Raw genomic sequence first — 54613 nt, 5'->3', positions numbered from 1 at the left:
GCGCCTGTTGTGGCCGCAGCGGGAATCGCTTTCGCCGGAGGGGCGCGACATCCTCGCGCGGGCGTTGTTCCGCCTGGGCCGCGCCGATGAGGCGGCGGCCATCGTTCGCGAACTCCGCGCACAAGGTTATGCGAAGCCTGAGTTTGTTGCGTTTTGGCGCGATTCACCTCTAGGTTAAACTCGCCTCAAGGGGGAATTTTTCTTATGCAAGGCAGCACTGTCACCGGGCCCGAGCCCGATAAGATCGTCGAAGTCATCGTCGGTCTCAATCCCGACAACCTGAGCTTCATGGATGTCGGACCCAACCCGCCCGAACTCCTGGACCTGGACCTTTCGGAGCGCTGCCTCCTGAAGTTCCGCCTCAGCGACGACCTTCTGGAAAAGGGCTGGCGCTTCCAGCCGACGCCGATCTCGTTCGAGAACGACTGGGGTCAGAACTTCTCCAGCTACACCTGGACCAAGTACAATCCCGATCCGAACGCCGAGGGCATTCCCTACGCTGCGTTCAAGGTGGTGTTCGAATGCAAGCGCCAGGGCATCTTCGTCTACAGCCTGTTCATGCTCGACGCGCTGGGCCAGGCCATCGACCTGGATCCGCTGATCGAAAACGGCACCGGCACCTGATCTGTCCGACCTGACGTCATTCGACGAGCTCGCCGCGCTGCTTCGGCGCGGCGAGCATCTTCAGGCCTATGACCTGGCGCGGCGGTCGCTGGACGACGGCGACCGCTCGCTTGTCCTGGCGCACGCCGCCGTGCTTTCCCTGGCCAGGGCCGGGGCGACCGACTTCGCCCGATCCGAATATGCGCGGCTGGGCCTGGCCGCCTCCGACGACGCCGAAGCGCTTTCGCTCGGCGCGCGGCTGCTCAAGGACGTGGCCCTGGGCGCCGCCGGCGCGCGCCGCAGAGCCTTCGCCCGCGCTTCCGCCAGAGGCTATTCCGCCGCCGCCGCCAATGGCGGGGGGCGCTATGGCCTCGTCAACGCCGCCACCATGAGCCTCGTCGCCGGCGACGCGCGCCTTTCCGCCCAGCTCGCCGCCCTGGCTCTTGAGCACGCCGGTGATCCGAGCGACGGCGAGGCCGGCTATTTCGACCGCGCCAGCCGGGCCGAGGCGCTGTTCCTGCTGGGCCGCCGCGAGGCCGCCGCCGACATGCTGGCCAAGGCCGTGGCCTGCGCCCCCTCCAGCGTCTCTTCCCACGCCTCGACCCTTCGGCAGCTGACCATGATCGCCGCCGAGACCGGCGGACCGACCGCCTGGCTGGAGATCCTGCGACCGCCCGCCGCCGCCCAGTTCACCGGCCACATGTTCGCCGCTGGCGATTTCGCCGAGGAGACAGTGCTGAAAGCCCGGATGACCGACGTCCTGCGCGCCCAGCGCGTCGGTTTCGGCTATGGGGGCCTGGCCGCCGGGGCCGACATCCTGTGGGCCGAGGCCCTGCTGGCCGCCGGGGCCGAACTGCACGTCGTCGCGCCCGTGTCGCTGGCCTCCTATGTCGAGACCTCGGTGCGGCCGTTCGGCGAGCGCTGGGTGGGCCGGTTCGACGCCTGCCTGGCCCGCGCCGCCTCGGTGCGCTTTGCGTCCCGCGATCCTTACGCCGGCGACGACGAGGTCTTCGCCTACGCCAGCCGGTTTGCCGCCGGCTGCGCCATCCTGCGGGCCGAGGGCCTGTCGACCCGGGCCGTGCAGGTCGCGGTCTGGGACGGGCGTCCGGCCGTCGGTCCCGCCGGGGCCGCCGCCGACGTCGCCTACTGGCGCGAGACCGGCCGGCCGCAGGCGATCCTGCCCTTCGAGCGCCCCGAGCCCGAGGCCCGCCCGCCCGCCGCCGCCGGCGCCGATGGCGAGCGGGGGGTCAAGGCCATGCTGTTCATCGACGTGCGCGGCTTCGGCGCGCTGCGCGACGATCAGGTGCCGGCCTTCTTCGAGGTGGTGATGGCCGGCATGGCCGAGGCGATCGGCCGCCTCGCCGCGCCGCCCGAGCATGTCGAGACCTGGGGCGACGGCGTCTTCCTGGTGTTCGGCCAGCCGTCCGACGCCGCCGAGGCGGCGCTGGCGCTGCTGGAGGCTCACCGCCGCCTGAACCTGCGCGCCCGGGGCCTGCCCCGGCACCTGGGCCTGCGCATCGGCGGCCACTACGGGCCGGTGCACCTGCGGGTGAACCCGATCACCGGCGCCCAGGCGGTGGTCGGCGCCCACGTGGTGGTCGCGGCCCGAATCGAGCCCGACGTCGCCCCCGGCGCGGTCTATGTCAGCGAGGCCATGGCTGGGGCTCTGGCGACCAGCCACGCCGACAGATTCCGCTGCGGTTATGTCGGCAGAACCAAGCTGCGTAAGAGCTTTCCGCCGCTGTCGATCTTCAATCTTTCGCGCCGCTGATCGCGAAGCTTCGGCCCTGTGACAAATTGCACAGCTGCCTGGCGGCGGTTGGGACATCGTGTCGCAGATCACGGACGGCCGGGCCAAAAGCCTCCAGAGCGGACGTCGCGCGATCGAAGGGACCCGGAGCCGTCCCGCCATGACGGCTCCGGGTTTTCCAGGCCATTGGCGCGCGAGACAGTCTTGGGGGGCTTCTCGCATGCGGGGCGGGGGTCGCTTGCGGCGCGCCGTGAGCGACCCATCGCCGACTCCAGTGCGGAGACGAGGGGTTTGCGACAGGTTCAGGACCAGACGCGGAGGCGGGGATGACCGGCCTGCTGCTTTTCGCGGGCGACGCCAGCGGACGGTCGGGCGCTGTCGGTTCCCTGTTCGACCTGGGTCTCGCCGACTGGCGTGACGTCGCCGCCCTCGGGCGGGTCGCCGCCGACACCCGCGCGGCCCTGAAGGCCTCGCGCCAACGCCGTGACATCGTGGGTTTCCTCGGAGAAGTGGTCGGTCCGGCCCTGGAGCCGCGACGCGGCGCCGAGCGCATCGAGCCCGGCGACCTGTCGGCCGAGGGCCAGCGGCTGTTCGACGCCTGGACCGAACTCGACGCCATGCTCGAAGGGCAGGGGCTCGATCTACAGCTCGGCATGGCCGCCTTCGCCCGCGACCTCGTTTCCTACGGCCGGGACGTCGCGCCGCTGTCCTATCGCAAGCTGCTGGGCCCGGAGCGCGAGGCCGCGCTGGAGGCGCTGCGCCTGCAGGTGCGGATGCGCGCCGATCGCGCTACCGCGCTCGCCGCCCGCATGCGCGACTTCGCCACCCGCGCCGGGGCCTTCGCCGCCCTGTTCGCCGCCTTCGAGCGCGATCCGGCCGTGCGCATCTCGCTGCGCGAGGCCCCCGAACTCTGCCTGGCCTATGACGACGACGGCCAGGCCCATCTGGAGCCGGTGAAGGGCGGCGCGGCCCGCCAGTTCTGGCGCCTGCGCCATGACCCGGCCTCCGACTCCCATCGCCTGCAGTCGGCGGCCGAGCCGGCGCTGCACCTGCAGATCTCGCCCGACGAGAAGCTGTGGACCCTGGCCAACGCCTCGACGCCGTTCGGCTTCCCGCTGGTCAGCGAGGGGCCGCGTCCGCGCGTCGGGCCGCTGGACGGCCTGCCGCAGCGCGCCGACCTCTTCCTGATCCCGCCGCGCCAGGGCGCCTGCATCGAGAACGTCGCCTTTCCCGGCCACGCGCTGGATGTCGGCGGCGAGGGCGGGGTGCAGGCCGGGGCCGAGCTGCGGCTTTGGGAGAAAACGGGTCTGCCGTCGCAGCAGTGGGCCTTCACGCCCACGCCGCGCTCGCGCCGCGAGACCGGGCTCTACGACCTGATCGCCTCGGCGGCGGAGCTGGCCCGCACGGTCGCCGGCGTCCGCGGCCTGCGCGGCGACTGGAACGCCGTGCTCGACGACCTGGAAGCCGGCCTCGACGCGCCCGGAACCAGCGAAGCCGACATCGACGGCGTGCTGGCGGCCTGGCGGCGCATGGCCGATCAGGCCGAAGCGGCGCTGGGCGAGTTCGAGGCCGAGACCTGCGCCTTCGACGCGGCCTGCCCATGAGGTCGATAGCGCCTCCCGGACCCGAGCGGTCGCTGGTGACCTTGGCCGAAGCGCCAGGAGCGGAGCGCCCCGACCGCGCCGAAGCCGTCTTCGCGCCCCGTCGCGCCCCGTCGCTGGATCGTTGCCGCCAGGCCAGCGAACTGGTCGCTCGCGCCCTGGCCCGGGAAATCCACTAGCCTCCGCTCAAAAAGTGGCTTGCCTGCATGTCGGCCGGGCGAAACCGTCCGGCTCGGGGCGTCCAGGAGGGCGGCGTCGCGATTCCGCGGGCCGCGACGCGACGGCGTGCTAACCGGCAAGCGTCGTCCGGCTGGGCGGGAACGGAGCAGGGCATGAGAAAATCGGGTTTCGGCGGCGCCTCGTGGCGCGTCCTGGCTTTGGCGGGCGCGATGGCCGGCCTGTCCCTTTCGCCCGCGCTGGCGCTTGCCCCTGTCGCCCCCGTCTCCGACGTCGCGCGTCCCGCCGCCGCGTCGGGCCTGCTGCCGGTGAAGACCGACGCGGCCAAGGGCGTCGTGTTGGTCACCCTGCCGGCGCCGGACGCGGACGGCGTTTCCGGCCGCTTCCTCTATCAGCCCAGCCTCAGCGGCGGCCTCGGCGCGACGCCGGTGGGGCTGGACCGCGCGGCGACCGGCGACACCCAGGTGCTGGTGTTCCGCCGCGTGGGCAAGCGGGTGCTGGCCGAGTTCGAGAACTTCGGATTCCGCGCCGTTGACGGCAGCGCCGAGGAGCGACGGACGGTCCGCGACAGCTTCCCGGGCTCGGTGGTGTGGTCGGGCGAGGTGGCCGAGGAAACCGCCGGCGGCGGCTTCACCCTCGACATCGCCGGCTTCCTGCTGCGCGACGCCTTCAACATCCCCGGCGCGATGAAGGACGCCAAGCAGGGCGGCTTCAAGTCCGCTCCGACCCTCAGCTATGTCGATCTGGCCCATGTCGGCGTCTTCCCCGACAATCTGGAGTTCGACACCCGCCAGACCTTCACCGCCGACGACGCGGGCGGCGAGGTCGCGGGCATCGTTCCCGACGCCCGCTCGGTGACGTTCGGCGTCCATCACAGCTTCATCCGCCTGCCGGCCCCGGGCTTTACGCCGCGGGTCTTCGATCCGCGCACCGGCACCTCGGCCCAGGTGCTGTTCGCCGACTACGCCGCCCCGCTCGACAAGCCGACCGTGCAGCGGCTGGTGCGGCGTTTCCGGCTGGAGAAGACCGATCCGACGGCCGTCCGATCGCCGGTCAAGAAGCCGATCGTGTTCTACATCGACCGCGGCGCGCCCGAACCGGTGCGCAGCGCCCTGGTCGAGGGCGGGCGCTGGTGGAACCAGGCCTTCGAGGCGGCCGGCTATGTCGACGCCTTCCGCGTCGAGCCGCTGCCCGAAGGCGTCGACCCGATGGACGCCCGCTACAACGTGGTCAACTGGATCCACCGCCAGACGCGCGGCTGGTCGACCGGAACCACGGTGGTCGATCCGCGCACCGGCGAGATCGTGCGCGGCGTCGTCCAGCTGGGGTCGCTGCGCATCCGCCAGGACCGGATGATCTTCGAGGGCCTGCTGGGGGCCGACAAGACGGGGACGGGCGGGGCGGACGACCCGATCCAGATCGCTCTGTCGCGCATCCGCCAGCTGTCGGCCCACGAGATCGGCCACGCCATCGGCCTGTCGCACAATTTCGCCGGCAGCGTGTACGGCCGCGCCTCGGTGATGGACTACCCCGCGCCGCTGGTGAAGATCGACGGCGACCGGCTGGACCTTTCCGAGGCCTATGCGAAGGGCGTCGGCGCCTGGGACGCCTTCGCCATCGACTGGCTCTATTCGGAGGGACCGCCCGGCGGCGACGAGGCCAAGCGCCTGGACGCCCTGGCGCGCGAGGCTCAGGCCAAGGGCTATCGTTACGTCTCCGACGCCGACGCACGCGGCGCGTCTGCCGCCCAGCCCTACGGCTCGCTGTGGGACAACGGCGCCGATCCGGTCGTCGAGCTGGACAACGTGCTGGCCGTGCGCCGCATCGCCCTGTCGCGCTTTGGCCTAAGCAGCGTGCCGGCCGGCGCGCCGGCGGCGGACCTGCGCCGCGCGCTCGTGCCGATCTACCTCTTCCATCGCTACCAGGTGGACGCGGCGGTGAAGTTCGTCGGCGGCGTCGACTACGGCTATGCGGTGATCGGCGACGGCAAGGAAGCCGCGCCCGCCACCCCGGCCGCCGATCAGCGGCGGGCGCTGGCGGGGCTGGTGCGCACCCTCGACCCGGCCGTGCTCGACCTGCCCGATCCGTTGCTGTCGCTGCTGTCGCAAGGTCAGTCGGGCTCGCGCGACAAGGCCTACGACATCGAGATCTTCCCGACCTCGGGGGCGGCGGTGTTCGATCTGCCGACGGCGGCCGAGACCGCCGCCGACCACACCCTGTCGCAACTGCTCAACCCGGCGCGCCTGAACCGCCTGGTCGAGCAGAACCGGCGCGATCCGGGCCAGCTGGACGTCGCCGAGACGGTCGAGGCCCTGCTGGCGGCGGTCGCCCCCGGCGGGCCCCAGGCCGGCGGACGCACCGGCGAGCTGCGCCGCCGAGTACGGGCGCGGCTGGTCGGCGATCTCGTGACCGTGCTCGACGACAAGGCCCTGTCGCCCACGGCCGCCGCCCAGATCGACGCGGCCCTGCTGGCCTACGCCAAACGCCTGGGCGCCTGGAAAGGCGAGGGGGCCGAGGCAGCCCAGGCGGCGCGGATCTCGCGCCTGCTGACCTCGGGCGACCGCAAGGCCCTGGCCGCCCCGCGCGCCGGCGCGGTCGAAACCCTGCCGCCCGGCATGCCGATCGGCGCCGACGACTGCTGGTTTTGCGAAGCTGGTTCGTCATGAGGTGTGAGCGTCCCCTCGGGGGCGCGGACCCGAACGAGGAACGCCCGTCCATGACCTTCGCCCGCATCCTGCTCGGAGGGCTCGCCGCCGCCGCGCTCTCGACGTCCCTGGCGGCCGCCCAGACCAGGCCGCTGGCCGTCGTGAACGCCGAGATCTTCGACGCCACGGGCGCCGCGCCCTATCACGGGACGCTGGTGGTCGAGGACGGCCGCATCGTCGCCGTAGGGGCGGGGGTCAAGGCGCCCAAGGGCGCGACCGTCATCGACGCCAAGGGCGCGGCCCTGCTGCCGGGCTTCTTCGACGTCCACACCCACTGGACCCCGAACGGCGTTCCCAGCCTCGTGCCGAAGATCGCCGACGCCTATGTCGCCGCCGGGGTGACGACGGTGAACGACTTCCACCAGCAGCCGGAATCCTTCGCGCCCCGCCGCCAGTGGCTGGGGACGCTGACCGCGCCGCACGTCAACTTCGTCGCCCGCATCAGCACGCCCGGCGGCCACGGCGCCGACTGGGCCGACCAGGCCACCACCCGCTGGGTCGACACCCCCGAGAGCGCCAAGGCGGCGGTGGACGCCATCGCCCCCTACAAGCCCGACGCCATCAAGGCCTTCACCGACGGCTGGCGCTATGGCTCCGCGCCCGACAACACCAGCATGGACGCCTGGACCCTGAAGGCCCTGACCGACGAGGCCCACAAGTATGGCCTGAAGGTCCTGACCCACACCGTCACGGTCGAGCGCGGCATGGTGGCGGCCAAGAGCGGCGTCGACGTCATCGCCCACAGCCTGCAGGACGAGCCGGTCGATGCGGCCACGGTGGCGGCGATCAAGGCCTCGGGCATGGCCTACGCCCCGACCCTGGCGGTCTACGAGCCGGTCAAGCCGGGCGCCAAGCCGCCGGCCGATCCCGACAGCCCGCGCGCCCGCCAGGCCCGCGCCAAGTTCGGCTACGCGCTGTCCAACGCCAAGACCCTGTTCGACGCTGGCGTGCCGCTGGCCCTGGGCACCGACGCCGGCATGACCGGCACGCCGCACGGTTCGTCCAGCCAGCGCGAGCTGGAACTGCTGGTCCAGGCCGGCCTGACCCCGGCCCAGGCCCTGACCGTCGGCACGGCCGGCAGCGCCAAGGCCATGAACCTGATCGCCGACCGCGGCACGCTGGAGGCCGGCAAGCGCGCTGATTTCGTGCTGCTCGGCGGCAAGCCGTGGGACACGATCACCGACGTCTACAAGGTCGAGCGGGTGTTCATCGACGGCCAGGCCGCCTTCGGCCCCGGCGCGGCGCGCTCGCCCGCCAACGACCGCATGACGCCGGCGGCCGTGAAGGCGACCGCCCTGATCGACGACTTCGAGCGCGCCGACGGCCGCACCAGCCTCGACACCCTGCGCCTGGACGACTTCGACGGCGGCCGCGACCGCAGCCTCGAGGTCTCGCAGGTCATCGACCGCGAAGGCGGCGGCAAGGTGCTGAGCGTCGGCGCCCGCATGGCGACCAAGGACGACGCCTCGGCCGGCGTGCTGCTGCCGCTCACCCGCGGTTCGGTGACGCCGGTGGACGCCAGCGCCTTCAAGGGCCTGTCGCTGTCGCTGCGCGGCGACGGCGGAACCTATGTGGTGGGCTTCAACACCGCCGGCGGCCGCTGGCAGGCCAAGGTCAAGGCCGGTCCGCAATGGACCAAGGTGACGCTGCCGTTCTCGGCCTTCACGCCGGCTTCGAGCAAGGCCGAGAAGAAGGCCTGGACCGGAACCGACCTCTTCGAGGTGGGCGTCGAGGGCGAACGTCCGGCCGGCGCCAAGCTGTGGTTCGAACTGGACGACGTGACCTTCTACTGAGGTCCGTTTGCCGGGTCCGTCTTCCAGGTCCGCCCGAGGTCCGTCAGGCGGATTTCGGGGGCGTGGCGGTTTGACGCGGCGAGCGCTTGTCTCCCCAATGGAACAAGCGTTCGGCGGGCGACGGGGATGACGAATCCCCGTCATTACCGCGATTTAAGTGGTCTTGCGGCGGTCCGCGGCTCAAACCGTAACCAGCAAGGTCGCTTATTGGACCGCACGGAGACCGCCGATGGCCCGAATGGGCAACATGCTCGCCGCCGCCCTGGTCATGGGTCTGACGACCCTGGCCGGACGGGCTCAGGCCAAGGCCTCGATCGAGGACAAGGACGTGGCGCGCCTGGTGTCGCTCGGTGGCATGTGCGTGAGCTGCGATCTGGCCGGCCGCAAGATGACCGGCGCCAAGTTCACCGGCGCCAACTTCGCCAAGGCCAACCTGATCGGCGCGGATCTGCGCGGCGCGGTGTTCTTCGGCTCCAACTTCCAGTCCGCCGACCTGTCGCGCGCCGACCTGCGCGGGGCCGAGATGCGCGGCGCCAATTTCCAGAACGCCAACTTCTCCGGGGCCCGCCTGTCGGGCGTGGAATCTAGCGCCGCCAACTTCCAGAACGCCAACCTGGCCCGCGCCGACCTAACCTCGGCCGAGCTGCACGGCGCCAATCTGGAGGCCGCCAGCCTGATCGACGCGCGCCTGGCCAATTCCGAGATGCACGGCAGCAACCTGACCTCGGTCAACGCCCGCGGCGCCGACTTCTCCAACGCCGAGATCAACGGCTCCAACCTCACCGGCGGCCGGTTCGACCGCGCCCAGTTCCGCAACGCCTCGCTGACGGCCTCCAACCTGCGGGGCGGCAGCTTCACGGGCGCGGACTTCAAGGGCGCGGACTTCTCGGGCGTGCGCCTGTTCGGCGTCGATCTCAGCGGGGCCAAGGGCCTGACGCAGGACCAGCTCGACGAGGCCTGCGGCGACACCGCCACGCGCCTGCCGCCGGGGCTGTCGATCAAGGCCTGCGGCCGCAGCAGCCGTTCGCGGATCTCGATCATCCAGGGCATGCCTGCTCCGCCGGCCCCGCCCGCGCCTCCGGCCCCGCCCGTTTCGCCCAGGCGCTGACCGCCAGGCGGTTCCGCTAACATCATCCGGAACGCGGTTCTCACGGCCGCGTTTGCTAAGATGGTGAACGCTGCGTTGGCTAGGGACCTCGCGGCGATTGCGCAACAGCAGAGGTTGTGAGATCAAGACGCACGGCGCGGGGGGACACCATGCCACAGCATGACCTGAGGGAGGGGCAATCCATGCCCCTGCCCAGCTATTTGAGCTATTTGATGTATCAGACCGAGCAGCATCGGCGCGCCTTGGCGGCCGACCATGTTGCGAGTCACGGTCTGTCGTTTCCGAAATGGGTGGCGATGCTGTCGCTGGCCCGGTTCGGCGAGTGTTCGATGACGCGGCTGGCCAAGCTTTCGGCGGCGGACCGCACCACGCTAACCCGGTCGATCGACGGCCTGATCCGCGACGGCTTGGTCGAACGCGGCGGCGCCCCGAACGACCGCCGCAAGGTGGTGGTGCGCCTGACCGAGACGGGGGCGGCGCTGTTGGAGCAGATCCGCAGCGAGCTCGCGCCCCTGCACCAGGAAGCCTGTTCGGAACTGAGCGCCGACGAGCAGTCGGCCCTGGCCTTCTATCTGAAGAAGATGCTGGGCGGCCTGATCCCGGAACCCGACTGGAAAGACGAGATCCTCTCGTTCGGCCCGCCGATTCCGACGATGGCCTGATCTCTGCCGATCACGCCTGGAGCGCAATCTCCGATTAAGTGATTGCGCTCCATGGTGGAGCTCTCCGGCCGCTAGAGGCCGCTAAGGGGAGGTCCATCACATGAACGTCGAACAGGTCGCCGAGCACATTCAGGATTACGCGCAAGGCCCCACGGGCATCGCCGTGCAGTCCGGCGGCGTGACCTATCAGATGATGGGTTGGGATGCGATGATCCAGCACGGGGGGCAGGGGTCGGCCGATATCGTGCTGGCCAATCTTTTCGGAACCATCGTCGATGGCCAACTCACCCTGTTGACCCAGGGCGAGGCGGTGTTCGTTGTCGAACAGCAGGTCAACGGTGCTCGCCTGGCCGTGGGCGTTGTCGATCCCAACTAGACGGGCCCAACTAGACGGGGTGTCGCGCGGTCAGTCGTCGTGACGCACCTTGCCGCGCATCGACTTCACGCCTGACCGCTTCGTCTTGGTCTCCAGGCGCTTGAGCTTGCTGGAATAGGTCGGCTTGGTCGGCCGTCTCGGCTTCGGCTTTTCCGTAGCGCGGCGGATCAGGTCGACCAGGCGCTCGCGGGCGTCCTGGCGGTTCAGTTCCTGCGAGCGGTGGCCCTGGGCGAACAGCACCAGCACGCCCTCCTGGGTCATGCGGCTGCCGCCCAGCGCCGTCAGCCGGGCCTTGATCTCGTCGGTCAGGGTCGGGGAGTTGGCGACGTCGAAGCGCAGCTCGATCGCCGTCGAGGTCTTGTTGACGTGCTGGCCGCCGGGGCCCGAGGCGCGGGCGGCCTTTTCGACCAGTTCGTCCTCGTCGATGCGCAGCCAGGAGGTGATCTCGATCATCGCGGGACCACGCGGCGGGCCTTCACGACCGCTTGGTCGAGGGCCTGGAGGAACTTGCTGCGGTCCTGCGGGCCGAAGGCCTTGGGGCCGCTGGTGACCTCGCCCATCGAGCGCAGGTGCTCGCCGATCGAGCGGGAGGCCAGGGCCGAGCCGATCATGTCGCTCGTGAACACCCGGCCGTTGGGCGCGATGGCCGCGCCGCCGGCCTTCAGCACGCGGTCGGCCAGGGGGATGTCGTTGGTCACCACCACGTCGCCTGGTCCCGCGCGCTCGGCGATCCAGTCGTCGGCGACGTCGGGGCCAGCGTCGACCACGATCTGCTCGATGGCGGGGGTGGCGGGAACGCGGATCCAGCTGTTGGAGACGACATAGGTCTTCAGGCCGTTGCGGGCCGCGACCTTGTAGGTCTCGTCCTTCACGGGGCAGGCGTCGGCGTCGATGTAGATCGTCGTCATGGCCGCCCTATAGCACAGGCAAAGCGCGCCAGGGCTAGGTGTGAGCGGCTAGCCCGCCGGCCGCGCGGCAACTGTTTGAACTCGGCTGTCAGGCCAGGGCCAGCAGGGCCGGAATCACTTCGTCCTTCAGCAGCGGCGCCAGGGGCAGGCCGGCGGGCGGGGCGGCGGGGTCGATCCAGGCCAGCTCCTCGATCTCGGCCTGGGCGGCGATGTCGCCCTCGACCACGGCCAGATAGGTCGCCGACTGCACCGTGAAGCCGGCTTCGTTGGCGGCCGGGGCCGAGAAGCGACCCAGCAGGCTGGCCGAGACCAGCCGGCAGCCCAGTTCCTCGTCGAGTTCCCGGGCCAGGGCCGTCAGGTCGTCCTCGCCGGGGTCGCGCTTGCCGCCCGGCTTCATGAAGATCGCCGTGCCGCGCTTGCGCACCAGCAGCATGGCGCCGGCGTCGTCGCGGATCACGGCGGTGACGATGTCGAGGACCTTGGTCATGGCCCCCAGCATAGCCGCTTCGGAGATTCGGCGCGTCAGGGTTGAGCGGCCGCCAGCACGTGCTCGGCCAGCAGCTTTTCGCTGATCGCATGCGGCTGACGGACGTCGAAATTGACCGTGGTGACCACCGCGACCAGGTCGAGATCGGGCACGATGGCGACCTTGTTGCCGCCCGAGCCGTTCATCACCCAGGCCTTGTGGCCCGCAAAGGTCTGCAGCCAGATCAGGTAGCCGTAGTCGGTGTCCGGCCGGGCGTTGGCGTGCGGCGCGGTGGCGGCGGCGACGAATGAGGCCGGCAGCACCTGCTTGCCGTCCCACTTGCCGCCATTGAGATAGAGCTGGCCCAGCTTCAGCAGGTCGCGGCTGCGCAGGCCAAGCCCGCCGCCGCCCTGGGCCAGGCCCAGGGGCGAGATCTGCCAGCGCTCGCCCTCGATCCCCAGCGGCCCGAACAGCGCTTCGCGGGCGAAGGCGGGCAGGGGCTTGCCGACCGCGCCCTGCACCACGGCCCCCAGGGTGGTCACGCCGGCCGTGCAGTAGGAGAAGGCCCGGCCGTAGGGCGAGGCCTCGGGCTTGGGCGCCCACTCCGGAAAGCCGCGCACCGGCAGGTCGAGATAGAAGCCGACCCAGTCCTCGATCAGGTACATCCGCTCCTCGTTGCCGCGCGAGAACTGGTTCTCGTCGTCACATTCGGCGATCGAGCTCATGGTCATCAGGTCCTCGACCGTGACCTTGTCCTTGCGCGGATCGGGATTGGCGGCCGGCGGGCGGCCCTTCAGGTAGGGTTTGATCGGCGCATCCACGTTCGGAATGGCGCCGCGGGCGATGGCGGCCCCGGCCAGCATGGCGGTGACGGTCTTGGTGGCCGAACGGGTGTTGCGGCGGCCGTCCGCACCTCCCTCGGGCTGGGCATCGTCGTAATAGGCCTCGAACACCAGCTTGCCGTGGCGGGCGATCAGCACGCTGGTGATCTTCTGGAACTGGCCGGCCTTGATGGCCGCCGACATGGCCTCCAGCTTTTCGGCCGACATCCCCTCGGCGGCCGGCGTGGTGCTCGCCCAGTCCGGGGCGGCGTGAGCATACGAAAGCGGGGCCAGCGCCAGGGCGGCGACGAACAGAAAGCGTTTCACGACAAAGCGACTCCGACTTGCACGCCCAAGCTTTAGGCGAGCGTCGGGGTCTCGTCTTGGACGCATGAAACATCCGACCGGCGCCCGCACAGCCGCGCGAACTCGCCGGGCGTCACGCCATAGGCCAGGCGGAACTGGCGATTGAGGTGGCTCTGGTCGCAGAACCCCGCGCTGAGGGCGATCTCGCCGATGGAGACGCGGCCCTGCATCAAAAGGTCGGCCGCCCGTTCCAGCCGTCGCGTGCGCAGCCGCTCGCCCGGCGCGGCGCCCAGCCAGCGGCGATAGCCGCGCGCCAGGTGGACGGGATGCACCCCGGCGACGCGGGCCAGGTCGGCCACGCCGATCGGCTGGTCGAAGGCGTCGGCCAGGAAGGTCTCGGCCAGGGCCAGCCAGGGCGGGGGATGGTCGCTGTCGCGCGCAGGGGCCAGGGCCTCGGCCGCCAGTTCCAGGCTCAGGGCCTCCAGCGACAGCGCCTCGGCGTCGGCCGACAGCAGCGAGCGGGTCAGGCGCAGGGCGGCGCGGCGGGCGACCGGACCGGTCAGCCGCAGGGCGTCGATCGCCGCCCGGCCGTCGGCCAGTCCCCGCCAGTTGCCCGCCCCGAAGCTGACGGCCAGGAAGTAACCGCCCTTGTCGACGAAGCGGTCGCGATGGACGACGCCCGGCGGATTGTAGACCAGCACCGGACCCTCGGTGGCGGGGCCCCAGGCCGTGGTCTCGTAGCGGCCGTGGGTGGCCAGCACGAAGTGGGCGTCGTCGTGGCTGTGCTCGTGCACGTGCTCGGCGCTGGTGGTGGCCGCCAGGTGCGCGAGCCGCACGCCCGGCAGCTGACGCTCGACCGTCGGCGCGCCATAGAACCGTCCCGGTGCGAAGGCGGTCCTCGGAGCGGTCATATCAGCCCAGCTTCTGCGCCGCCCAGGGGGCGAAGTAGGTGATGATGCCGGCCGCGCCGGCCCGCTTGAAGGCGGCCAGGCTTTCGAGGATGGCGCGCTCCTCGTCGATCCAGCCGTTGGCCCCGGCGGCCTTGATCATCGCGTACTCGCCCGACACCTGGAAGGCGTAGGTTGGCATGCGGAACTCGTCGACGAGGCGGCGCAGGATGTCGAGATAGGGCAGGCCCGGCTTGACCATGACCATGTCGGCGCCCTCGGCGATGTCGAGCGCGACCTCGCGGATGGCCTCTTCCGTGTTGGAGGGATCCATCTGGTAGGTCTTCTTGTCGCCCTGGCCAGCCGAGAGCTTGGCCGAGCCGATGGCGTCGCGGTACGGGCCGTAGAACGCCGAAGCGTACTTGGCGGCGTACGACATGATCAGGGTGTCGTGATGGCCGCGACCCTCCAGCGCCCCGCGCAGGCGGCCGATGCGGCCGTCCATCATGTCCGAAGGGGCCAGGATGTCGGCGCCGGCGGCGGCCTGCATCAGGCCCTGCTCGATCAGGCGCTCGATGGTGGCGTCGTTGAGGATCTTGCCGCCCTCGACCACGCCGTCGTGGCCGTGGTCGGTGAAGGGATCCAGGGCCACGTCGCACATGATCCCGACCTCGGGGGCGGCGTCCTTCATGGCCTTGACCGCGCGGGGGATCACCCCGTCCGGATCGGCGGCGATCGAGCCGGTAGCGTCCTTCCGCGACGGATCGATGTGCGGGAAGATGGCGATGGCGGGAATGCCGAGGTCGCGGGCGCGGACGGCGGCCTTGGCGGCCTCCTTGACGCTCAGTCGCTCGACGCCCGGCATCGAAGCGACCGGCACGGTTCCTTCGCCCTCATGCACCACCATCGACCAGATCAGGTCGGACGGCCTGACCTCGGTCTCGCGGACGAGACGACGGGTCCAGTCGGCCTGACGCAGGCGGCGCAGGCGCGAGGCGGGGTAGGGGGCGAGAGGAGGAACGGTCATGCGAAGGGTTTCGCGCGCGTTGTCCCGGTAGGCAAGGCCGGAAGGCCCTTAAGGGGCCTTGCGCGGCGAATGCGGACTACTCGGTCTTGGTCGTGACGCTGGCCTGCTGGACGCCGTCGACGCGGGTCCAGACCTGCGACTTGCAGAAGAGGCCGCCCAGGACGCAGCCCTTGGCGCGCATGGTGCGGGCGTCGATGAACTCGGCCGTGCCGTTCAGCGTCACCTTCAGCGTCGGAACAAAGACGCGGCCCCGCATGTTGCCGTTGCCGGTGGGCGCGAAGTCGCGCAGCACCTGCTGGCCGACCAGGGTGTCGTAGCCGCTCTTCTTGGCGTCCGCCTCGGCCTTGCGGCTGGCGTAGACAACCCAGCCGCACATGCTCTTGCCGCAGTCGGTGATGTGCAGGCGGATGTTGTCCTTGGGATTGCGCCAGACGCCCAGATTCTCGGCGTGAGCCGGCGCGGACACAAACGTGAACAGGGCCGCGACCGCGGCCAAAGCGGTAATGAACTTTTGCATGGAACCGAGACGACGCCTCCGACAGCGACGATCTGATACCGAGAGGGTTCCGGATCAAGGGAGGTGCGACGTTTCGCACCCGATTTCGCTGCGGCGCCGCATTCATATTCGCCAACTGAGATATGATTGACACACTCCGCCGGGCGGGGCACGTCAGCGGCCAAGACGATGAGGGCGGATCTGCCCCGCATGGGAGGAAACGGCGCATGGATTTCGCGCTGAACGACGATCAACGCGCCATCCAGGAGATGGCCTCCGGCTTCGCCGCGGAACGCCTTGCCCCGCATTCGGCGCAGTGGGACGAGCACAAGCACTTCCCGATCGACGTGCTGCGCGAGGCCGCCGCGCTGGGTTTCGCCGGCATCTACGTGCAGGACGACCTCGGCGGCAGCGGCCTTTCGCGCCTCGACGCCTCGATCATCTTCGAGGCCCTCAGCTACGGCGACGTGCCGACGGCGGCGTACCTCACCATCCACAACATGGCCTCGTGGATGATCGACCGCTTCGGCTCGGACGATCTGCGCCGACGTTACCTGCCGCGCCTGACCACCATGGAGCTGATCGCCAGCTACTGCCTGACCGAGCCGGGCTCGGGCTCCGACGCGGCGGGCATGCGCACCACGGCGCGCCTGGACGGCGACCACTATGTGCTGAACGGCGGCAAGGCCTTCATCTCGGGCGGCGGGGTGTCGGACATCTATGTGGTCATGGCCCGCACCGGCGGCGAAGGTCCCAAGGGCGTCTCGGCCTTCGTGGTCGAGAAGGGAACGCCGGGCCTGTCGTTCGGGGCCAACGAGCGCAAGATGGGCTGGAACGCCCAGCCCACCGCCCAGGTCAATTTCGACGACTGCCGTGTGCCTGTCGAGAACCGCATCGGCGGGGAGGGCGAGGGCTTCCGCTTCGCGATGATGGGCCTGGATGGCGGGCGTCTGAACATCGCCTCCTGCTCGCTGGGCGGCGCCCAGTTCGCCCTCGACACCGCCAAGGCCTATCTGGAGACCCGCAACCAGTTCGGCCGGCCGTTGAAGGACTTCCAGGCCCTGCAGTTCAAGCTCGCCGACATGGCCACCGAGCTGGAGGCTGCCCGCCTGATTGTGCGCCGCGCCGCCCACGCGCTCGACAACAAGGACCCGCAGGCCACCAAGCTGTGCGCCATGGCCAAGCGCTTCGCCACCGACGCCGGCTTCCAGGTCGCCAACGACGCCCTGCAACTGCACGGCGGCTACGGCTACCTGCAGGACTATCCGCTGGAGCGCATCGTCCGCGACCTGCGGGTGCACCAGATCCTCGAAGGCACCAACGAGATCATGCGGGTGATCATCGCCCGCGAGATGTTCCGGCAGTGAGGATGCGATAGGGTCCGGCGATCAACTGACCAGGAAGACCTGAAGCGCGATGTCCAATGATGAAGCGCCTGCCGATCCTCTCATGATCGACGAGGTGGACGGCCCGCCGCTGGAGGCGGGCGTCGCCTGCGAGCGGACCTACCAGATCATGGTCGACGGCGTGCCGCAGCCGCTGCTCTGCCGGTGGTTCACGCCGCAGCCTTGGGGCTCCAGTTGGCTCTGCCATGCGACCATGACGACGGCGGATGGTGAGGTTCGTAAGCTGAGGGCGGGCGGCGTCGACTCGGCGCAGGCGCTGACGCTGGCCTTGCAACTGGTCGCGGCCGAGCTTCTGGACGGCGACATCCCGACCTACTGGTTCGAAGAGGACGACGACCTGGGTTTGCCCTACATGGACCTGTTCGCCGAAGACGTCGCGGCGCGTAAAGCCAGGTTCGAAGCCAAGTGATCTATCTCTGCCGCCATGGCCAGACCGAGTTCAACCGAGAAGGCCGCTTCCAGGGGCAGACCGAGTCCGACCTGACCGCGCTCGGCCGCGCCCAGGCGCGGGCCATGGGCGACCTCTTGGCCGACCTGGTCGCGCGCGAGCCTTCTGACGCCTGGCGGATCGTCGCCAGCCCGCTGCGCAGGGCGCGCAATACCGCCGAGGCCATCGCCGAGCGCACGGGCCTTTCGCTGAGCTTCGACGATCGCCTGCTGGAGATCAGCGTCGGCGACTGGTCGGGCCGGCTGCGCGAGGACATTCGCCGCGATAACCCGGAGCTGTTCGCCAGCTATGAATGGGCCTTCCGCGCGCCCGGCGGCGAGACCTTCGAGGACGTCACCGCCCGCGTCGCCGGCTGGCTGGCCGAGCAGGCTCCGGAAGGCCAGCGCCGGCTGATCGTCGTCAGCCACGGCGTCGCCGGCCGGTTGCTGCGCGGCGCCTATGCCGGCCTGTCGCGCGCCGACACCCTGGCCCAGGAGGTGCCGCAGGACGCGGTCTATCGCCTGATGGCCGGCCAGATCGACCGCTTCGACTGCGCCCCCGTCGAAGACCCCGAATTCGCCTGAGATCCCAGATGACCGACGCTCCCCCCAAGCAGGCCCCTGAAGTCCTGATCCGCGCCAAGAAGAACGTGGGCCGGATCACGCTGAACCGGCCCCAGGCGCTGCACGCCCTGACGCTGTCGATGTGCGAGACGATGATCCAGGCTCTGCTGGACTGGCAGGCCGATCCCGAGATCGACATGGTCATGATCGACCACGCCGGCGAGCGCGGCTTCTGCGCCGGCGGCGACATCCGCATGCTCGCCGAGAGCGGGGCCGGCGACGGCGTCGAGGCGCGCAAGTTCTTCCACACCGAGTACCGGCTGAACCACCTGCTGTTCCACTACGACCGCCCCGTGGTGGCGATCATGGACGGCGTGGTCATGGGTGGCGGCGTGGGCATTTCGATGCCGGCCCACTACCGGATCGCCACCGAGCGCACGACCTTCGCCATGCCCGAGACCGGCATCGGCCTGTTCCCCGACGTCGGCGGCGGCTGGTACCTGCCGCGCCTGCCGGGCAAGGCGGGGCTGTGGCTGGCGCTCACGGGAGCGCGGATCAAGGGCGCGGACTGCATGCGCTTGGGGATCGCCACCCACTTCGTCGAGTTCGGCGCGGTCGAGGGGCTGAAGAAGGCCGTCCTGGCCGACCACCGCCGCATCGACGAGACCCTGCGCATGTACCGCGCCGACGCCGGCAAGGCGCCGCTGGTCGGCTTCGAGCAGGACCTCAACCGCCTGTTCGTCGGCGACAGCGTCGAGCAGATCTTCGAGTTCCTCGAGGCCGACTCCAGCGACTGGGGCAAGGCCCAGCTGGCGGTGCTGAAGACCAAGTCGCCTCAGACCCTGAAGGTCGCCTTCGAGCAGCTGAAGCGCGGCGAGGCCATGACCGACTTCGCCGAGCACATGGCTATGGAGTACCGGATCGGCTCGCGCGTCGTGCGCCGCCACGACTTCATCGAGGGCGTGCGGGCGGTGATCGTCGACAAGGACAACGCCCCCCGCTGGGACCCGCCGACGGTCGAGGCGGTGAATGACGCCGATATCCAGGCGATCTTCGCCCCGCTGCCGGCCGACGAGGAGTGGACGCCCCTGGCCGACGCCTGACGGCGTTCGGCGTCGGGAGATGCCCCAACGGCATTGCCGGTGGCGGTTCGCGTCGCTAGCTTGCGCGCAACTAAGAAGACCCTCCGGAAGGAAGACCATGCGTAAGCCGCTTCTCAGCCTCGTCGCCGCGCTCGCCCTGACCGCCTGCGCCACGACCCCGATGGGACCGGTCGAGCCGCCGCCGCCGCCTCCGGCCGACGCTCCGGTCGCCATTCCGGCCAACATCATCGCCGCGGTCGAGAACCCGCTGCGCCCCGAGGCCGACAGCAAGCGCGACGCCGACCGCCTGCCGGCCCAGGTGCTGGCCTTCGCCGGCGTGCGCACCGGCGCCAAGGTGGCCGACCTGATCCCGGGCGGCGGCTACTTCACCCGCATCCTGTCGCGGGCCGTCGGCCCGCGCGGCCACGTCTACGCCTATGTGCCGGACGAGCTGACCAAGCTGGCCAAGCGCGAGCCGGCGGTGAACGCCATCGCCGCCGATCCGGCCTACAAGAACGTGTCGGTGATCCTCAACACCCTGCCCAACTTCAGCGCGCCCGAGAAGCTGGACCTGGTGTTCACGGCCCAGAACTATCACGACATGCATACCCCGCTGATGGGGCCGGCCGACCTGTCGGTCGTGAACCGCAAGATCTTCCAGGCCCTGAAGCCGGGCGGCGTCTACCTGGTGCTCGACCACTCGGCCCAGCCGGGCACGGGCCTGCGCGACTCCGAGAAGCTGCACCGCATCGACCCCGAGACCGTGAAGGCCGAGGTCACCGCCGCCGGCTTCGTGTTCGAAGGCGAGAGCCGCGTGCTGCGCGACGCCGCCGACAAGCGCAACGTCTCGGTGTTCGACCCGTCGATCCGCGGCAAGACCGACCAGTTCATCTACAAGTTCCGCAAGCCGGCCGGGGCGCGTTAAGCGCCCCCGCCACCGGACTGCAACGACAAGGACCGCGCCCACGTAGGCGCGGTTCGCATTTAGGGAGCGTAGCGATGACCAGGATCGCCTTCATCGGCCTGGGCAACATGGGCGGCGGCATGGCCGCCAACCAGGCCAGGGCCGGCCACGCCGTGGCGGCGTTCGACCTGTCGGCCAAGGCGCTGGAGCGCGCGGTCGGCGCGGGCTGCGCGGCCGCCGAGTCGATCGCCGATGCGGTGAAGGACGCGGAGATCGTCATCACCATGCTGCCGGCGGGCCCCCACGTCCGTTCTGTCTACGGCGAGCAGGTGCTGGCCCATGCGCCGAAGTCGGCCCTGCTGATCGACTGCTCCACCATCGACGTCGACAGCGCCCGCGCTGTTGCCCAGAACGCGAGGGCGGCCGGTTTCCGCTTCGCCGACGCGCCGGTGTCCGGTGGGATCATGGCCGCCGAGGCAGGGAGTCTCGCCTTCATGGTCGGCTGCGACGACGCCGACTTCGCCGCCGTCGAGGCCGCGCTGAAGCCGATGGCGCGGGCGGTGATCCACGCCGGCGGCCACGGGGCCGGGCAGGCGGCCAAGATCTGCAACAACATGCTGCTGGGCGTCTCGATGCTGGGAACCTGCGAGGCCTTCGCCCTGGCCGAGAAGCTCGGTTTGGCCGCCGACCGCTTCTTCGAGATCGCCAGCCAGTCGTCGGGCCAGTGCTGGTCGGTCTCGACCTATTGCCCGGTGCCGGGCGTTGGCCCCGCCACGCCGGCCGACCGCGGCTACGAGGGCGGATTCGCCACGGCGATGATGCTCAAGGACCTCAAGCTCGCCCAGGAAGCCGCCGCCCGGGCCGGGGCCAGCACGCCCATGGGCGCCCAGGCCGAGGCGCTCTACGCCCTGTTCGACGCCAACGGCTTCGGCGGCAAGGACTTCTCGGCCGTGCTGCAACTGTTGCGCGGACGTCTTGCGGAGCTTGCCTGAACAAGGCAGGGTTGAGTCCGCCGCTCATAGAACCAATCGATGCGACACCAAGCCTAATTCCAATTTGTAGGTAGAGGCCCTTAGGTGGACACTACGTCGGCGCGGTGCGAAAAGCCGGGCTAGAAGAACAAGGACCGCCGGGCCTCGGTCCGGGGGGAAGATACGAGCATGGACTACAAAGCCGCGTTCACCGCTGCTGTCTCCCAGATCCGCAACGAAGGCCGCTACCGGGTGTTCGCCGACCTGAAGCGCCATCGCGGCGCCTTCCCGCGCGCGACCTGGACTCGCGCCGACGGCGGCGAGAGCGAAGTCGTGGTCTGGTGCTCGAACGACTATCTCGGCCAGGGCCAGAACCCCGTCGTGCTGGACGCCATGCACCAGGCGATCGACGAGCACGGCTCGGGCTCGGGCGGCACCCGCAACATCTCGGGCACCAACCACCACCACGTGGAGCTGGAAGCCGAGCTGGCCGACCTGCACGGCAAGGAAGCCGCGCTGCTGTTCACCTCGGGCTACGTCTCCAACGAAGCCACCCTCAGCGTCCTGCAGAAGATCCTGCCGGGCCTGATCATCTTCTCCGACGCCCAGAACCACGCCTCGATGATCGCCGGCATCCGCAACGGCGGCGGCCCGCGTCACATCTTCCGTCACAACGACCTGGCCCATCTTGAAGAGCTGCTGGCGGCCGCCCCGGCCGACGCGCCCAAGCTGGTGGCCTTCGAGAGCGTCTATTCGATGGACGGCGACATCGCCGACATCGGCGCCACGGCCGCCCTGGCCAAGAAGTACGGCGCCATGACCTATCTGGACGAGGTCCACGCGGTCGGCATGTACGGCCCGCGCGGCGGCGGCGTCGCCGAGCGCGACGGCGTCATGGACCAGATCGACATCATCGAAGGCACGCTGGGCAAGGCGTTCGGCGTCATGGGCGGCTACATCACCGGCGACGCCGAGGTGATCGACGCCGTGCGCCTGATGGCCTCGGGCTTCATCTTCACCACCTCGCTGCCGCCGGCCCTGACCGCCGGGGCGCTGGCCAGCGTCAAGTGGCTCAAGCAACATCCCGAAGTGCGCGACGCTCACCAGGAGCGCGCCCGCACCCTGAAGAAGATGTTCCAGGACGCCGGCCTGCCGGTCATGGAAAACGACAGCCACATCGTGCCGGTGCTGGTCGGCGATCCGGTCCACACCAAGCTGATCAGCGACATGCTGCTGGCCGATCACGGCGTCTATGTGCAGCCGATCAACTATCCGACCGTGCCGCGCGGCACCGAGCGCCTGCGCTTCACGCCCACGCCGTTCCACACCGACGACATGATGCGCAAGCTGGTCGGGGCGATGGAAAAGCTGTGGGCGCACTGCAACGTCGCCCGCATGGGCGGCCACGCGGCCTAAAACTCCGCCTTGGGTTTCGATCTCGGTTACCTGCGCGAGCTGGCCGAGGATGCGTCCGAGCATCCCGGCTGGTTAGGGCTGCCCGACTACTTCCGCTTTCGCCACCAGGGTCAGCGCCGCGAGGCGCTGGAGGCTCTCGACGTCTTCATGGCCGGCGCCGTGACCTGGCCGCTGGCGCAGCGCGTGGCCCTGGTCGTCTGGATCGGCGAGAAGCGCATGGCCTATCGCGGCCAGCCCGAGGCCGTGCTGCCGGTTCCGCTGTTTCGCCTGCTCGTCCGCCCGACCCTGGAGGAATGGGCGAGCGCCAAGTCCGCCGATCCCTGGCCGTTGGTCTGGCTGGCGCGGCTGTCGAGCGGCGGCTCGACCTGGCACGCGCCGCCGCAGCCCTTCCTGCGCGAGGCGCTGGAGCGCGATCCGCTGTTCGCGCCCGCGCGGCTCGATCTCGTCGCCGCCGTCCTGGCCGACATCGCCTTCCACCAGCACGAGCTGCCTGACGCCTATCTAGGCGACGCGCCGGCGGACCTCGCCGCCCTGGGCGAGGCGCGGGGCCTGCTGGCCGGGCTCGACGACGACGCCATCGCCGATCTGGCGCCCCGCATCGCCTGGGCGCGATCGGAAGCGCTGGCCTGGCTGGAGCGGGAAGCGGCGGTCTAGCCTCTCCGCGTGTCGGTTTCCCGCCACGAGGCGGCTGCAAGAGCGTCCGGCTTGAGGCTGGATGCGGCGTCCTGCGCTAGAAGAGAGTCGCACCGTGAAGACCATCGTGATCACCGGCAGCAGCCGCGGCATCGGCTACGGCCTGGCGGAAGCCTTCCTCGAGCGGGGCTGCCAGGTGGTGATCTCGGGCCGCAACCCGACCGTCCTCGCCGAGTCCCTGGCCAAGCTGGAAGCCACCGGCGGCGCCGTCGCCGCCCAGGCCTGCGACGTCAGCAAGGTCGCCGACCTGGAAGCGCTGTGGAACACGGCCGTCGAGCGGTTCGGCGCGGTCGACATCTGGATCAACAACGCCGGCTCGGTGTCGCCGCGCGTGCGCCTCGACCAGGTGGAAGAGGTCGACATCGACGCCATCGTCGCCACCAACCTGCTGGGCGTGATCAAGGCCACCAAGCTGGCCATGACCCGCATGCTGGTCCAGCCCGGCGGCGGGGCGATCTACAATTTCGAGGGCTTCGGCAGCGACGGCATGACCGCCTCGGGCCTGACGCTGTACGGCGCCACCAAGCGGGCGGTGTCCTATTTCACCAAGTCGATGGGCAAGGAGCTGGACGGCACCAGCGTGCGCATCGGCACGATCAGCCCGGGCATCGTCGCCACCGACCTGCTGCAGGCCGAGATGAAGGACGCCACCGACGCCGATCGCGAGCGCTCGATCAAGCTCTACAACATCCTCGGCGACCGCGTCGAAACCGTCGCCCCCTACATCGCCGACGGCGTGCTGAAGGGAGAGGCCACGGCCGCGCCGGTGCGCTGGCTGACCATGCCCAAGGCCATGGGCCGGTTCATGACCGCCTCGTTCAAGAAGCGCGACATCTTCTCCGAAGCGTGAGGAAGGGGAGGGCGACTACGCCCTCCGGCGCACGCCCTTGCCCAGCCCGATCTGCTTGGCGAAGTCCGAGCGGCGGGCGGCGTAGGCCGGGGCGACCATGGGATAGTCCGAGGGCAGGCCCCATTTGCGGCGGTAGTCCTCGGGGCTCATGTCGTAGTGCGAGCGCAGGTAGCGCTTCAGCATCTTGAGTTTCTTCCCGTCTTCCAGGCAGACGATGTAGTCGTGCTGCACCGAGCGCGAGACCGGCACGGCAGGCTTGGCCTTCTCGGTCGGCCTGGCCGCGACGGGCTCGCCGCCCAGGGTCTGGAGCGCGCCGTGCACGGTGCGGATCAGGTCGGGCACCGCGGTGTGGGAGACCTTGTTCTGCCCCACATAGGCCGCGACGATCCCGGCGCTCAGCGCCAGCAGGTCGGGCTCGTCCGTCAGTTCCGGTCCCGTTTCGCCGTGTGAAACCGCCATACGCATCCCGCCCGTTCTGTTCGTTGCACTCAAAAACACCCGGCTTGGCGGCAACACCCGGCCGGGTTCGTGAGCAACGCATGGTTACTGCGACGGTTCCGTGATTGATCGCGGCGCGAAGGGAGTTAAAGAGAGCCCCGTCGACTCCCGCCCGCGGGAGCGCGTCGCCTAGAAGCCCGCTGCCCGCACCCCCGCCTCTGCCCCAAGGAGCGCCCGATGACGACTTCCACCGACCTGACCAAGTTCTTCGGCGCCGATCTCGCGACCGCCGACCGCGACATCTTCGATCGCATTGGCCGGGAGCTGGGTCGTCAGCAGAACCAGATCGAGCTGATCGCCTCGGAAAACATCGTCTCCAAGGCGGTGCTCGAAGCCCAGGGCTCGATCCTGACCAACAAGTACGCCGAGGGCTATCCGGGCAAGCGCTACTACGGCGGCTGCGAATGGGTCGACGAGATCGAGACCATCGCCATCGAGCGCGCCAAGCAGCTGTTCGGCGCGGCCTTCGCCAACGTCCAGCCGCACTCGGGCTCGCAGGCCAATCAGTCGGTGTTCATGTCGCTGCTGCAGCCGGGCGACACCTTCATGGGCATGGACCTGGCCGCCGGCGGCCACCTGACCCACGGCTCGCCCGCCAACCAGTCGGGCAAGTGGTTCAAGCCGGTGTCCTACACCGTGCGCCAGCAGGACCAGCTGATCGACTACGACAACGTCGCCGAGGTCGCCCAGCGCGAGAAGCCCAAGCTGATCATCGCCGGCGGTTCGGCCTACAGCCGCGAGATCGACTTCGCCCGCTTCCGCGAGATCGCTGACTCGGTCGGCGCCTATCTGATGGTCGACATGGCCCACTTCGCGGGCCTGGTGGCCGGCGGCGTGTTCCCCAGCCCGGTCCCGCACGCCCACGTCGTAACCACCACCACCCACAAGACCCTGCGCGGCCCGCGCGGCGGCATGGTGCTGACCAACGACGAAGCCATCATCAAGAAGGTCAATTCGGCCGTGTTCCCCGGCCTGCAGGGCGGTCCGCTCGAGCACGTCATCGCCGCCAAGGCCGTGGCCTTCGGCGAAGCGCTGCAGCCTTCGTTCAAGGAATACGCCGCGCAGATCATCGCCAACGCCAAGGCCCTGGCCGAAGCGCTGGGTAAGTCGGGCGTCAACATCGTCTCGGGCGGCACCGACAGCCACCTGATGCTGGTCGACCTGCGTCCCAAGGGCGTGACCGGCCGCGACGCCGAGCACAGCCTCGAGCGCGCCCACATGACCTGCAACAAGAACGGCGTGCCGTTCGACACCGCGCCGTTCACGATCACCTCGGGCATCCGCCTGGGCACCCCGGCCGGCACGACCCGCGGCTTCAAGGAAGCCGAGTTCACCCGCGTGGGCGAGCTGATCGGCGAAGTGGTCAACGGTCTGGCCGCCAACGGCGCCGACGGCAACGCGGCCGTCGAAGCCAAGGTCCGCGAGGAAGTGCTGGCCTTGACGGCCCGCTTCCCGATCTACAACTAATGGGTTGAGGCCGCAGGGGAGGGCCCAAGATCATGCGCTGCCCATTCTGCGGCCACGCCGAAAGCCAGGTGAAGGACAGCCGCCCGTCGGAAGACGGCGCGGCCATCCGTCGCCGTCGCCTCTGCCCGGAGTGCGCCGGCCGCTTCACCACCTTCGAGCGCGTCCAGCTCCGTGAGCTGATCATCGTCAAGCGGTCGGGCCGTCGCTCGCCGTTCGACCGTGACAAGCTGATGCGTTCGATCTCGCTGGCCACCCGCAAGCGGCCGATCGAGGGCGAGCGGGTCGAGCGGATGGTCAACGGCATCGTCCGCCGGCTGGAAAGCCAGGGCGAGACCGAGCTGCCGTCGTCGGCCGTCGGCGAGATGGTGATGACCGCCCTCAAGGCGCTCGATGACGTGGCCTATGTGCGCTACGCCTCGGTCTACCGCGATTTCCGGGAAACCAGCGATTTCGCGAAGTTTTTGGGCGAAGAAGGCTTGAGCGACGTCGCCGAAGACGAGCTATAGGCGCATTCTACGATTCGATTTTTCGGGTCGGCGCGAGACGGCCCATCGAGGCCTCCCGTCCGCCCAGGAGTTCAGAGGCATATGGTGGAAGACAGGATTCGTCTGCTGATCGTCGAGGGGCGCCGTTATTCGGGCCTTTCCGACGCGCTGCTGGCCGGCGCGGTGCAGGCGGTCGAGGCCCAGGGCGCCGAATACGACGTCGTCACCGTGTCTGACGCCCTGCAGATCCCCGCCGCCATCGCCATCGCCGAGGAGGCCGGCAAGGGCCCGTCGGGCGTGCGCTACGACGGCTACATCGCCCTCGGCGCGGTCATCCGCGGCGAGACCTACCACTTCGAGATCATCAGCAACGAGACCGCCCGCGGCCTCCAGGACCTGGCCGTCGGAAAAAGGTTGGCCATTGGTTACGGCGTGTTGACGGTTGACGACGAGGATCAGGCTTGGAATCGCGCCCGCCTGTCACAAGGCGACCGCGGGGGCCAAGCCGCTCGGGAATGCCTGGAGATCGTGGGATTGAAGCGTCAGCTGTCAGGACAAGCGCGATGAGCAAGCGCATCCAGCCTCGTTCCGTCTCGCGTCTGGCGGCCGTGCAGGCCCTCTATCAGATGGAAGTCTCCGGCGCCGGCGTTGACGCCGTCGTGCGCGAGTTCTCCGAACACCGCTTCGACCGCGCCGTCGAGGACAGCGAAGGCGCCCAACTGGCCCAGGCCGACGAGACCTTCTTCGCCGACCTGGTGAAGGGCGTGGTCTCCAAGCAGGCCGCCATCGACCCGGCCATCGTGCGCCGCCTGGCCTCGGGCTGGAAGCTGGAGCGTCTCGACGCCACCGCCCGCGCCGTGCTGCGCGCCGGCGCCTACGAGCTGATGAACCGCCCGGACGTTCCGACCGAGGTGGTGATCGACGAATATGTCGAGATCGCCAAGTCGTTCTTCGAAGGGCCGGAAGCCGGCTTCATCAACGGCGCCCTGGACGCCATCGCGCGTGACGCCCGAGTCTGACGACGACTGGTTCGACGATCCCGCCCCGGCGACGGCGGCGGAGGACGACGAGTCGTGGTTCGACGACGTCCCGCCGGCGGCCGCGCCCGCCGGTCCGGACGAGTTCGAGCTGATCGAGAAATTCCTGCGGCCGCTGACCAACGGCGACCCCGTAGCGCTCGACCTGCTGGACGACGCGGCGGTGCTGCCGTCGCGTCCCGGCTACGACCTGGTGATCACCAAGGACGCCATGGTCGCCGGCGTGCACTTCCTGGCCGGTGAAGAGCTCGACATCGTCGCCAGGCGCCTGCTGCGCACCAATCTTTCCGACCTCGCCGCCAAGGGCGCCGAGCCCTACGGCTATTTCCTGGCCGTCGGCTGGCCCTCGGGCACGACGGTCGAGGATCGCGAGACCTTCGCCCGCGGTCTGGCCGAAGACGGCCAGGCCTTCGGGATCAACCTGCTGGGCGGCGACACCGTCACCACCTCCGGCGCGCTGGTCGTCTCGGCCACCCTGCTGGGCTGGGTTCCGCAAGGCGCGGCCGTCCTGCGCCGCGGCGCCCAGGCCGGCGACCGGCTCGTGGTCAGCGGCAGCATCGGCGACGGCTGGCTGGGCCTGCTGGCCCACTGGGGCGAGGTCGAGGATCCCGACGGCGGCCTCGTTCGCCGTTACCGCACCCCCGCGCCGCGCCTGGCCTTGCGCGAGGCCCTGCGCCAGTACGCCCACGCCGCCGCCGACGTCTCCGACGGCCTGCTGGCCGACGCCGGCCACATCGCCAAGGCCAGCGGCCTGCAGGTCAAGGTCGATCTCGACCGGCTGCCGCTGTCGACCGGCGCTCGCGCCTGGCTGGAAGCCCAGCCCGAGCGCGGCGAAGCCCGCATGTCCCTGGCCTCGGGCGGCGACGACTACGAGATCGTCTGCGCCATCCCCCCCGCCGACGTCGCCGCCTTCCAGGCCGCCGCCTTCGCCGCCGGCCTGCCGGTGCGCGACATTGGCGAGTTCGTGGAAGGCGAGGGGGTCGCGGCCCTGTTCAAGGGCAAGGACATCACCCCCCAGCGCCTGGGCTGGCTGCACGGCTAGGGCGGGTTCGGCGAGCATTCGCCAGAGCCTCGCCCGATCCTTCCCGCACCGAATACGCGCCCCTGCGGCGTCTCGCGCTCCCTGAATGAGGGAGTGAATGATCGCTACGCAATCATATGTTGCGTTGCTGCAATACTCGACGACAAACGGCCAAGCTTGGCGAAGCTTCGGTTTACGAGCCCGCGCGCACCCCCTATCGCCGACGTCGCCCAACTCGGGCGTGTATCCTCTGGGGGATTTCTCTTCATGCGTTTGTTCATCACCACGGCCGTGGCCGCCTTCGCCCTGGCCGGCGTCGCTTCGGCGCAAGAGACCAAGCCCGCCGCCAAGGCTCCGGCCGCTCAGCCCAGCCAGTACATCTCGATCGCCGGCGGCGTCATCGGCAGCACCGATTTCGACTACAATTACGCGGGCCCGACGGTGGCTTCCGAGGCCGACGCCGGCGCTCAGGGCGTCGTCGCCTGGGGCGCGTCGCTGGGTCCGAACTGGCGCGCCGAACTGGCCGGGGGCTATCGCAGCCAGAAGCTGGAAACCACCTATAGCGGTGGGACGCTGCATCTGACCTGGGACGGCGGCAAGGCCCAGGTCGTCAGCGTGGACATCAACGCCTATTACGACTTTCCCGTGAAGGGCAAGGTGAAGCCCTATCTGGGCGCCGGCATCGGCGTGGCTTCGGTGAAGATCGACGACGGCATCCTGGACGACCGGGGCGACGCCCTGACCCTGCAAGCCATCGCCGGCGCCAGCGTCGAGGTGTCGCCGAAGGTCTCGCTGTTCGCCGAAGGCCGCTACCAGCGGGTCGGCCCGGTCAAGGTCGAGATCACCAGCGGCTCCAGCAAGACCGAGTCGGAGTTCGACCTGTCGAGCTTCGGCGGCTTGGTCGGCGTGCGCTTCAGCTTCTAAGCGCAGGATCGATCCTGAACGTGGAGGGCGCGCCGGATCCCCGGCGCGCCCTTTGTCTTATTCGACCTTGGCCCCGGCAAGGCTCGGTAGCGAAACCTCAAGCCTTGTCGGTTAATGGCGTTGACCATGACCCGTCCTGCCATCTCCCGCCGCGCCGTCCTGGGGTTCGCCGCGCCGTTCGTGCTGTGCGCCGCGCCCGCCTTCGCCTCCGGCAAGAAGAAGGAAAAGGAAGGCGGGGAGGGCGAGAAGGACAAGGCCGATCCGGTGATCAAGCTGGGCTCGATGGCCCTGCCGATCGTCGATGGCGGACGGCTGATCAACTACGTCTTCGTCGAGCTGTCCCTGACCCTGCCGCCGGGCGGCGACGTGACGGCCTTCGCCGGCGTCGAGCCCAAGCTGCGCGACGCCCTGGTCCGCGCGGCCCACAAGCAGCCGTTCAACAAGCCGGGCAGCTACGTCCTGCTCGACGAGGGCAAGCTCAAGAGCACCGTGATGCGCGAAGCCGCCGTCCTGGTCGGCAAGGGCAAGATCGCCAGCGTCACCATCGGCAAGCAGACCCCGCGCAACTTCGTGCCGCCGCCCAAGCCGCCCGCCAAGCCGGGAGCGCCGGGGGCGGCCAAGCCAGCCCCGCAGGTCGATTCGGCTCCCATCATCCCCTGACCCCTTCGCGAACGCCGTTCTCGCAAGCGGTTGCGCGCTTTGCGGGTGGATGGCAGTGTTTCTCCTTGGCGCCGATGTCGGGGCCAGTTCAGGGAGCATCGAGGGGGAATGAGGCCATAAGGCCCGCCCGCCGCTCCCGGCCCGGGGCGGTCGTATTCGCCTCGCGCCGGGAACCGCGACCCCTCGTGAATTGAAACACGAAGGGGCACTAAACCCATGAGTTCTTGGCTTTACGTAGCCATCGGCGCCGGGCTTCTGGCGGTGCTGTATGGCGCGGTTCAGACCGCCAGGCTTTTGAAGGCCTCGCCCGGCGATGCGAAGATGCAGGAAATCGCCGCGGCCATTCAGGAAGGCGCTCAGGCCTATCTGAACCGTCAGTACACCACCATCGCCATCGTCGGCGTCGTGGTCATCGCCTTGCTGGCCTTCTTCTTCAAGAGCTGGGAGCAGCCGGTGGGCTTCGCGCTGGGCGCGATCCTGTCGGGCCTGGCGGGCTTCGCCGGCATGCTGATCTCGGTGCGGGCCAACGTGCGCACCGCCCAGGCCTCGTCCGAGAGCCTGGCCAAGGGCCTGTCGATGGCCTTCACCTCCGGCGCCGTGACCGGCATGCTGGTGGCGGGCTTCGCCCTGATCGGGGTGGCGGGCTATTTCGCCCTGCTGCTGTCGGTCGGCCATGAGGGCACCGACCGGGTCGTGATCGACTCCCTGGTGGCCCTGGGCTTCGGCGCCAGCTTGATCTCGATCTTCGCCCGTCTGGGCGGCGGCATCTTCACCAAGGGCGCGGACGTCGGCGGCGATCTCGTCGGCAAGGTCGAGGCCGGCATTCCGGAAGACGACCCCCGCAACGCCGCCACCATCGCCGACAACGTGGGCGACAATGTCGGCGACTGCGCCGGCATGGCCGCCGACCTGTTCGAGACCTATGCGGTGACCACCGTCGCCACCATGGTGCTGGCGGCGATCTTCTTCACGGGCACCGATGTCGTCGGCTCGATGATGCTGCTGCCGCTGGCCATCTGCGCGGTCTGCATCGTCACCTCGATCATCGGCGCCTTCTTCGTCCGCCTGGGCAAGAAGCAGAACATCATGGGGGCCCTCTACCAGGGCCTGATCGTCACCGGGCTCCTGTCGATCCCGGCGGTGTGGTGGGTGATCCACCAGCTGGTCCCGACCTCGATCGAGCTCGACGGCCGGCTGTTCACCGCCGACAACCTGTTCTACTGCGGCCTCGTGGGCCTGGCGGTGACGGCGCTGATCGTGGTGATCACCGAATACTACACCGGCACGGGCTTCCGTCCGGTGAAGTCGGTGGCCCAGGCTTCGGTGTCCGGCCACGGCACCAACGTCATCCAGGGCCTGGCCATGTCGCTGGAGTCCACGGCCCTGCCGGCCCTGACCATCATCGTCGGCATCGTCGTGACCTATAACCTGGCGGGCCTGTTCGGCATCGCCATCGCCACCACCACCATGCTGTCCCTGGCCGGCTTCATCGTCGCCCTGGACGCCTTCGGCCCCGTCACCGACAACGCCGGCGGCATCGCCGAGATGGCCGGTCTTCCGCCGGAAGTCCGCGTCACCACCGACGCCCTCGACGCCGTCGGCAACACCACCAAGGCCGTCACCAAGGGCTACGCCATCGGCTCGGCGGGCCTCGGCGCTCTGGTGCTGTTCGCGGCCTATACCGAGGACCTGAAGTTCTTTTCCGAGAACGCCGCCCCGGGCAGCTTCTTCGACGGCATGGGGGCGGTCAGCTTCGACCTGTCCAACCCTTACGTCGTGGTCGGCCTGCTGTTCGGCGGCCTGCTGCCGTTCCTGTTCGGGGGTCTTTCGATGACCGCCGTCGGTCGCGCGGCCGAGTCAGTGGTGGCCGAGGTCCGTCGCCAGTTCCGCGAAAACCCGGGCATCATGACCTACGAGACCAAGCCCGAGTACGGCAAGGCGGTCGACATCCTGACCAAGGCCGCCATCCGCGAGATGATCGTGCCGTCCCTGCTGCCGGTGGTCTCGCCGGTGGTGCTGTTCTTCGTCATCAACGCCATCGCCGGCAAGGTCGACGCCTTCGCCTGCCTTGGCGCCATGCTGATGGGGGTGATCGTCACCGGCCTGTTCGTCGCCATCTCGATGACCAGCGGCGGCGGCGCCTGGGACAACGCCAAGAAGGTGATCGAGGAAGGCTTCACCGACAAGGACGGCGTCCTGCACAAGAAGGGCGGCGAAACCCACAAGGCCGCCGTCACCGGCGACACCGTCGGCGACCCCTACAAGGACACCTCGGGTCCCGCCGTGAACCCGATGATCAAGATCACCAACATCGTGGCCCTGCTGCTCCTGGCGGTGCTGGCCCACGGCTGATCTTGCGATCGCGCTGAACCGAGAACGCCCCGGGGCTCAGGCCTCGGGGCGTTTTCTTTTGCGCCTTCGAGCGGCGAGCCTCAGTAGCATTCTTCCGGATCGAATTCGTGGATCTCCGCCGTGCCGCCCAGCACCGTCGGCGTGGGCTGGACGCCGCGACGCTCGTCGCCGGTGAAGTCGTGGTCGATGCGCCGGCGGCGGCAGGGGCCGAAATAGTCGCCCACCCGCACGAAGTCGCGCGGGTTGTTGATGACCTCGTTGATGCGGTGCATCACCCCGCGCGCGTTGATCGGCTTGGCGAGGAACTCGGTCACCCCGGCCATCCGCGCCTCGTCGAGGCTGCGGCGGGTGGCGTGGCCGGTCATCATGATGATCGGCGCGTAGGGGTTGGGACTGGCCGGCGAGTTGCGCACCCAGTGCACGAACGCCAGCCCGTCCACCGGCTGCATCATCAGGTCGGTGAAGATGATGTCGATCTCGCGCTCGGCGAAGAACTTCAGGCCCTCGACGCCGTCGCCGGCCTCGAGGATCCGCCGCACGCCGGCGGCCTTCAGGATCGCCGACAGGATCCCGCGCATGTTGGCGTTGTCGTCGACGATCAGGATCGTCAACGCCCGCAGATCTGGCCCGCCCACGAACCTTCTCCCCCAGAGCGACGTCTGGTTGGGGCCAGGCGTCGGCTAAGCGTGAAGGTTGCTCCGCACGTGATTTAGCAAACGTTGATACGGCGACAAAAAGTCGCACGAAATCACGCGCTTATGGTGAAGTTTCCGACCGTGTACTGTCGGCTATCCGACTTAGCGGCGATCGCCAGGACGGGTGCCGGGCACGCCCTCGTCGTCCTGCGGCAGCATGCCGCCACGGCCGACGTTGCCGAGCAGCTGCTCGAGGATCGTCATCTCGCGGCCGCGGGTCGGGGTTTCGCGCCCGTTGTAGGCGATGACCTTGCCGTCCTTCAGGGTGAAGGTGTCGACCGAGGCGACCTTTTCGTCGGCGGCGTTGAACTTGATCGCCACCACGTCGCGCTTGATCACCCGCGGCTTGTAGAAGGCCACGCGGTCGGTCGTCTGCGAGACGTAGTACCAGGCGTTGTTGTCGAAGGTGGAGGTGGCCGAGGGCGAGCCCAGCTTTTCCATCACGGTCGACTTGCTGTCTTCGCCGACCTTCATGTCGACAGGCTTGGCCTCGATGGCCTGGAAGCCCGAATAGCTCGTCAGCGGCGTGCAGCCCCCGACGACGGCGGCGAGGCCGATGGCGGCGGCGGCGAAAACGGCGGGACGAAACATAGAGGCTCCGGAACCGGAAGAATGCTGGACTTTGACCTATCGCTCGCGCGGGCTTAGTTCAATGGCCCGCGTAGCTCGACAGGCCATCTATGGCCGGCTCGCGGCGAAATAGAGGCGTGGAATGTTTCTGGATCGGCTTCTGAAGCCTCGCCCCGCAAGGATAGCGGGAGAAAAGCTCTATGCCTCGGCTGTGGCCCAGGCGCGTTCGGCTCGGTTCTACGCCGATCTCGGGGTCCGCGACTCGCTGGAGGGCCGGTTCGAGCTCTTCACCCTGCACGTGGTGCTGGTGATGGAGCGACTGAAGGGGCGGGGCGAGGCGGCGAGCGAGACCTCGCAGGCGGTGTTCGATTCCTACGTCCGCGGCCTCGACGACGCCTTCCGCGAGATCGGCGTCTCCGACACCGCCGTCGGCAAGAAGATGAAGAAGCTGGCCGGCGCCTTCTACGGCCGGCTGAAGACCTATGACGAGGCCTTCGAGACCCTGCCGGACGCGGCCGGCCTCGACGCCGCCCTGGCCCGAACCGTGTTCGAGGAGCGCGGCGAGGGAGACATCGCCGCCGTGAGCGCCTATGTGCGGTCCGCGCGAGAAGCCCTGGCCGGGCAATCGCTGAACGACCTGCTGAATGGAGTGGTGCAATGGCCGAACGTCTGATCGATCCCTGGCCCAGCACCGTCACCCTGGCCCGCGTCGACCGCGGCGGGGTCGATCTGAAGCTGGCTCCCGACGAAACCGTGCGCAAGGCGATCGCCGCGCAGCTGAACCTGGTGTCGCTCGACCAGCTGGAGGCCGACGTCTATCTGCGCTCGTGGATGGACGGGGCCGAGGTGTCCGGCGTGCTGCGCGCCCGCGTGGTCCAGACCTGCGGCGTCACCGCCGAGGACTTCGAAACCCGCATCGACGCCCGCTTCAGCCTGCACGTGCTGCCGGCCGACAGCGAGCACGCGCCCCAGGACGAGGGCGGCGAGCTGGGCATGGATCCCGAGAGCGACGATCCGCCCGACGTGCTGGAAGGCGAGACGATCGACGTCTCGGGCTATGTGATCGAGCATCTGGCGCTGGAGCTGGACCCGTTCCCGCGCAAGCCCGGGGCGGTGTTCGTGCAACCCGCCGAGCCCGTCGACCTTTCTCCCTTTGCAGCCCTGAAGGGGCTGAAAGCAAAGGACGAAGAGGGCTGAGTTGGCCCTTTTCCCTCCGGGCGTGATATCACGCCCGGAATCAAGCCGGCCGCGTCGCGACCGTCACAGGAGTCGATAGCGTCTCGTGCCCCAACCCGTTGTCATTTCGGTCGACGCCATGGGCGGGGATCACGGACCATCCGTGGTTGTACCCGCGCTTGAGATCGCCGCCAAGTCCCTGCCTGACGTCCGCTTCCTGGTGCACGGGGACGAGACGGCGCTGAACGCCGAGCTGGCGCGCGCGCCGGCCGCCCGCGCCGTCTGCACCGTCGTCCACACCGACAAGTCCATCGCCATGGACGAAAAGCCCGCCCAGGCCATGCGCCGGGGCAAGGGCTCCAGCCTGTGGAACGCCGTCGAGGCCCTCCGTTCGGGCCAGGCCGCCGCCTGCGTCTCGGCCGGCAACACCGGCGCCCTGATGGCCATCTCCAAGCTGATCCTGCGGATGAGCGCGGATCTGGAACGTCCGGCCATCGTCGCCTCCTGGCCGACCATGAAGGGCGTCTCGGCGGTGCTCGACGTCGGCGCCAATGTCGAGAGCGACGCCGAGCAGCTGGTAGAGTTCGCGATCATGGGCGCGGCCTTCCACCACGCCGTCCACGGCTCGACCCGCCCGACGGTCGGCATCCTCAATGTCGGCTCCGAGGACCAGAAGGGCCACGAGGAGGTGCGCGAGGCGCACCGCATCCTGCAGGACAGCCCGCATTTCGACTTCGACTATCGCGGCTTCGTCGAGGGCACCGACATCGCCTACGGCACCGTCGACGTGGTGGTCACCGACGGCTTCACCGGCAACGTCGCCCTGAAGACCGCCGAGGGCCTGGCCCGGTTCTTCGGCAACGAGATCAAGGCCACGCTCACCGCCGGCCCGCTGGCCATGCTGGGCGCGCTGATCGCCTCGGGCTCGCTGAAGAAGATGAAGCGCCGTCTCGACCCAGGCCGGGTCAACGGCGGGCCGCTGCTGGGCCTCAACGGCATCGTGGTCAAGAGCCACGGCGGCGCCGACGCCAGCGGCTTCGCCTCGGCCGTGCGCGTCGCGGTGGATCTCGCCCGCAGCGACTTCACCGCCGAGATCGATCGTAACTTGAAGCGTCTGACCGCGGAAAAAGATCAAGCGGCCAAGGACGACGGCGCCGATGGCGTCGAAACCCAGGGAGCCGCCGAGTGAGCGTAGTCCGTAGCGTGGTGACCGGCGTCGGGGCCTACCTGCCGCCGGGGATCGTCACCAACGAAGACTTGTCGAAGGTCGTCGACACCTCCGACGAATGGATCATCGAGCGCACCGGCATCCGCCAGCGCCACAAGGCCGCCGACGACCAGGCCGTCTCCGACCTCGCCGTCGAGGCCGCCAAGCAGGCGCTGGAGCGCGCGGGCAAGTCGGCCGCCGACGTCGATCTGATCATCGTGGCCACCACCACGCCCGACCTGACCTTCCCGGCCACCGCCGCCATCGTCCAGCGCAAGCTGGGCGCGGGCGTCGGCATCGCCTTCGACGTCCAGGCCGTGTGCTCGGGCTTCGTCTACGCCCTGTCGGTGGCCGACGGCTTCGTCGCCCGCGGCCACGCCAAGTGCGCCCTGGTGATCGGCGCCGAGACCATGACCCGCCTGATGGACTGGACCGACCGCGGCACCTGCGTGCTGTTCGGCGACGGCGCCGGCGCGGTCGTGCTGGAGCCGGGCGAAGGGCAGGGGACCACGGCCGACCGCGGCATGCTGGGCTTCGCCCTGCGCGCCGACGGCACCAAGCAGGACCTGCTCTATGTCGATGGCGGTCCGTCGACCACGGGCACGGTCGGCAAGCTGCGGATGCTGGGCAATCAGGTCTTCAAGCACGCGGTGATCAACATCTCCGAGGCCATCTTCGCCGCCGCCGAGAAGGCCGGCGTGACGGTGCCCGAGGTGGACTGGTTCATTCCGCACCAGGCCAACCAGCGAATCCTCCAGGGCGTGGCCAACCGCTGCGGCATCGACGAGGAAAAGGTCATCTCGACCGTGGCGCTGCACGCCAACACCTCGGCCGCATCGATTCCCCTGGCCTTCGCGCACGGGGTCGCGGACGGCCGGATCAAGCCGGGCGACCTGCTTCTGCTCGAGGCGATGGGCGGCGGTCTGACGTGGGGCGCCTGCGTCCTACGCCTCTGATGGTCAGGAACCAAGCTTGACCTTGGGTTGGCGTCTGGGCTTCCTCCGCATATGAGGTGTCCGGCTTGACCCTTTGACTTCATGCGGTATTCGCGGCATGCAGTCTTGAGTTGACGAGGTCATGTCGCGCGAGATCGGGGCATTCGTGCGCCCCGCCTGTCGGGTGACTGGTCATTGGCGCGGGCAAGGACTTCTCGTCCGCGTGTTGCGTAAGGGGGCGTTATGAAGGGTTCGACATTGACCCGGGCTGACCTCTGCGAGGCGGTCCACGAGGAAGTAGGCCTGACGCGTCAGGACTGCGCCGGTCTCGTCGAGCGTACTCTCGACCTGGTGGCCGAGGCCCTGGAGAAGGGCGAGACGGTCAAGCTTTCCGGATTCGGCGTCTTCCAGGTTCGCGAGAAGCGGGCCCGGATGGGGCGCAATCCCAAGACGGGCGAGCCGGCCGAGATCGAGCCGCGCCGGGTCATCGGTTTCCGCTCCTCCCAGGTCATGAAGGCGCGCATCGACAGCGCCCTGGGCGACTAAGGGATTCGATGCGGTGGCGAAGGGGCCCAACGCCTTCCGCACGATTTCCGAGGCCGCCGAAGAGCTAGGCGTCCCCCAGCACGTATTGCGTTTCTGGGAGACCAAGTTCTCGTTCATCCGCCCGATGAAACGGGCCGGCGGGCGCCGCTTCTATCGCCCGCAGGACATCGCCGTGCTCAACGGCGTGCGCGCGCTGCTGCATGCCGAGGGCTACACGATCAAGGGCGTCCAGAAGCTGCACCGCGAGCAGGGCGTCACCCACGTGATCGCCGCCGGCCTCGGCCAGAACGGCGCGGCCTTCCTCGAATCTCCCATCACTGACGGCTTCGGCGATTCGTCCGTTTCGCAGGCGCCCAGCCCCGAACGCCGGGCGCGTCTGGTCGAGGCCCTGGACGACCTGACCAGCATCAAGGCCCGTCTGGACGGGCTTTTGACGCGTTCCTGAGGCCTCGCGAAAAGCCCTCGATTTTCGATTGCCGAGTCGGGGAGCGGCGCCTATAAGGGCGCTCCTTCCGCGTCGGAGCGTGGCGCAGCCTGGTAGCGCACTTGACTGGGGGTCAAGGGGTCGCAGGTTCGAATCCTGTCGCTCCGACCATTCTCTCTCTGGAGAGAAGACCGCGGAAGAAACGCAAAGGCCGCCCTTCGGGGCGGCCTTTTTCGTTTCCGGATTATCGCTCGCCCCAGACTATCGCTCGCCGACGTTCAGCGGTTTGTCCGCCTTGCCCATCCAGGTGATCAGCGGAATGACCGGCAGGATCCAGCCCATGCCCAGCGCCACGAAATAGAGCAGGTGCACGGCCCGATTCAGGGGCAGGTGGTCGTAGAGGCTGGTGAAGGCCCAGATCCAGCCCAGCAGGATCGCGATCACGCCGATCGAGCCGATCAGCTTGCGCAGGCGCGCCGGAATGAGGGGAGCGCTCACGCGGATCTCCGAAAGAGGCCGAGGACGGCCAGGAACAGGGTCGCGCCCACGGCCGAGACCACCAGGCTGCCCAGGAAGCCCGGGACCACCATGTGCAGGCGCTGGGCGATGAAGGCGCCGATAAATGAGCCGATCACCCCGATCAGCATCTGCATGAACAGGCTGTGGCGGCGGGCCAGGGCCACGTCCGCGATCCAGCCGGCCAGGATGCCGATCACCAAGGCGACGAACACGCCCACGCCGCTCATCTCACATCCCCCAGGAACGCGCTGCGCCCCCGCAGCCCGGAGCCTCTACGAGGCTCCAAATGAAACAATGGAGCGTGGCAGGCGCCGAAACCGCAAACACTTTCGGCTGCCACGCTCCCGCACAATGGCACGGGCCGTCGACTGCGTCATGACCCGCTTGAGCGGCTCCTTAAGCATGAGCAGGACATGGACATCGGCGCCTTGCGGGGAGTAGGGGCGCGGGAGTAGGGGTCTTGCCGCCCCATTTAGGCCCAGAACAGGCGTTTTTTCGGCTTCATGACTTCCTTCCTGCGTTCCGACCGTTCCCGGCCCGTCGCCATCTGGCTGTTCGTCGTGGCCGCCCTGGTCTTCGCCATGGTCGTGGTCGGCGGCGCGACTCGCCTGACCGACTCGGGGCTTTCGATCACCCAGTGGAAGCCGATCATGGGCGCGCTGCCGCCGATGTCGGACGAGGCCTGGCGCGCCAATTTCGAGCTCTACAAGCAGATTCCCCAGTATCACCTGGTGAACCCCGACATGACCGTCGAGGCCTACAAGGGCATCTTCTGGTGGGAGTGGGCGCACCGGCTGCTGGGCCGGATCGTCGGCGCGGCCTTCGCCCTGCCGTTCGCCTTCTTCCTGGTGCGCCGCATGCTGCCGCGCCGCCTGATCCTGCGCTGCGGGGCCATGCTGGCCCTGGGCGGCCTGCAGGGGCTGGTCGGCTGGTGGATGGTCTCCAGCGGTCTTTCCGAGCGCGTCTCGGTCGCGCCCGAGCGGCTGATGGTCCACCTGGGCCTGGCGCTGGCCCTCTTCGTGCTGCTGATCTGGACCGCGCTCGACGCCTGGAACGGCGCGCCGCGCGTCGAGGAGCGCAGCGAGTGGCGCGGCTGGGGTCTGGCCTTCCTGGGCGCGGTGTTCTTCCAGAGCCTGCTGGGCGCCCTGGTGGCCGGCAACGACGCAGGGCTCGTCTACAACGACTGGCCGCTGATGAACGGCTCGCTGCTGCCGACCGAATACGCCGGCAAGGGCCTGTGGGGCACGCTCGCCCACAGCCAGGGCGCGGTGCAGCTGCATCACCGCCTGATGGCCTACGCCGTGTGCGCCGCCGCTATCGCGCTCGCCGTCGGCGCGGCCCGCGCCCGCCGCCTGCCGCACGAGGCCCGGATCGTCGCCTGTGTCGTGCTCGGCGTCGTGCTGGTCCAGGCGGGCCTTGGCGTCTGGACCCTGATGGCCGCCGTGCCGCTCAGCCTCGGCGTGCTGCACCAGGCCGGCGCGGCCCTGCTGCTGGGCGCGGCCACCACCTTCGCCTGGCGCGTGCGGCGGCCCTGAGCTGCTCCTTCATCCCGTAAAATCCCCGCGAAAGCGGGGACCCAGGCTTTTTCTGAAACCCACGGCGCTCGACGATAAAACGCCTGGGCCCCCGCTTTCGCGGGGGTTTTACGGATAGAGGTGAGCCGGGATTTCGCCGATCCGGGCTTTCTGAGTCGGCGCTCGAAGAACTGTCATGAAACTCCAGCACAGGACCCGCATGTCCCTGCTGGAGATCCCCTCGTGATCCGCGTTCCCTCGCTCCTGGCCGGCGTCTGCGCCCTGGCCCTCGCGCCCTTCGCGCCCGTCGCCGCCTTGGCCGCCGACACCACGCCCGCCCAGGCCGCCGACAGCTACTACAAGGCCGGCGAGGCCGCCCTGGCCAAGGCCCTGACCGTCAACCCCAAGACCGGCAAGGCCAAGAACGTCATCCTGTTCCTGGGCGACGGCATGGGCATCTCCACCGCCGTGGCCAGCCGCATCTACGAGGGCCAGCAGCGCGGCGTCGACGGCGAGTCGAACGCCCTGGCCTTCGAGAAGCTGCCGTGGGTGGCGCTCTCCAAGACCTACAGCCACGACACCCAGGTCACCGACAGCGCCGCCGGCATCACCGCCATCACCACCGGCGTGAAGACCCGCAACAAGGTCATCGGCCTGACCGGCCAGGCCAAGCCCGAGGCCTGCGCCGACGAGGCGGCCAACCGCGTCGAGACCATCGCCGAGATCGCCAAGGCCCACGGCCTGTCGGCCGGCGCGGTCACCACCACCCGCATCACCCACGCCACGCCCGCCGGGACCTACGCCCACACCGCCTATCGCGACTGGGAAGGCGACGGCGACATGCCGGCCGAGGCCCTGAGCGGCGGCTGCAAGGACATCGCCCGCCAGCTGGTCGAGGCCCCCGCCAATCTGCGCCTCGACGTCGCCCTGGGCGGCGGCCGCTCGCGCTTCCTGCCGGAAGAGAAGGGCGGCAAGCGCGCCGACGGCCGCGACCTGACCGCCGAATGGACCAAGGCCAAGGGCGGCGCCTATGTCACGACCGCCGACCAGCTGGCGGCGATCGACGCGACCAAGACCGGTCCGGTGCTGGGCCTCTTCGCCGGCGAGCACCTGCCCTACGAGGTCGAGCGTCCGGTGCTGGGCGAGGGCGTGCCGACCCTGGCCCAGATGGCGACCAAGGCCGTCGACATCCTGGCCCAGAACCCGAAGGGCTACTTCCTGCTCGTCGAGGGCGGCAAGATCGACATGGGCAGCCACCTCAACAACGCCAAGCGCACCCTGACCGAGACCGTCGAGTTCTCGAAGGCCATCGAGGCCGTGCTGGCCAAGGTCGATCTGAACGAGACCCTGGTCATCGTCACCGCCGACCACAGCCACGGCCTGGTGATCTCGGGCTACGCCGCCCGCAGCGCCCCGATCCTGGGCCTGGCCGGCAACGAGGGCGAGCCGGTCGTGGCCGGCGACGGCAAGGCCTACACCGTGCTGAGCTTCGCCACCGGTCCCGGCGGTGCTGAAGGCGCCGAGCTGCGCGCCGATCCGGCCAAGGAAGACCTCGACGAGGTCGACTACCACCAGCAGGCCCTGGCCAACCTGCCCAGCGCCGCCCACTCCGGCGAGGACGTCGGGATCTACGCCGACGGCCCGGGCGCCTATCTGGTCCGCGGCGTGGTCGAGGAGAGCTACATCTTCCAGGTCATGCGCCACGCCTTCGGCTTCGACGCGGCCAAGTAAGGGAATACGGCGCGATGCGGTATTTAGATACCGCATCGCGCAATCCCTTGCTCCGCAAGGCTTTCCGAACTTTCCTGCGCGCGCATTGTTGACAGGTGGCCAAGGCTTCGGTATCAGCCGCCCCTCACGCGGACGGAGCCGTTTCCTTGGCCCCCGACGCACAGGAATTACGGATCAATCCCATGCAAAAGACCACGGCTTCCCTGAAGCCCGCCGAGGTCGAGAAGAAGTGGATCGTGGTCGACGCCAAGGACGCCGTTGTCGGCCGTCTGGCGACGTTCATCGCCATGCGTCTTCGCGGCAAGCACCGTCCCGACTACACCCCGCACGTCGACTGCGGCGACTTCGTCGTCGTGATCAACGCCGACAAGGTGAAGTTCACCGGCAAGAAGCTGGACGACAAGGTTTACTATCGCCACACCGGTCACCCGGGCGGCATCAAGGAAACCACCCCGCGCAAGGTCCTGGAAGGTCGCTTCCCGGAACGCGTCCTGAACAAGGCCGTCGAGCGCATGCTGCCGAAGGAAAGCCCGCTGGCGCGCAAGCAACTGACGCACCTGCTGGTCTACGCCGACGCCGAGCACCCGCACCAAGCGCAGAACCCGGAAGTCATCGACTTCGCGGCGCGCAACGTCAAAAACACCCGGAGCGCCTAAGTCATGTCCGAAGCTCAAGGTTTTGACGCGCTGGCCAGCCTGTCCAGCAACCCCGTCGCGGCCGCTCCGGCCGAGCCCAAGATCGACGCCCAAGGCCGCGCCTACGCGACCGGCAAGCGCAAGAACGCCATCGCGCGCGTGTGGATCAAGCCGGGCACCGGCAAGATCACCGTCAACGGCCGTGACCAGGAAGTTTACTTCGCTCGTCCGGTGCTGCGCATGATGATCGCCCAGCCGCTGCAAGTGACCGAGCGCCTCGGCCAGTTCGACGTCGACGTCACCGTCGAAGGTTCGGGCCTGTCGGGTCAAGCTGGCGCCATCCGCCACGGCCTGTCCAAGGCCCTGACCTACTACGAACCGGCCCTGCGCCCGGTCCTGAAGCCGCACGGCTTCCTGACCCGCGACAGCCGCGTCGTCGAGCGTAAGAAGTACGGCAAGGCCAAGGCCCGCCGCAGCTTCCAGTTCTCGAAGCGCTAAGCGCGTCTATACGCGTTTGGAAGAGGGCGCTTCGGTCATCCGAAGCGCCCTTTTTCTTGCGATTTTCTCGGGTCCGCATGGCCCGAACGCGAGCGTCGGTCACACGGCGCTGCAAGACTGGGCCTGAGCACAGGCCGGCCCAGGTCGAGGAGTAGGCAATGGCGAACGCCCCCAAGGTCTTCATCGACGGCGAAGTCGGCACCACCGGCCTGCAGATTCGCGAGCGCCTGATCGGCCGCACCGATCTGCAGCTGATCTCGATCGATCCCGACAAGCGCAAGGACGCCGCCGCCCGCGCCGAGCTGCTCAACGCCGCCGACGCGGTGATCCTGTGCCTGCCCGACGACGCGGCCAAGGAAGCCGTCAGCCTGATCGAGAACCCGCTGGTCAAGGTGATCGACGCCTCCAGCGCCCACCGCACCAACGCCGACTGGACCTACGGCTTCCCCGAGCTCGACAGGGAACAGCGCAAGAAGATCGCCGGCGCCAAGCGGATCTCCAACCCCGGCTGCTACGCCACCGGCGCCATCGCCCTGACCCGTCCGCTGGTCTCGGCCGGCCTGCTGTCGTCCGACCTGCCGGTCTCGTTCAACGGCGTCTCCGGCTACACCGGCGGCGGCAAGGCGATGATCGCCGAGTTCGAGGACGAGACCTCGCCGACCTACACAAAGGTCGCCTACCGCATCTACGGCCTGTCGCTGACCCACAAGCACGTGCCCGAGATCCAGAAGCACGGCGGCCTGCTGACCCGTCCGATCTTCACCCCGGCCGTCGGCCGCTACGCGCAAGGCATGCTGGTCGAGCTGCCGCTGCATCTTGGCCTGCTGGAAGGCTCGTGCTCGCTGGGCGACATCCACGCCGCGCTCGCCGCCCACTACAAGGGCGAGGCCTTCGTCGAGGTCGCCTCGCTGGACGAGGCCAAGAGCCTGGCCACCCTCGACCCCGAGGGCCTGAACGGCACCAACCGCATCAAGCTCTTCGTCTTCGGCTCCGACACCAGCGGCCAGGCCCGCCTGGTGGCCCTGCTCGACAACCTGGGCAAGGGCGCCTCGGGCGCGGCCGTGCAGAACCTCAACCTGGCCCTGGGCCTGGACGAGAAGGCGGGGCTCTAGGAATTTCCCTCTCCCTATGGGAGAGGGGGCATGTCCACGTCGTTGATCCCGTCGGCCAGCTTGCGCATCAGCCGCACCAGATGGTCGACGTCCTCGGTGCTCCAGTCCTTGAACAACACCAGGGCCATGCGCGCCCGGGCCGCGTCGACGGCGTCGGTGGCGATCTTGCCCTGAGGCGTGATCACCGCCTCGCGCACCCGGCGGTCGGCCGCGCCGGCCTGACGTTTGACCAGATCCAGCTCCTCCAGCCGCGCCACCTGCCGGCTGACGGTGGAGTGGTCGCGCCCGACCCGGCCAGCCAGCTCGACCACGCCGATCGGCCCCAGCCGCTCGATCGAGACCAGTAGCGGAAACAGCGCCCGCTCCAGGGAAAGGCCGGCCGCCTCCAGCATGGCCGCGTCCCGCTCGGGCTCGTTCATCGCCCCGACCAGATCCATCATCGACCGGTGCAGCGAGGGCAGGGACTTCAAGATATGTGCATTTTGCACATTGTTTGTTGACATGCGGTGACCTCGAACGATTATGTGCATCATGCACATAATGAGGCCGACATGGAAGACCACAGCCCCATCGACGTCCTGATCTGCGGCGCGGGCGCCGCCGGCCTGACCCTCGCCATCGACCTGGCCCGCCGCGGCCTGTCGTTCCGCCTGGTCGACAAGCTGCCGGCCCCCTTCGCCGGTTCGCGCGGCAAGGGGATCCAGCCGCGCACCCTGGAAGTGTTCGAGGACCTGGGCGTCCTGACCGCCTTGCTGGCGGTCGGCGGACCCTATCCGCCCCAGCGCATCCACCGCGCCGACGGCGGCTGCGACGAGGTGCAGGAGATGGTCGTGGCCGCGCCCACGGCTCAGGAGCCCTATCGCACCCCGCTGATGGTCCCGCAGTTCGCCACCGAGGCGGTGCTGCGCGAGCGGCTGAACCAGATGGGCGGGGCGGTCGAATACGGTCGCGAACTGACGGGTTTCGACCAGCACGTAGGCCACGTCGTCGCCCGCCTGCAAGGGCCGTCCGGACCCGAGACGATCGCCTGCCGCTACCTGGTGGGTGGCGACGGCGGCCGCTCCTTCGTGCGCAAGGCGCTGGGCGTGGACTTTCCGGGCAAGACCCTCGGCGTACGCGCCATCGTCGCCGACGTGGTGCTGGAAGGCCTGAGCCGCGACGCCTGGCATCGCTTCAACGAGGGCGACATGGGCCGGCAGTACGCCCTGTGCCCGCTGGCCGGGACCGGTCTCTTCCAGCTACAGGCCCCGATCCCTCTTGAAGGCGAGGTCGATCTTGGCGCGGCCGGATTGCAGGCCTTCATCGAGGCGCGGACGCCGGGGACCGATCTGGTTATCCACGACGTCGTCTGGGCCTCGGCCTACGCCATGAACGCCCGGCTGGCCGACCGCTACCGCGTCGGGCGTGTGTTCCTGATCGGCGACGCCGCCCACATCCATCCGCCCACCGGCGGCCAGGGCCTGAACACCAGCGTGCAGGACGCCTACAATCTGGGCTGGAAGCTGGCGGCGGTGCTGGCCGGCGCGCCCGAGAGCCTGCTCGACACCTACGAGGAAGAGCGTCGCCCGATCGCGGCCGGCATGCTGGGCCTTGCGACCGATCTGCTAGAAAAGGCCCGGCGGGGCGACATGCGGCGCGGCCGCGAGGTGCACCAGCTGGACCTGGGCTACGAGGCCTCGTCCCTGTCCCTCGAGACGCCCGGACGCGAGGAGGGCCTGCTGGCCGGCGACCGCGCGCCGGACGCCGTCCTGCGCGATGCGGCGGGCGGGCCGGTGCGGCTATTCGAACTGACGGCTGGCCCGCACTGGACCCTGGTGGTGCAGGGCGCTGCTCCCATCGACCCGCGCGAGGGGCTGCGGATCGTGTCGGTCGGGGAGGGCGCCTTCGCCGATCCTGATGACGCCATGAGCCGCGTCTACGGTCTGGCCGATGGTGATCAAGTGCTGATCCGGCCGGATGGCTACGTGGCGGCGGTGGGAGTGGAGCGGCTAGAGGCGTATCTGAACCTCATGATCCCTCTCTCTTAGAGAGAGGGAGGGGCCCGCGCCGCAAGGCGTGGGAGGGTGAGAGGTTTCACCGCTGGCCGGAAGACCTCTTGCCCCCTCGGCCGGCGGCCCCGCCCGCGCTTCGTTCGGAAAGTTTGTTACCTCTCACCCTCCCACCGCTTCGCGGCGGGCCCCGCCCTCTCTCAAAGAGAGAGGGATCTGGTGGGGGCGCCTAAACCCGCCAGCGATAGTGCCCCGCCGGCTTGTGCAGCTTCAGCATCCACAGCGGCTCGTCCCGCGCGCCGGCGCCGATGTTGTGCACCACGCGGGGCCGGTCCGGTCCCTCGACCACCACGCCGATATGCGGGCGGCCGTTGCCGAACAGGCGCCAGGTGACGATGTCGCCGGGCTCGGGCTGGTCGAAGTCGTCGCCCGATCGCGCCGCCTGGCTGGCGGGCACGCGGGCGCCCTGGCGGTCGAGATAGGTCTCCAGGTTCAGCACCCGCCGATGGTCGATATTGGCGTCGGCGCTCTTCTGGCCCCAGGCGCGGCGGGCGGGATAGGCGGAGAAGGCGCGCACCATGTCGGTGTGCACCCGCTCCTGCAAATCGACGTTCCAGGCGTCGCGGGCGGCCCGCACCAGCACGTCGGCGCAGACGCCCGTGGTGCGCAGCACGTCGCCGTGCGGATAGCCGATCGCCCGGTAGCTGGGATCATAGTCGGTGGTCACCCCGACCTGGGCCCGAGCCGCCTTGGCCAGTCGCAGGCCGTCGCCACGGCTCGCCGCGCCCAGCCAGGGGGCGGCGGCCAGCAGGCCCAGCGCTGTGCGACGGTCGAACTCGAGCATGGCGGCAAGCTCCGCCGTGATCGGGGCGAGTTTTGGGCGAACGTGGGTCTTCAAGGTGGCGCCGCTGACCCCCTCCGGCCCTCCGGGCCACCTCCCCCAAAGGGGGAGGATCTAGGAGCGCCGCGCCAGATAGATGCTCCCCCTTTGGGGGAGCTGTCGCGGAGCGACTGAGGGGGAGCGCGAAGCGCTTAAGCCGCCGCGTTCGAGCGCACCCGCACGAAGCTGCCCGGGGCCTCCTCGAACGCCTTCAGCGGGCCCTTGGCTGGATCGCGGGCCGGGATCAGCTTGCCGGACTTGGCCTTCAGCCAGCCCGCCCAGTGCGGCCACCATGAGCCGGGGTGCTCCACCGCGCCCGACAGCCAGCCCTCGACCGAGCCGGGCAGGTGCTCGTTGGTCCAGTGCTGGTACTTTTTGGCGTCCGGGTGGTTGATCACGCCGGCGATGTGGCCCGAGCCGGCCATGGTGAAGGTCACCGGCCCGCCGAACGCCCGCGCCCCGCGATAGACGCTGCGATAGGGGGCGATGTGGTCGTCCCTGGACGACTGCACGTAGATCGGCGTCTTGACCTTCGACAGGTCCAACTGCTCCCCGCCCAGGCTCAGGCGGCCATGGGTCAGGTTGTTGTCCTTGTAGAAGTTGCGCAGGTAGAACAGGTGCAGCGATTTGGGCATCCGCGTCTGGTCGGCGTTCCAGAACAGCAGGTCGAACGGGCGCGGCTCCTTGCCCATCAGGTAGTTGTTGATGAAGAACGACCAGATCAGGTCGTTGCCGCGCAGGGCGTTGAAGGTGTCGGCCATCGACTGGCTGGGCAGGAAACCGCCTTCCTGGTCCATCCGCTGCTCGATCTCCTTCAGCCAGGCTTCGTCGGTGAACAGCAGCAGGTCGCCGGCCTCGGCGAAGTCCTGCTGGGCGGCGAAGAAGGTGGCCGAGTTGATCCGCTTGTCGCCGCGCGCGGCCATGTGGGCCATGCCGCAGGACAACAGCGTGCCGCCGATGCAGTAGCCGACGGTGTTGACCCGATCGACGCCGCACTGGGTCATCACCTGCTGGCTGGCGTCGTAGATGCCTTCGAGCATGTAGTCCTCGAAGGTCTTGGCGGCGAGCTGGCTGTCGGGATTGACCCACGAGGCCACGAACACCGTGAAGCCCTGGCCGGTCAGCCAGCGGATCATCGAGTTCTCGGGGCGCAGGTCCAGAATGTAGAACTTGTTGATCCAGGGCGGGAAGATCAGCAGCGGGATCTCGTACTGCTGCTCCGTGGTCGGATCGAACTGCAGCAGCTGCAGGATGTCGTTCTGGTAGACCACCTTGCCGGGCGCGGTGGCGACGTTCTCGCCGACCTTGAACTTGGCCAGGTCCGTCTGGCTGATGGCCAGCTGCCCGCCGCCGCGCTCCAGGTCGGCGGCGAAGTTTTCCATGCCGCGCTTGAGGCTTTCGCCGCCCGTCTGCATCACCTCGCGCAGGGCCGCGGGGTTGGAGATCAGGAAGTTCGACGGCGAGAAGGCGTCGGTCAGCATCTTGGTGAAGAACTCGACCCGGCGCTTGGACTGCGGATCGACGGTCTCGGCCTGGGCCACCAGCCCGTTCAGCCAGTTCGACGTCAGCAGGTAGGACTGCTTCATCATGTCGAACACCGGGTTGGTCACCCAGTCGGGGTCGGAAAAGCGCTTGTCGCCGTGGGCCGGGGCGACGACCGGCTTGGTCTCCTCGCCGACGGCGCGGCGGGCGGCCGACTGCCACAGCTCCATGTAGCCGTTGAAGAGGTCGGCCTGGGCGCGCAGCAGCCGGTCGGGCTGGGCCGCCAGGCTGCCGATCACCTCGTTGAGGGCCGGGCCGACGTGGAACGGGTCGGGCGACAGGGCCGCGGGCCGGTCGGCCTGGCGCAGCGCGGCCTCGGCGATCGCGCCCTGGGCGGTGACCGCCGCGCGGGCCAGGTTGGCCGACAGGGTCTCCATCATCCTGCGCTGCTCTTCGGTCAGCAGCGAGGCGATGTCGGGACCGGCGGAGAAGCCGGCGCCCGCTGATTCGGGCTTGGGGTCAGGCTGAGGCGGTGGAGGAGGGGGCTTTGGCGCGGCGGCGGGCTTCTTGGCGGCTGCGGCAGGGGCTTTTCTGGGCTTCGGCGGCGCCTTGGCGCTCTTGCCCGTGTCCTTGCCGGTGGTCCCGCCCTTTGCCATGCGCGTTCCTTCCGTCTGAATGTCGTCGATCGGCGGCCCGATTCTCGTTCGGCGCCTTCCGCTCGCCGCGATCATCGCATAAGACCTGAGACAAGATGAACGGCCAAACCGGTAAAATCGTACGTTACGGCGCCTCGCTGGCGGTCCTCGCGACCTTGCTGTCGGCGTGCGGCACGTCGCCGTTCACGCCGCCGCCGGTGGATCAGACCTCGCCGGTCGCCTCCGCCGCCGAGGCCGCGGCCCACCAGCGCGGCGTGCGGCCGAGCTTCGCCGAGATCCCGGCGATCCCGACCGACATCCCCAAGCCCGGCCAGTACAAGGCCCAGGTGCAGGAAGAGCTGGCGGCCGCCGCCCAGCTGAAGCGCGACACCGCGCCCGACACCTTCGCCCTGTCCGACACCGAAGGCTTCGCCGCCCGCGCCCAGCGCGCGGCGCGCGTTCCGCCGTCGGAGATTCCGACCGTCGCCGACCGTGCCGAGACCGAAGCCTTCGCCAAGGCTGCTCGTGGCCGAGCTACCCCGCCTCCGTCCAAGCCCCAATAGGGCGACGGAGGCATAATTTTCCTTGAACTGGCTTGGCTATACCCCGCTCGGGGTCTATCCATGCCCGACTTTTCGCTCCTGCAGCGCCAGAGGGCGCACGAGCCATCATGACCGCCGATTTTCATCGCATCCGCCGCCTGCCGCCCTACGTCTTCGAAGAGGTCAACCGCATCAAGGCCCGCCTGCGCGGCCAGGGCGTCGACATCATCGACTTCGGCATGGGCAACCCCGACATGCCCACGCCCCAGCACATCGTCGATAAGCTGGTCGAGACCTCGCGCGATCCGCGCTCGGGCCGCTACTCGGCCTCGAAGGGCATTCCGGGCCTGCGCAAGGCCATGGCCGGCTATTACGACCGCCGCTTCGGCGTGAAGCTGAACCCCGACACCGAGGTGATCTCGACCCTCGGCTCGAAGGAGGGCTTCGCCAACCTCGCCCAGGCCCTGACCGCCCCCGGCGACGTCATCATCTGTCCGAACCCGGCCTATCCGATCCACGCCTTCGGCTTCATCATGGCCGGCGGCGTCATCCGCCACGTGCCGGCCCTGAGCCCCGAGCAGTACCTGTCCAACATCAGCCGCGCGGTGAAGCACTCGGTGCCGCCGCCCTCCGTGCTGATCCTGTCCTACCCGTCCAACCCGACGGCCCAGACGGTGGATCTCGACTTCTACAAGGACGCCGTGGCGCTCGCGAAGAAGCACGACCTGCTGGTCATCAGCGACGTGGCCTATGGCGAGATCTATTTCGAGGACAACCCGCCGCCGTCGATCCTGCAGGTGGATGGCGCCAAGGACATCGCCGTCGAGGTCAACTCGCTGTCGAAGACCTACGCCATGGCCGGCTGGCGCGTGGGCATGGTGGTCGGCAACGCCCGCATCTGCGCGGCCCTGGCCCGCGTGAAGTCCTATCTCGACTACGGCGCCTATACGCCCGTGCAGGTGGCCGCCGCCGCCGCGCTCAACGGTCCGCAGGACTGCGTCGAGGAGATCCGCGGCATCTACAAGGGCCGCCGCGACACCCTGGTCTCGTCGATGAAGCGCGCCGGCTGGGACATCCCCAACCCGCCCGCCTCGATGTTCGCCTGGGCCAAGATCCCCCCGCAGTTCGAAGCCGCCGGCTCGATGCTGTTCTCGCGCCTGCTGATCGAGGAGGCCGGCGTCGCCGTCGCCCCCGGCATCGGCTTCGGCGAATACGGCGAGGGCTATGTCCGCATCGGCCTCGTCGAGAACGAGCACCGCATCAAGCAGGCCGCGCGCAACGTGAAGAAGTTCATCGCCAACGCCGACCAGATCCTCGCCAAGGCTCACAACAGCCTCGAACAGGGTTGAACCAACTCGCGAAATCCTCGCCCTTCGACAGGCTCGGGGTGAGGATTTCGACTGCCAAAGCCTGCAATAGCCCTCATCCTGAACTGTCGAAGGACGAGGGCGGCCCCCGGGGCCGACTGGAAGACTAGGAACCGCACCATGACTCAGAAAACCTGGCGCGTCGGCGTCGCCGGCCTCGGCACCGTAGGCGGCGGCCTCCTGCAGTTCCTGGCCGAACGCCCCGACTTCGCCCCGGCCGGCGACCGCGCCGTCGTCACCGCCGTCTCGGCCCGCTCCAAGTCGCGCCCGCGCACGATCGACATCTCGGGCCTGACCTGGTTCGACGATCCGGTCGCCCTGGCCAGCTCGCCCGACGTCGACCTGTTCGTCGAGCTGGTCGGCGGCAGCGACGGCCCGGCCAAGGCCGCGGTCGAGGCCGCCCTGAAGCTGGGCAAGCCCGTCGTCACCGCCAACAAGGCCCTGATCGCCGAGCACGGCGCCGAGCTGGCCGCCCTGGCCGAGGCCAACAACGTCCCGCTGCTGTTCGAAGCCGCCGTCATGGGCGGCACCCCGGCCGTGAAGATGCTGCGCGAGGCCATGGTCGGCGACGACGTCGTCTCGGTAGCCGGCATCCTCAACGGCACCTGCAACTACATCCTCTCCGAGATGGAGAAGACGGGCCGCGATTTCGGCGACGTGCTGCGCGAGGCCCAGGCGCTGGGCTACGCCGAGGCCGACCCGACCATGGACGTCGGCGGCTTCGACGCCGGCCACAAGATCACCATCCTGGCGGCTCTCGCCTTCGGCTGCGCCCCCGACTACGAGGCCGCCGAGATCGAGGGCATCAGCGAGGTCGAGCTGCTCGACATCAAGCTGGCCAAGGACCTGGGCTATCGCATCAAGCTCATCGCCGGCACCGCCAAGTCCGACGACGGCGTCTCGGTGAAAGTCCACCCGACCCTGATCCCGCTGACCCACCCGCTGGCCCAGGCCGGCGGCGCGCTCAACGCGCTGTTCATCGAGGGCAAGCGCATCGGCCGCATCTTCATCCAGGGTCCGGGCGCGGGCGCTGGCCCGACCGCCGCCGCCGTCGCCGCCGACATCGCCGACGTCATGACCAAGGCCGTCCGCCCGGTGTTCCAGGCCCCGGCCGGGGCGCTGGCGCCGTTCGTGCCGGTCGATCCGGCCCGCAGCGTCGGCAAGGCCTATCTGCGGATCATGGTCCGAGACGAGCCCGGCGCCATCGCCGCCATCTCCGAAACCCTGGCCGAATGCGGCGTCTCGATCGACGCCTTCCTGCAGAAGCCCGTCGAAGGGGCGGGCGGTGTGCCGATCGTGATCGTCACCCATGCGACTCCGGAATCGAAGCTTCTCGACGCGATTACACGCATCGAAAAACTGCAGGCCGTGCTAGAGCGTCCCCGTCTTCTGCGTGTCGCACGTAGCTAGAGGCCGCGAGCAACAAGCGGTCCAGGGTATGAAGACATTGGGAATTTAGCCTCGCCACGGGCTGGGAGACACTGATGAGTTCTAACACCCTGGACCGTTCTCTGGTCCTGGATGCGGTCCGCGTGACCGAAGCCGCCGCCATCGCGTCTTGGACCATGGTGGGCCGGGGTGACGAGATGGCCGCCGACCAGGCGGCCGTCGACGCCATGCGCAATGCGCTCAACGACCTGTCGATCGACGGCGAGATCGTCATCGGCGAGGGCGAGCGCGACGAAGCGCCCATGCTCTATATCGGCGAGAAGGTGGGCCGCGGCGGCCCCAAGGTCGACATCGCTCTCGACCCGCTGGAAGGCACCACCTTGACGGCCAAGGCCATGCCCAACGCGCTGGCCGTGATGGCTTGGGCGCCCAAGGGCACGCTGCTGAACGCCCCCGACACCTACATGGACAAGATCGCCTGCGGTCCGGGCTATCCGGCGGGCGTCATCGATCTGGACAAGTCGCCGGCCGAGAACGTCAAGGCGTTGGCTGAAGCGAAGGGCGTGGATCCCTCGCAGATCACCGTCTGCGTGCTCGACCGTCCGCGCCACACCGAGATCATCGCCGCCGTCCGCTCGGCCGGCGCGCGGGTCAATCTGATCACCGACGGCGATGTCGCCGGCGTCATCAACACCGCCGATCCGTCGACCGGCATCGACCTCTATCTCGGCTCCGGCGGCGCCCCCGAAGGGGTGCTGGCCTGCGCGGCCCTGAAGTGCGTGGGCGGACAGTTCCAGGGGCGCCTGGTGTTCCGCAACGCCGACGAGCGCGCCCGCGCTGCGCGCTGGGGCGTCACCGACTTCGACAAGAAGTACGATCTGCACGAGATCGTCCGCGCCGACGCCATCTTCGCGGCCACCGGCGTCACCTCCGGCGCCCTGCTGGACGGGGTGACCTTCAAGGACGGCTTCGTCCACACCCACAGCCTGGTGATGAATTCCTCGACCGGCGCCGTGCGCGAAGTGCGCATGAAGCGTCGGGTCTGAGGCTTATCGGGCCAGCTTTGATCGCTGGCCCGTTCCACCACGTAATACTGTCGTACTAGTCTGCGAGTCGGCTCGCAGCCGCGGCGCGCTTCGCCGCCTGTCCATTCGAGGCCCTTCCTGATGACCGCCCTGATCGATCTCGCCAGCCACCTCGCCGGCGATCCCTCCAGTCCCGCGGTCAAGACCGTCGTCGCCGACATCGCCGCCGCCTGCGCCCGCATCAGCCGTATCGTCGCCGGCGGGGCGATCCTGGGCAATCTCGGCGCGGCCGGGGTGACCAACGTCCAGGACGAGGAGCAGAAGAAGCTCGACATCCTGACCAACGACCTGCTGAGCGACGCCCTGAAGGCCTGCCAGCCGGTCGCGGGCCTGGCCTCCGAAGAGCTGGAAGAGATCGAGCCGACTGGCCGCCAGGGCGGCTTCCTCGTCACCTTCGATCCGCTCGACGGCTCCAGCAACATCGACGTCAACGTCTCGGTCGGCACCATCTTCTCGGTCCTGCCCGCGCCGGAAGGCCGCGAGCCGACCGAAGCCGACTTCCTGCAGCCGGGCCGTCACCAGGTCGCCGCCGGCTACGCCGTCTATGGCCCGCAGACCATGTTGGTCTTGACCCTGACCTCGGGCGTCGTCGGCTTCACCCTGTCGGCCGACGACCGGTGGCTGCTGACCCACGCCGCCCCGACCATCGCGCCCGACGCGGCCGAGTTCGCCATCAACATGTCGAACCAACGCCACTGGGCCGCGCCGATCCGCCGCTATGTCGACGGCTGCCTAGCCGGCAAGGAAGGCCCGCGGGGCAAGAACTTCAACATGCGCTGGGTGGCCTCGATGGTCGCCGACGTGCACCGCATCCTGATGCGCGGCGGCGTCTTCCTGTACCCGTGGGACGCCCGCGAGCCGACCAAGCCCGGCAAGCTGCGCCTGATGTACGAGGCCAACCCCATGGCCCTGATCGTCGAACGCGCCGGCGGCAAGGCCACCGACGGCGTCACCCCCATCCTCGACCTCGCCCCGACCAAGCTCCACCAGCGCGTCCCGGTGGTCCTCGGCTCGGCCAACGAAGTCGACGAAGTCGCCCGCGAGAGCGCCGCGGGCTGATCCCCGTTCCTTTTTCACCTCTCCCATAGGGAGAGGGAGGGGCCCACGCGAAGCGTGGGAGGGTGAGGGGGTAAACCGCCATCCCCGCGAAAGCTGCACAACTCGTCCCTCTCCCCTTGCGGGAGAGGGTGGCCTGCGAAGCAGGTCGGGTGAGGGGTCTCTCAGAACTCAAAGCTGCGTGC

59 protein-coding genes and 1 tRNA gene (1 of these 60 cut by a window edge) are annotated in these 54613 nt (G+C 69.1%); 45 read left to right on the top strand and 15 right to left on the bottom strand.

Going from position 1 to position 54613, the window contains the following annotated elements:
- From AC07NG_RS07885 to AC07NG_RS07840, 10 genes are all read left to right on the top strand, one after another.
- A protein-coding gene (locus AC07NG_RS07885; RefSeq protein ID WP_494593131.1) for a toll/interleukin-1 receptor domain-containing protein crosses the window boundary here: on the top strand, nucleotides 1-178 show its end. The gene continues 1847 nt to the left of window position 1, outside the view; 178 of the gene's 2025 nt are visible here — the last part of the coding sequence; its start codon lies beyond the left edge, outside the window; its stop codon occupies nucleotides 176-178.
- Nucleotides 179-204: 26 nt separating this feature from the next.
- Nucleotides 205-624, top strand: a complete 420-nt coding sequence (locus tag AC07NG_RS07880) for a hypothetical protein (protein WP_487291161.1) — start codon at nucleotides 205-207, stop codon at nucleotides 622-624.
- 130 nt (nucleotides 625-754) lie between these two features.
- Nucleotides 755-2374, top strand: a complete 1620-nt coding sequence (locus AC07NG_RS07875; protein WP_494593129.1) for an adenylate/guanylate cyclase domain-containing protein — start codon at nucleotides 755-757, stop codon at nucleotides 2372-2374.
- 305 nt (nucleotides 2375-2679) lie between these two features.
- Nucleotides 2680-3957 carry an RICIN domain-containing protein gene (locus AC07NG_RS07870; RefSeq protein ID WP_494593127.1) on the top strand — a complete coding sequence of 426 codons (1278 nt, stop codon included), beginning with the start codon at nucleotides 2680-2682 and terminating at the stop codon, nucleotides 3955-3957.
- Between the two features lie 35 nt (nucleotides 3958-3992).
- Nucleotides 3993-4133 (top strand): hypothetical protein, encoded by a 141-nt coding sequence (locus AC07NG_RS07865; RefSeq protein WP_492854644.1) that lies wholly within the window; start codon nucleotides 3993-3995, stop codon nucleotides 4131-4133.
- A gap of 153 nt (nucleotides 4134-4286) precedes the next feature.
- Nucleotides 4287-6797 carry a zinc-dependent metalloprotease gene (locus AC07NG_RS07860; protein ID WP_494593125.1) on the top strand — a complete coding sequence of 837 codons (2511 nt, stop codon included), beginning with the start codon at nucleotides 4287-4289 and terminating at the stop codon, nucleotides 6795-6797.
- Between the two features lie 50 nt (nucleotides 6798-6847).
- The gene (locus AC07NG_RS07855; protein ID WP_494593123.1) at nucleotides 6848-8629 is read left to right on the top strand and encodes a CIA30 family protein; all 1782 of its coding nucleotides are present in this window, start codon (nucleotides 6848-6850) and stop codon (nucleotides 8627-8629) included.
- Nucleotides 8630-8858: 229 nt separating this feature from the next.
- Complete coding sequence (locus AC07NG_RS07850) at nucleotides 8859-9737, top strand: pentapeptide repeat-containing protein (RefSeq protein ID WP_494593122.1); 879 nt, start codon at nucleotides 8859-8861, stop codon at nucleotides 9735-9737.
- Nucleotides 9738-9919: 182 nt separating this feature from the next.
- Nucleotides 9920-10399 carry a MarR family winged helix-turn-helix transcriptional regulator gene (locus AC07NG_RS07845; RefSeq protein WP_487291149.1) on the top strand — a complete coding sequence of 160 codons (480 nt, stop codon included), beginning with the start codon at nucleotides 9920-9922 and terminating at the stop codon, nucleotides 10397-10399.
- Nucleotides 10400-10499: 100 nt separating this feature from the next.
- Nucleotides 10500-10775 carry a hypothetical protein gene (locus AC07NG_RS07840; RefSeq protein ID WP_492854640.1) on the top strand — a complete coding sequence of 92 codons (276 nt, stop codon included), beginning with the start codon at nucleotides 10500-10502 and terminating at the stop codon, nucleotides 10773-10775.
- Nucleotides 10776-10805: 30 nt separating this feature from the next.
- On the opposite strand, the gene arfB is transcribed toward AC07NG_RS07840, so the two are convergent.
- From arfB to AC07NG_RS07805, 7 genes are all read right to left on the bottom strand, one after another.
- Nucleotides 10806-11228 carry an alternative ribosome rescue aminoacyl-tRNA hydrolase ArfB gene (gene arfB / locus AC07NG_RS07835; RefSeq protein WP_494593119.1) on the bottom strand — a complete coding sequence of 141 codons (423 nt, stop codon included), beginning with the start codon at nucleotides 11226-11228 and terminating at the stop codon, nucleotides 10806-10808.
- The gene (locus AC07NG_RS07830; protein ID WP_492854638.1) at nucleotides 11225-11683 is read right to left on the bottom strand and encodes a YaiI/YqxD family protein; all 459 of its coding nucleotides are present in this window, start codon (nucleotides 11681-11683) and stop codon (nucleotides 11225-11227) included. The genes arfB and AC07NG_RS07830 overlap by 4 nt, the downstream gene beginning before the upstream one ends.
- Nucleotides 11684-11771: 88 nt before the next feature.
- On the bottom strand, nucleotides 11772-12170 hold the full coding sequence (locus AC07NG_RS07825) for an NUDIX hydrolase (protein WP_494593117.1): 399 nt from the start codon (nucleotides 12168-12170) through the stop codon (nucleotides 11772-11774).
- Between the two features lie 35 nt (nucleotides 12171-12205).
- Nucleotides 12206-13297 carry a serine hydrolase domain-containing protein gene (locus tag AC07NG_RS07820; protein ID WP_494593115.1) on the bottom strand — a complete coding sequence of 364 codons (1092 nt, stop codon included), beginning with the start codon at nucleotides 13295-13297 and terminating at the stop codon, nucleotides 12206-12208.
- 32 nt (nucleotides 13298-13329) lie between these two features.
- Nucleotides 13330-14187 (bottom strand): helix-turn-helix domain-containing protein, encoded by an 858-nt coding sequence (locus AC07NG_RS07815; protein WP_494593114.1) that lies wholly within the window; start codon nucleotides 14185-14187, stop codon nucleotides 13330-13332.
- A gap of 1 nt (nucleotide 14188) precedes the next feature.
- A complete protein-coding gene (gene hemB, locus AC07NG_RS07810; RefSeq protein WP_494593112.1) occupies nucleotides 14189-15190 on the bottom strand; it encodes a porphobilinogen synthase in 1002 nt (333 codons plus the stop codon).
- A 76-nt stretch (nucleotides 15191-15266) separates the two neighbouring features.
- A complete protein-coding gene (locus AC07NG_RS07805) occupies nucleotides 15267-15707 on the bottom strand; it encodes a DUF2147 domain-containing protein (protein ID WP_487291138.1) in 441 nt (146 codons plus the stop codon).
- A 206-nt stretch (nucleotides 15708-15913) separates the two neighbouring features.
- Between AC07NG_RS07805 and AC07NG_RS07800 the strand changes: the two genes are divergently transcribed.
- From AC07NG_RS07800 to AC07NG_RS07760, 9 genes are all read left to right on the top strand, one after another.
- On the top strand, nucleotides 15914-17053 hold the full coding sequence (locus tag AC07NG_RS07800) for an isobutyryl-CoA dehydrogenase (protein ID WP_494593111.1): 1140 nt from the start codon (nucleotides 15914-15916) through the stop codon (nucleotides 17051-17053).
- 82 nt (nucleotides 17054-17135) lie between these two features.
- On the top strand, nucleotides 17136-17501 hold the full coding sequence (locus AC07NG_RS07795) for a DUF6968 family protein (RefSeq protein ID WP_494593109.1): 366 nt from the start codon (nucleotides 17136-17138) through the stop codon (nucleotides 17499-17501).
- Nucleotides 17498-18103, top strand: coding sequence for a histidine phosphatase family protein (locus tag AC07NG_RS07790; RefSeq protein WP_494593107.1), 606 nt, complete (start codon nucleotides 17498-17500; stop codon nucleotides 18101-18103). Before AC07NG_RS07795 ends, AC07NG_RS07790 begins: the two co-directional genes overlap by 4 nt.
- 8 nt (nucleotides 18104-18111) lie before the next feature.
- A complete protein-coding gene (locus AC07NG_RS07785) occupies nucleotides 18112-19185 on the top strand; it encodes an enoyl-CoA hydratase/isomerase family protein (RefSeq protein ID WP_494593105.1) in 1074 nt (357 codons plus the stop codon).
- Nucleotides 19186-19282: 97 nt separating this feature from the next.
- Nucleotides 19283-20089 (top strand): class I SAM-dependent methyltransferase, encoded by an 807-nt coding sequence (locus AC07NG_RS07780; protein WP_494593103.1) that lies wholly within the window; start codon nucleotides 19283-19285, stop codon nucleotides 20087-20089.
- Between the two features lie 17 nt (nucleotides 20090-20106).
- The gene (mmsB, locus tag AC07NG_RS07775) at nucleotides 20107-21060 is read left to right on the top strand and encodes a 3-hydroxyisobutyrate dehydrogenase (RefSeq protein ID WP_494593496.1); all 954 of its coding nucleotides are present in this window, start codon (nucleotides 20107-20109) and stop codon (nucleotides 21058-21060) included.
- Nucleotides 21061-21228: 168 nt separating this feature from the next.
- Nucleotides 21229-22455 carry a 5-aminolevulinate synthase gene (gene hemA, locus AC07NG_RS07770; RefSeq protein ID WP_492854627.1) on the top strand — a complete coding sequence of 409 codons (1227 nt, stop codon included), beginning with the start codon at nucleotides 21229-21231 and terminating at the stop codon, nucleotides 22453-22455.
- A gap of 9 nt (nucleotides 22456-22464) precedes the next feature.
- Complete coding sequence (locus AC07NG_RS07765; protein ID WP_494593101.1) at nucleotides 22465-23109, top strand: hypothetical protein; 645 nt, start codon at nucleotides 22465-22467, stop codon at nucleotides 23107-23109.
- A gap of 94 nt (nucleotides 23110-23203) precedes the next feature.
- Nucleotides 23204-23998 (top strand): SDR family NAD(P)-dependent oxidoreductase, encoded by a 795-nt coding sequence (locus AC07NG_RS07760; protein WP_494593099.1) that lies wholly within the window; start codon nucleotides 23204-23206, stop codon nucleotides 23996-23998.
- Between the two features lie 15 nt (nucleotides 23999-24013).
- Here the strand turns inward: AC07NG_RS07760 and AC07NG_RS07755 are convergent, their stop codons facing one another.
- Complete coding sequence (locus AC07NG_RS07755) at nucleotides 24014-24457, bottom strand: Ros/MucR family transcriptional regulator (RefSeq protein WP_487291122.1); 444 nt, start codon at nucleotides 24455-24457, stop codon at nucleotides 24014-24016.
- Between the two features lie 216 nt (nucleotides 24458-24673).
- Here AC07NG_RS07755 and glyA point away from each other — a divergent pair, with 216 nt between their 5' ends.
- The 8 genes from glyA to AC07NG_RS07715 all read left to right on the top strand — a co-directional run bounded on the left by glyA (nucleotide 24674) and on the right by AC07NG_RS07715 (nucleotide 32442).
- Complete coding sequence (glyA, locus tag AC07NG_RS07750) at nucleotides 24674-25963, top strand: serine hydroxymethyltransferase (protein WP_492854623.1); 1290 nt, start codon at nucleotides 24674-24676, stop codon at nucleotides 25961-25963.
- A gap of 32 nt (nucleotides 25964-25995) precedes the next feature.
- Nucleotides 25996-26469 (top strand): transcriptional regulator NrdR, encoded by a 474-nt coding sequence (nrdR, locus tag AC07NG_RS07745; RefSeq protein WP_110118234.1) that lies wholly within the window; start codon nucleotides 25996-25998, stop codon nucleotides 26467-26469.
- Nucleotides 26470-26550: 81 nt separating this feature from the next.
- On the top strand, nucleotides 26551-27015 hold the full coding sequence (locus AC07NG_RS07740; RefSeq protein WP_487291118.1) for a 6,7-dimethyl-8-ribityllumazine synthase: 465 nt from the start codon (nucleotides 26551-26553) through the stop codon (nucleotides 27013-27015).
- A complete protein-coding gene (gene nusB, locus AC07NG_RS07735) occupies nucleotides 27012-27467 on the top strand; it encodes a transcription antitermination factor NusB (protein WP_110118236.1) in 456 nt (151 codons plus the stop codon). Before AC07NG_RS07740 ends, nusB begins: the two co-directional genes overlap by 4 nt.
- Entirely contained in the window at nucleotides 27376-28527 is a 1152-nt protein-coding gene (thiL, locus tag AC07NG_RS07730; RefSeq protein ID WP_110118237.1) for a thiamine-phosphate kinase, read from the top strand. The genes nusB and thiL overlap by 92 nt, the downstream gene beginning before the upstream one ends.
- Before the next feature lie 246 nt (nucleotides 28528-28773).
- Nucleotides 28774-29430, top strand: a complete 657-nt coding sequence (locus tag AC07NG_RS07725) for an outer membrane protein (protein ID WP_494593094.1) — start codon at nucleotides 28774-28776, stop codon at nucleotides 29428-29430.
- A 126-nt stretch (nucleotides 29431-29556) separates the two neighbouring features.
- A complete protein-coding gene (locus AC07NG_RS07720) occupies nucleotides 29557-30090 on the top strand; it encodes a hypothetical protein (RefSeq protein ID WP_494593093.1) in 534 nt (177 codons plus the stop codon).
- A 216-nt stretch (nucleotides 30091-30306) separates the two neighbouring features.
- Entirely contained in the window at nucleotides 30307-32442 is a 2136-nt protein-coding gene (locus AC07NG_RS07715) for a sodium-translocating pyrophosphatase (RefSeq protein ID WP_487291114.1), read from the top strand.
- Between the two features lie 80 nt (nucleotides 32443-32522).
- On the opposite strand, the gene AC07NG_RS07710 is transcribed toward AC07NG_RS07715, so the two are convergent.
- Together AC07NG_RS07710 and AC07NG_RS07705 are read right to left on the bottom strand one after the other, a co-directional pair.
- On the bottom strand, nucleotides 32523-33077 hold the full coding sequence (locus AC07NG_RS07710) for a response regulator (RefSeq protein ID WP_492854620.1): 555 nt from the start codon (nucleotides 33075-33077) through the stop codon (nucleotides 32523-32525).
- A gap of 162 nt (nucleotides 33078-33239) precedes the next feature.
- Nucleotides 33240-33728 (bottom strand): outer membrane protein assembly factor BamE, encoded by a 489-nt coding sequence (locus AC07NG_RS07705; protein ID WP_110118244.1) that lies wholly within the window; start codon nucleotides 33726-33728, stop codon nucleotides 33240-33242.
- A gap of 121 nt (nucleotides 33729-33849) precedes the next feature.
- Here AC07NG_RS07705 and AC07NG_RS07700 point away from each other — a divergent pair, with 121 nt between their 5' ends.
- The 7 genes from AC07NG_RS07700 to AC07NG_RS07670 all read left to right on the top strand — a co-directional run bounded on the left by AC07NG_RS07700 (nucleotide 33850) and on the right by AC07NG_RS07670 (nucleotide 38166).
- On the top strand, nucleotides 33850-34380 hold the full coding sequence (locus AC07NG_RS07700; RefSeq protein ID WP_494593091.1) for a ubiquinol-cytochrome C chaperone family protein: 531 nt from the start codon (nucleotides 33850-33852) through the stop codon (nucleotides 34378-34380).
- Nucleotides 34365-34904, top strand: coding sequence for a YceD family protein (locus tag AC07NG_RS07695; protein ID WP_110118246.1), 540 nt, complete (start codon nucleotides 34365-34367; stop codon nucleotides 34902-34904). The genes AC07NG_RS07700 and AC07NG_RS07695 overlap by 16 nt, the downstream gene beginning before the upstream one ends.
- A gap of 85 nt (nucleotides 34905-34989) precedes the next feature.
- The gene (gene plsX / locus AC07NG_RS07690) at nucleotides 34990-36072 is read left to right on the top strand and encodes a phosphate acyltransferase PlsX (protein WP_487291110.1); all 1083 of its coding nucleotides are present in this window, start codon (nucleotides 34990-34992) and stop codon (nucleotides 36070-36072) included.
- On the top strand, nucleotides 36069-37046 hold the full coding sequence (locus AC07NG_RS07685) for a beta-ketoacyl-ACP synthase III (protein WP_487291109.1): 978 nt from the start codon (nucleotides 36069-36071) through the stop codon (nucleotides 37044-37046). Before plsX ends, AC07NG_RS07685 begins: the two co-directional genes overlap by 4 nt.
- A gap of 222 nt (nucleotides 37047-37268) precedes the next feature.
- Entirely contained in the window at nucleotides 37269-37571 is a 303-nt protein-coding gene (locus tag AC07NG_RS07680) for an integration host factor subunit alpha (RefSeq protein ID WP_110118249.1), read from the top strand.
- 13 nt (nucleotides 37572-37584) lie between these two features.
- A complete protein-coding gene (locus tag AC07NG_RS07675) occupies nucleotides 37585-38016 on the top strand; it encodes a MerR family transcriptional regulator (protein ID WP_487291108.1) in 432 nt (143 codons plus the stop codon).
- A gap of 73 nt (nucleotides 38017-38089) precedes the next feature.
- Nucleotides 38090-38166, top strand: a tRNA-Pro gene (locus tag AC07NG_RS07670).
- A gap of 90 nt (nucleotides 38167-38256) precedes the next feature.
- On the opposite strand, the gene AC07NG_RS07665 is transcribed toward AC07NG_RS07670, so the two are convergent.
- Both AC07NG_RS07665 and AC07NG_RS07660 read right to left on the bottom strand, forming a co-directional pair.
- Nucleotides 38257-38499 (bottom strand): DUF2842 domain-containing protein, encoded by a 243-nt coding sequence (locus AC07NG_RS07665; RefSeq protein ID WP_487291183.1) that lies wholly within the window; start codon nucleotides 38497-38499, stop codon nucleotides 38257-38259.
- Nucleotides 38490-38741 (bottom strand): GlsB/YeaQ/YmgE family stress response membrane protein, encoded by a 252-nt coding sequence (locus tag AC07NG_RS07660; RefSeq protein ID WP_494593088.1) that lies wholly within the window; start codon nucleotides 38739-38741, stop codon nucleotides 38490-38492. The genes AC07NG_RS07665 and AC07NG_RS07660 overlap by 10 nt, the downstream gene beginning before the upstream one ends.
- Nucleotides 38742-39017: 276 nt before the next feature.
- Between AC07NG_RS07660 and AC07NG_RS07655 the strand changes: the two genes are divergently transcribed.
- From AC07NG_RS07655 to argC, 5 genes are all read left to right on the top strand, one after another.
- The gene (locus tag AC07NG_RS07655) at nucleotides 39018-40049 is read left to right on the top strand and encodes a COX15/CtaA family protein (protein WP_494593086.1); all 1032 of its coding nucleotides are present in this window, start codon (nucleotides 39018-39020) and stop codon (nucleotides 40047-40049) included.
- Nucleotides 40050-40271: 222 nt separating this feature from the next.
- Nucleotides 40272-41759 (top strand): alkaline phosphatase, encoded by a 1488-nt coding sequence (locus tag AC07NG_RS07650; protein ID WP_494593084.1) that lies wholly within the window; start codon nucleotides 40272-40274, stop codon nucleotides 41757-41759.
- Nucleotides 41760-41941: 182 nt separating this feature from the next.
- Complete coding sequence (gene rplM / locus AC07NG_RS07645) at nucleotides 41942-42415, top strand: 50S ribosomal protein L13 (RefSeq protein WP_110118255.1); 474 nt, start codon at nucleotides 41942-41944, stop codon at nucleotides 42413-42415.
- Between the two features lie 3 nt (nucleotides 42416-42418).
- A complete protein-coding gene (gene rpsI / locus AC07NG_RS07640; protein WP_487291104.1) occupies nucleotides 42419-42892 on the top strand; it encodes a 30S ribosomal protein S9 in 474 nt (157 codons plus the stop codon).
- 158 nt (nucleotides 42893-43050) lie between these two features.
- A complete protein-coding gene (gene argC / locus AC07NG_RS07635) occupies nucleotides 43051-44004 on the top strand; it encodes an N-acetyl-gamma-glutamyl-phosphate reductase (RefSeq protein ID WP_492854616.1) in 954 nt (317 codons plus the stop codon).
- 14 nt (nucleotides 44005-44018) lie between these two features.
- Here the strand turns inward: argC and AC07NG_RS07630 are convergent, their stop codons facing one another.
- A complete protein-coding gene (locus AC07NG_RS07630; RefSeq protein WP_494593081.1) occupies nucleotides 44019-44474 on the bottom strand; it encodes a MarR family winged helix-turn-helix transcriptional regulator in 456 nt (151 codons plus the stop codon).
- 81 nt (nucleotides 44475-44555) lie between these two features.
- Here AC07NG_RS07630 and AC07NG_RS07625 point away from each other — a divergent pair, with 81 nt between their 5' ends.
- Nucleotides 44556-46031, top strand: coding sequence for an FAD-dependent oxidoreductase (locus tag AC07NG_RS07625; protein WP_494593080.1), 1476 nt, complete (start codon nucleotides 44556-44558; stop codon nucleotides 46029-46031).
- Nucleotides 46032-46221: 190 nt separating this feature from the next.
- On the opposite strand, the gene AC07NG_RS07620 is transcribed toward AC07NG_RS07625, so the two are convergent.
- Both AC07NG_RS07620 and phaC read right to left on the bottom strand, forming a co-directional pair.
- Nucleotides 46222-46836, bottom strand: a complete 615-nt coding sequence (locus AC07NG_RS07620) for a DUF1287 domain-containing protein (RefSeq protein WP_494593078.1) — start codon at nucleotides 46834-46836, stop codon at nucleotides 46222-46224.
- Nucleotides 46837-47024: 188 nt separating this feature from the next.
- Nucleotides 47025-48794 (bottom strand): class I poly(R)-hydroxyalkanoic acid synthase, encoded by a 1770-nt coding sequence (gene phaC, locus AC07NG_RS07615; protein WP_494593494.1) that lies wholly within the window; start codon nucleotides 48792-48794, stop codon nucleotides 47025-47027.
- A 311-nt stretch (nucleotides 48795-49105) separates the two neighbouring features.
- Between phaC and AC07NG_RS07610 the strand changes: the two genes are divergently transcribed.
- The 5 genes from AC07NG_RS07610 (at nucleotide 49106) to AC07NG_RS07590 (ending at nucleotide 54431) form a co-directional block, all read left to right on the top strand.
- Complete coding sequence (locus AC07NG_RS07610; protein WP_492854612.1) at nucleotides 49106-49552, top strand: hypothetical protein; 447 nt, start codon at nucleotides 49106-49108, stop codon at nucleotides 49550-49552.
- A gap of 107 nt (nucleotides 49553-49659) precedes the next feature.
- On the top strand, nucleotides 49660-50880 hold the full coding sequence (locus AC07NG_RS07605) for an LL-diaminopimelate aminotransferase (protein WP_487291097.1): 1221 nt from the start codon (nucleotides 49660-49662) through the stop codon (nucleotides 50878-50880).
- 138 nt (nucleotides 50881-51018) lie between these two features.
- Entirely contained in the window at nucleotides 51019-52308 is a 1290-nt protein-coding gene (locus AC07NG_RS07600) for a homoserine dehydrogenase (RefSeq protein ID WP_110118263.1), read from the top strand.
- Between the two features lie 74 nt (nucleotides 52309-52382).
- Nucleotides 52383-53333: a class II fructose-bisphosphatase gene (glpX, locus tag AC07NG_RS07595; RefSeq protein WP_487291096.1), complete on the top strand. Its 951-nt coding sequence runs from the start codon at nucleotides 52383-52385 to the stop codon at nucleotides 53331-53333.
- Nucleotides 53334-53453: 120 nt separating this feature from the next.
- Complete coding sequence (locus AC07NG_RS07590; RefSeq protein WP_494593075.1) at nucleotides 53454-54431, top strand: class 1 fructose-bisphosphatase; 978 nt, start codon at nucleotides 53454-53456, stop codon at nucleotides 54429-54431.
- The last annotated feature ends 182 nt before the right edge of the window (nucleotides 54432-54613 follow it).

Source organism: Caulobacter sp. GW821-FHT10C03 (assembly GCF_059415485.1).
Note: the sequence above shows the minus strand (reverse complement) of the source record. Positions and strands in the feature narration are given on the sequence as shown.

Excerpts from the sequence above, each read along its gene's own strand:
- AC07NG_RS07880 (WP_487291161.1), top strand. The coding sequence starts at position 205 with ATGCAAGGCAGCACTGTCACCGGGCCCGAGCCCGATAAGATCGTCGAA.
- AC07NG_RS07870 (WP_494593127.1), top strand. The coding sequence starts at position 2,680 with ATGACCGGCCTGCTGCTTTTCGCGGGCGACGCCAGCGGACGGTCGGGC.
- AC07NG_RS07860 (WP_494593125.1), top strand. The coding sequence starts at position 4,287 with ATGAGAAAATCGGGTTTCGGCGGCGCCTCGTGGCGCGTCCTGGCTTTG.
- AC07NG_RS07855 (WP_494593123.1), top strand. The coding sequence starts at position 6,848 with ATGACCTTCGCCCGCATCCTGCTCGGAGGGCTCGCCGCCGCCGCGCTC.
- AC07NG_RS07850 (WP_494593122.1), top strand. The coding sequence starts at position 8,859 with ATGGCCCGAATGGGCAACATGCTCGCCGCCGCCCTGGTCATGGGTCTG.
- AC07NG_RS07845 (WP_487291149.1), top strand. The coding sequence starts at position 9,920 with ATGCCCCTGCCCAGCTATTTGAGCTATTTGATGTATCAGACCGAGCAG.
- AC07NG_RS07840 (WP_492854640.1), top strand. The coding sequence starts at position 10,500 with ATGAACGTCGAACAGGTCGCCGAGCACATTCAGGATTACGCGCAAGGC.
- arfB (WP_494593119.1), bottom strand. The coding sequence starts at position 11,228 with ATGATCGAGATCACCTCCTGGCTGCGCATCGACGAGGACGAACTGGTC.
- AC07NG_RS07830 (WP_492854638.1), bottom strand. The coding sequence starts at position 11,683 with ATGACGACGATCTACATCGACGCCGACGCCTGCCCCGTGAAGGACGAG.
- AC07NG_RS07825 (WP_494593117.1), bottom strand. The coding sequence starts at position 12,170 with ATGACCAAGGTCCTCGACATCGTCACCGCCGTGATCCGCGACGACGCC.
- AC07NG_RS07815 (WP_494593114.1), bottom strand. The coding sequence starts at position 14,187 with ATGACCGCTCCGAGGACCGCCTTCGCACCGGGACGGTTCTATGGCGCG.
- hemB (WP_494593112.1), bottom strand. The coding sequence starts at position 15,190 with ATGACCGTTCCTCCTCTCGCCCCCTACCCCGCCTCGCGCCTGCGCCGC.
- AC07NG_RS07805 (WP_487291138.1), bottom strand. The coding sequence starts at position 15,707 with ATGCAAAAGTTCATTACCGCTTTGGCCGCGGTCGCGGCCCTGTTCACG.
- AC07NG_RS07800 (WP_494593111.1), top strand. The coding sequence starts at position 15,914 with ATGGATTTCGCGCTGAACGACGATCAACGCGCCATCCAGGAGATGGCC.
- AC07NG_RS07795 (WP_494593109.1), top strand. The coding sequence starts at position 17,136 with ATGATCGACGAGGTGGACGGCCCGCCGCTGGAGGCGGGCGTCGCCTGC.
- AC07NG_RS07785 (WP_494593105.1), top strand. The coding sequence starts at position 18,112 with ATGACCGACGCTCCCCCCAAGCAGGCCCCTGAAGTCCTGATCCGCGCC.
- AC07NG_RS07780 (WP_494593103.1), top strand. The coding sequence starts at position 19,283 with ATGCGTAAGCCGCTTCTCAGCCTCGTCGCCGCGCTCGCCCTGACCGCC.
- hemA (WP_492854627.1), top strand. The coding sequence starts at position 21,229 with ATGGACTACAAAGCCGCGTTCACCGCTGCTGTCTCCCAGATCCGCAAC.
- AC07NG_RS07755 (WP_487291122.1), bottom strand. The coding sequence starts at position 24,457 with ATGGCGGTTTCACACGGCGAAACGGGACCGGAACTGACGGACGAGCCC.
- glyA (WP_492854623.1), top strand. The coding sequence starts at position 24,674 with ATGACGACTTCCACCGACCTGACCAAGTTCTTCGGCGCCGATCTCGCG.
- nrdR (WP_110118234.1), top strand. The coding sequence starts at position 25,996 with ATGCGCTGCCCATTCTGCGGCCACGCCGAAAGCCAGGTGAAGGACAGC.
- AC07NG_RS07740 (WP_487291118.1), top strand. The coding sequence starts at position 26,551 with ATGGTGGAAGACAGGATTCGTCTGCTGATCGTCGAGGGGCGCCGTTAT.
- nusB (WP_110118236.1), top strand. The coding sequence starts at position 27,012 with ATGAGCAAGCGCATCCAGCCTCGTTCCGTCTCGCGTCTGGCGGCCGTG.
- thiL (WP_110118237.1), top strand. The coding sequence starts at position 27,376 with ATGTCGAGATCGCCAAGTCGTTCTTCGAAGGGCCGGAAGCCGGCTTCA.
- AC07NG_RS07725 (WP_494593094.1), top strand. The coding sequence starts at position 28,774 with ATGCGTTTGTTCATCACCACGGCCGTGGCCGCCTTCGCCCTGGCCGGC.
- AC07NG_RS07720 (WP_494593093.1), top strand. The coding sequence starts at position 29,557 with ATGACCCGTCCTGCCATCTCCCGCCGCGCCGTCCTGGGGTTCGCCGCG.
- AC07NG_RS07715 (WP_487291114.1), top strand. The coding sequence starts at position 30,307 with ATGAGTTCTTGGCTTTACGTAGCCATCGGCGCCGGGCTTCTGGCGGTG.
- AC07NG_RS07705 (WP_110118244.1), bottom strand. The coding sequence starts at position 33,728 with ATGTTTCGTCCCGCCGTTTTCGCCGCCGCCGCCATCGGCCTCGCCGCC.
- AC07NG_RS07700 (WP_494593091.1), top strand. The coding sequence starts at position 33,850 with ATGTTTCTGGATCGGCTTCTGAAGCCTCGCCCCGCAAGGATAGCGGGA.
- AC07NG_RS07695 (WP_110118246.1), top strand. The coding sequence starts at position 34,365 with ATGGCCGAACGTCTGATCGATCCCTGGCCCAGCACCGTCACCCTGGCC.
- AC07NG_RS07680 (WP_110118249.1), top strand. The coding sequence starts at position 37,269 with ATGAAGGGTTCGACATTGACCCGGGCTGACCTCTGCGAGGCGGTCCAC.
- AC07NG_RS07660 (WP_494593088.1), bottom strand. The coding sequence starts at position 38,741 with ATGAGCGGCGTGGGCGTGTTCGTCGCCTTGGTGATCGGCATCCTGGCC.
- AC07NG_RS07655 (WP_494593086.1), top strand. The coding sequence starts at position 39,018 with ATGACTTCCTTCCTGCGTTCCGACCGTTCCCGGCCCGTCGCCATCTGG.
- rplM (WP_110118255.1), top strand. The coding sequence starts at position 41,942 with ATGCAAAAGACCACGGCTTCCCTGAAGCCCGCCGAGGTCGAGAAGAAG.
- rpsI (WP_487291104.1), top strand. The coding sequence starts at position 42,419 with ATGTCCGAAGCTCAAGGTTTTGACGCGCTGGCCAGCCTGTCCAGCAAC.
- argC (WP_492854616.1), top strand. The coding sequence starts at position 43,051 with ATGGCGAACGCCCCCAAGGTCTTCATCGACGGCGAAGTCGGCACCACC.
- AC07NG_RS07625 (WP_494593080.1), top strand. The coding sequence starts at position 44,556 with ATGGAAGACCACAGCCCCATCGACGTCCTGATCTGCGGCGCGGGCGCC.
- AC07NG_RS07620 (WP_494593078.1), bottom strand. The coding sequence starts at position 46,836 with ATGCTCGAGTTCGACCGTCGCACAGCGCTGGGCCTGCTGGCCGCCGCC.
- phaC (WP_494593494.1), bottom strand. The coding sequence starts at position 48,794 with ATGATGGAGACCCTGTCGGCCAACCTGGCCCGCGCGGCGGTCACCGCC.
- AC07NG_RS07610 (WP_492854612.1), top strand. The coding sequence starts at position 49,106 with ATGAACGGCCAAACCGGTAAAATCGTACGTTACGGCGCCTCGCTGGCG.
- AC07NG_RS07605 (WP_487291097.1), top strand. The coding sequence starts at position 49,660 with ATGACCGCCGATTTTCATCGCATCCGCCGCCTGCCGCCCTACGTCTTC.
- AC07NG_RS07600 (WP_110118263.1), top strand. The coding sequence starts at position 51,019 with ATGACTCAGAAAACCTGGCGCGTCGGCGTCGCCGGCCTCGGCACCGTA.
- glpX (WP_487291096.1), top strand. The coding sequence starts at position 52,383 with ATGAGTTCTAACACCCTGGACCGTTCTCTGGTCCTGGATGCGGTCCGC.
- AC07NG_RS07590 (WP_494593075.1), top strand. The coding sequence starts at position 53,454 with ATGACCGCCCTGATCGATCTCGCCAGCCACCTCGCCGGCGATCCCTCC.